This is a genomic window from Halomonas sp. SCS19, from assembly GCF_040147015.1.
GTDB classification, from domain to species: Bacteria; Pseudomonadota; Gammaproteobacteria; order Pseudomonadales; family Halomonadaceae; genus Halomonas; species Halomonas litopenaei.
In genome coordinates, this window is the sequence record NZ_JAMSHN010000001.1 from 4523136 (window position 1) to 4580806 (window position 57671).

The following is a 57671-nucleotide window of genomic DNA, read 5'->3' on the forward strand; positions in this document are numbered from 1 at the left end:
AGGCGACCACGTGCGCGACATGCAGGCGGCAAAAGCCGCGGGCATGCCGGCTATCGCCGTGGGCTATGGTTACATTGCCGAGGAAGAAGATTACCGGGACTGGCCGGCCGACCGCTGGTTCGATACCGCGGAGGCGGTTCTCGAGGCGCTGAGAGGCCACTGAGACGTTACTGAAAGCCAGACGTCGACGAGGCCAGGGCGGCGGCCGAAGCCCTGCACGACGACGCGAGGCGCGAGCTGAGCGACCTGAGCGTCGCTTCGCTGGCGCTGGGGGCGGGATCGGCAGTTTCCGCTGTGAAACGCAAGGAACGGCGGGCCGATCGGCTCGCCGTTCCTTTTGCAACGCTCGTTGCTCGCTTCGCTTGCCTGTGACGTCAGCTTCTCGGCGGCTGGGCGTCGAAGGCTTCCCCGTTGCGGCCCTTGCTGTCAGGGCCCATCAGCCACAGATAGGTCGGCATGATGTCCTCTGCGGTCCGCAGGCTCATGGGGTCCTCGCCCGGGTAGGCGCTCTTGCGCATGGCGGTGCGGGTCGCCCCGGGGTTGAGGGTGTTGATCCTCAGGGTCCCCAGATGATCGATCTCCTCGGCCAGTACCTGGGCAAAGCCTTCGGTGGCGAACTTGGAGACCGAATAGGCGCCCCAGTAGGCCCGCCCCTTGCGGCCAACACTCGACGAGGTAAAAATCACCGAGGCGTCGGCAGACTTGGTCAGCAGTGGCAACAGCGCCTGGGTCATCCAGATGGGCCCGTTGATGTTGACCTGCATGACCTGATCCCACAGCTCCGGATTGTACTGCTCGAACGGAGTGATCCGGCCTAGCTGCCCGGCGTTGTGCAGGATACCGTCGAGCCGGCCGAACTCCTTGTCCAGCGCTTCGGCCATATCGTGGTAATCCTTGAGCGTCGCCCCTTCGAAGTTCAACGGGAAGATCGCCGGTTGCGGGCCTCCGGCGGCCTCGATCTCGTCGTACACCTTCTCGAGCTTGGCGGTGGTGCGGCCCAGCAGAATCACGGTGGCCCCGCGACGTGCGTATTCGATCGCCGCGGTGCGCCCGATGCCGTCTCCGGCACCGGTCACCAGCAGAATGCGATCCTTTAGCAGGTCTTGAGGTGCCTGGTAATCAATCTTGCACTCGGTCATGGCGCTTCCTTGATCAGGCCCCGGCCTGACGCAAATAGTCATCGGCAAGAGACGCCGCATTGCTGTCAGGATAGTCCTGCTGGACGGATTCCAGAAGTGCGTGGCCGCCTTCGGTATCTCCCTGCCGCGCTTTCAGCAGTCCCAGCTTGTACATGGCGTCGGGAACCTTGCTGCTGTCGGGAAAACGGTCCAGTACGGTCTCGAAGGCAACGGCGGCATCGCCAAAGGACGACTGTGCCGAATGCAATTCACCGAGCCAGTAGTAGGCGTTGGCGGTCAGGCTGGAGTCGGGATAACGATCGACGAAGGTATCGAAGTCGCTGATCGCCTGATCGAAGTCTCGCGACTGCACCTTGGAGAACGCCGACTGATAGGCCTCCCTGGCATCATCGCTGGCCTGGCCAGAGGACGATGAGGATGCTCCGCTGCCGCTGCCGCTGCCGCTGCTGTCTGCGGATTCGCTCGGCGGCTCCGTTGGCTCACTCGGGGCGCTTGGCGACGCTGCCTGGCGCGGCAACTCGGACATGCGCTGATCGAGGTCCATGTACTGCTGGCGACTCTGTTGCTTGAGCTGATCGAGTTGGTAGCGCAGTTCTTCGATCTGCCCGCGCAATTCTCGCAGCTCGCGCTGGTGCTGCTCGACCTGGTTGAACAGTGCGAGATTGCCGCTGGCCTGGGCCTGGGTGGCCGTCTGATCGTAAAAGCTGTTGCCACCGCTGAGGTCTCTGACGACCGGCTGCTGAGCCAGTGCAGGTGACAGGATGGCGGGTACCATGACGGACAACGGGAGCACCAGGGCTCCCGCGCCGCACAGTCCCTTAAGACTGTGTCTCATTGACTTCTCCCACGTCCGACGTCAGTGGCTTTCAGTAAGCAAAGACCACACGGCGGTTCTGTGCAAAGGCATCCTCGTTGCTGCCGCGAGCTGCGGGGCGCTCTTCGCCGTAGCTCACCACTTCCATCTGCGAGGGATTGACGCCCTGCAGGCGCAGGTAGCGCTCGACGGACCCGGCACGACGCTCGCCAAGCGCGAGGTTGTACTCGCGGGTGCCGCGCTCGTCGGTGTGGCCCTGCAGCACGACGGAGGCGTTGGGGTTGCTGCTCAGGTACTGGGCGTGGGCGTTGACCACCGATTCGAACTCGGGACGGATGGCGTCGCTGTCGTAGTTGAAGTAGATGGTACGCACTTCCGGGATACGGCCGTCGGCCATCTGGCCGGCACCGTCGGTGCCATAGCCGGAGCCGCTGACCTGGCCGCTGCCGGCGGTGCCGGTACCGACGCCGGTGCCACCCATGGTACCGCCGGTACCGGTGCCTGCGGCGCTGCCGTCCTGGGTGCCGCCGGTGCTGGAACAGCCAGCCAGAACGGCCAGGGAAGCGGCGATGGCCAGCGAACGGGCGTAGGGCTTGAGAAACATCGTGTCACTCTCCTTGCGTGATGCATCAAAGTCGATTCATCGGCATATGGCCGTCGAATCAGTTCAGAAACGGGGACCAGGCCGGCTCACGGACATCGCCCTGGGCGGCGGGCAGACGGAACTGCGCACGTCCATCGGCGGTGACCGCTCCCAGCACCCCGGTGCTACCCTGCTGGGTGGCGAAGATTACCATGGTGCCATTGGGCGCGATACTGGGAGATTCGGCCTGCTGGGCATCACTGATTTCCACCAGACGCCCGCTCTCGAGGTCCTGCTTGGCCACCTGATAGCCATTGTTGCCGCGGTGGATCAAGAACAGTGTTTCGCCATCCGGCGACAGGCGACCACGAGCATTGTAGTTGCCGGTGTAGGTCAGACGCTCGGCCTCACCACCGGACACGCTCTGGCGATAGATCTGGGGGCCGCCCGAGCGGTCCGAGGTGAAGATCAGGGAGCGGCCATCCGGCGCCCAGGCCGGCTCGGTTTCGATGCTCGAGGAGTTGGTGACACGCTGAACGTTGCGCGAGCCGATATCCATCACGTAGATCTCGGGCTGGCCGTCCCGGGACAGCGCCATCGCCAGGCGACGGCCATCCGGCGACCAGCTCGGTGCGCTGTTGAGCCCCTCGAAGTCGGTCAGCTTGACGCGCTGACCGGTGGCCAGATTCTGCACGTAGATGGCCGGCCGTTCGGTCTCGAAGGACACATAGGCCAGCTTGCCGCCATCCGGCGACCAGGCCGGTGACATGATCGGTTCATCGGACGTCAGGACCTGCTGGCTGTTGCGCCCATCGGCGTCGGCCACATAGAGCCCGTACTGGGTGTTGTCGCCCACCCCCTGCGAGGTGACATAGGCGATGCGGGTCGAGAAGGCGCCACGAATTCCGGTGATCTCCTCGAAGATCTGGTCACTGATATAGTGCGCCGCGCCGCGCAGATCGGAACTCGATGCCGTGACCGTCTCGCCCAGCAGCCGGGTCTCGCCACTGACGTCGAGAAGCTCGAAGCGCACCTTGACCTGGCCACCCTCCTGACTGGTGCTGCCGACCACCAGGTAGCGCGAGTCGAGACTGCGCCAGTCACCGTAGGTGACCTCTTCGCTGCTCGAGGGCTGGTTGAACATTTCTGAGCGCGGCAACGGTTCGAAGTAGCCGCTGCGCTCCAGGTCATCGGAGACGACCTGGGCGATATCCTCCGGTAGCCCACCCGCCTGGTCGGCGAAGGGCACCACCGCGATCGGTGTGGCCCTTTCGTTGCCGCGGGTGATATCGATGGTCAGATCGGCCTGGGCCGCTGGCCCGGCCAGCCATACCAGCATGCCTGCCACAACAGCAAGCAGACGCTTGGCAAGGCTCGTGTGAGCGACGGTCATGCTGACCCTCCTGGTCCACCAACTCGCATTCAAGGCTCTCATCAGCGAATGTCTCCCGGTCTGAATCGCAGATTGAATTGACGATAGTCGCGTTGCACGCCGCTGGGAAGGTCTCGCAGTTCGGTGAACGGAGCAGCAGACTCCACCGCCTGGATGGCGGAGTTGTCGAAGGCGGCGTTTCCGCTCGAACGTGTGACCGTTGCAGCAAATACTTCACCCGAGGGCCCCAACCTGACCTGTACCTCGGCGGTGGTGCCGTCGCCCACATTGGGCGGGATGACCCAGGCCTGCTCCACCGCACGCCGCACCAGCTGGATAAAGCCATTGGCGGCCTCGTTCCCCTGTTCGGCGTTGGAGACGGCACTGGAATCGCCCTCGATGATCCGCTGAAGCTGCCGCTCGGCCTCTTCTCTGGCCTTCTGTTCGGCGGCCTCACGGGCCTGGCGCTCGGCTTCTTCCTGGGCCTTGCGTTCCGCTTCCTGGCGGGCCTGACGCTCGGCTTCCTCTCTTGCCTTCTGCTCGGCTTCCTCGCGGGCCTGACGTTCGGCCTCTTCCTGTGCCTTGCGCTCGGCTTCCTCTCTTGCCTGCTGCTCCGCTTCCTCTCTTGCTTTCTGCTCGGCTGCCTCGCGGGCCTGACGTTCGGCTTCTTCCTGTGCCTTGCGCTCAGCCTCCTCTCTTGCCTGCTGCTCGGCTTCCTCTCTTGCTTTCTGCTCGGCTTCCTCGCGGGCCTGGCGTTCGGCCTCCTGCTGTCGCGCCGCCTCTTCCTGACGACGTCGCTCGGCTTCGGCCTGGCGCTCCTGCTCGGCCTGCTGGCGAGCAGCCTCACGCTCGGCTTCCTCTTCGGCCTTGCGCTGGGCGGCGGCTTCGGCCTCGGCGGCCCGCCTTTCGGCTTCCGCCTGGGCCTGTTCGGCAGCTTCTTGCCTTGCCTGCTGCTCGGCTTCCTGCTGAGCCTGTTGTTCTGCCGCCTGACGCTCGGCCTCTTCGGCGGCCTGCTGCTCTGCGGCCTCGCGGGCCTGTCGTTCGGCCTCCTCCTGGGCCTGGCGCTCGGCTTCTTCCTGAGCCTGACGTTCGGCCGCGCGCGTGCGTGCCTCGGCCGCCTGCTGGGCCTGATCGGTACGTGTCTCGGTGCTGATCAGGGTAGCCTGCACGATGGCGTTGTTGGGCGCCTCGGGTTCACTGCTCGGCCACTTGATCACACTGATGACCAGGATACCCAGGTGCAGGGCAACGGCCAGCACCGTCGGCAGACCATAGCCAACTCGCCCGGCGGAACGCTTGAGTGTCTTTCGCCGCTGTGGTTTCGCCATGAGCGCTCCTAACCGTCCTGGGGCGGGGGTTCGGAGATCAACCCGACGTTGGCGACGCCGGCGACCTGCAGCGTGCTCATCAAGGTCACCACCTGGCCGTAGGAGACATTGCGATCACCCCGCACCATGACCGGCGTGCCGGGATTGCGCTCGAGCAGAATGACCACCCGGTCACTCAACTCGTCCAGGCTGACCTGGGTCTCGTCGCCACCGAGGCTGATGAAGTACTGCCCTTCCTTGTCCACCGAGACGATGATCGGGTCGGTGTCTTCGGTGTCCTCGATCGGCTCCGAGGTCGCCTGAGGCAGGTCGACCTTGACCCCCTGGGTCAGCATCGGCGCGGTGATCATGAAGATCACCAGCAGCACCAGCATGACGTCGATAAAGGGGACCACATTGATTTCCCCCATGGGCTTGCTGCGCCCACGGCGATTGAAGGGTCCAAGCATGCGGCGTCTCCTTGATCAGGCGGCGCCGGCGTCGGGCCGGCCCTGCAGGTTGCGGTGCAGGATGGAGTGGAACTCCTCGGCAAAGTCTTCGTACTTGCCCAGCAGGCGCGACGACTCGGCCGACAGGCGGTTATAGAAGATGACCGCGGGGATGGCTGCAAACAGGCCCATGGCGGTCGCGACAAGCGCCTCCGCGATCCATGGCGCCACCGTGGCCAGGGTCGCCTGCTGGGCCATCGACAGCGACTGGAAGGAGCCCATGATGCCCCAGACGGTGCCGAACAGGCCGATATAGGGGCTCGCCGAGGCCACCGTGGCGAGGAACACCAGGTGCAGGTTCAGGCGCTCTTCTTCACGTGACCAGGCCACCCGCATGCTGCGTTGGACGCCGTCGAGGATCGCCTGGGGGCTTCGGGTCTTCGGCATCAACCGGTTGAACTCGCGAAAGCCGGCGCGAAAGATGTGCTCGGCGCCCTGGGTCTCGCCCTCGGCCGGGGCGTCTCGATACAGCTCGTTGAGGTCGACGCCGGACCAGAAGCGGTCCTCGAAGGCGCGATGCGCCTTGCGTGCACGGCGCATCACAAAGCTGCGCTGGAACACCACGATCCAGGAAAGCACGGAACCGATCATCAGCAGCAGCATGACAAATTGCACCACGCCGCTGGCGTTCATGATCAGATGGGGAATGGACATGGAGTCGTTCACGGAAATCCTCGTCTCGGGTCAGTCGTTGGAAGCGTCGAAGGCCTGGTCGTCAGGGGCCATGCCGAAATGGGTCCAGGCCTGGCGCGTCACCACCCGGCCTCGTGCGGTGCGCATCATCAGACCTTGCTGAATCAGGTAGGGTTCGATCACATCCTCGATGGTGTCGCGCTCCTCGCCGATAGCCGCCGACAGCGAATCCACCCCCACCGGGCCACCGTCGAACTTCTCGAGCATCGCCAGCAGCAGGCGACGGTCCATATGGTCGAGGCCATGGTGGTCAACGTGGAGCATGTTGAGCGCCTGGTCGGCCACCTCGGCGGTGATGTGTCCTGCCGCCTTGACCTCGGCGAAGTCGCGAACCCGCCGCAGCAGCCGGTTGGCGATACGTGGCGTGCCACGGGAGCGCCTGGCCACCTCACGGGCGCCATCCGTGTCGGTGTGTACCTCGAGCAGGCGCGCCGAGCGTGCCACGATCTCGGTCAGCTCGTCGATGGCATAGAACTCGAGGCGCTGCACAATACCGAAACGGTCGCGCAGCGGTGACGTCAGACGCCCGGCTCGGGTGGTCGCTCCGACCAGGGTGAAGGGGGGCAGATCGAGCTTGATCGAGCGTGCGGCCGGGCCCTCACCGATGACGATATCCAGCTGGAAGTCTTCCATGGCGGGATAGAGGATCTCTTCCACCACCGGCGAAAGTCGATGGATCTCGTCGATGAACAGGACGTCACCGGCCTTGAGATTGGTAAGCATGGCGGCCAGGTCGCCGGCACGCTCGAGCACCGGCCCGGAGGTCGAGGTCAGGCCCACGCCCATCTCGGTGGCGATGATATTGGCCAGGGTGGTCTTGCCGAGTCCAGGCGGGCCGAATACCAGGGTGTGGTCGAGACTCTCGTCCCGGGCCCGGGCGGCGTGGATGAAGATCTCGAGCTGCTCCCTGACCCGGGGCTGGCCGATATAGTCGGCCAGGCGCCTGGGGCGGATGGCGTGGTCCACCCGCCCTTCTCCTTCCTGCGGATCGGCGGCGATCAGTCGGTCGGTATCGATCATGGTCAACCCGCCATGCGGCGCGCCAACGCCGCCTTGATCATGGCTTCGGTGCTGCCCTCATCCTCGAGGCCGGACAACATGCGGCTTGCCTCGGTGGGCTTGTAGCCCAGACTGACCAGCGCCGCCTCGGCGTCAGCCAATGCCGTCTTGCCGGATACCGGTGTGGACGGCTGAGCGTTCCCTTCAAGCGGCAGGCTGTCGGGATGCTGCCAGTGGGGAAAGCGATCGCGCATCTCGATCACCAGACGTTCGGCCGTCTTCTTGCCGACGCCAGGCAGACGTGTCAGCGCCTTGACGTCGTCTTCCATCACGCAGCGGATGAAGGCGTCCTCGTCCATGCCGGAGAGAATCGCCAGGGCCAGCTTGGGGCCGATACCGTTGACCTTGATCAGTGCGCGAAATAGCGCGCGCTCCTGCTCTCGGGCAAAGGCATACAGCAGATGGGCATCATCGCGCACGGTCAGATGGGTGTACAGCGACACCCGCTCCCCGGCGCCCGGCAGGGCGACCAGGGTGGTCATGGAGGCTTCCATCTCGTAGCCGACGCCATTGACGTCGACCACCAGCCAGGGTGGTTGGGTTTCGAGCAGTGTGCCCGTGATGCGTCCAATCATGGCGCGAATACTTCCTTGATCTCGGCGGTAAAAGTGATCGCCAGTGTACCTGAGACGGCGGTCACGAATCGCGGGAGCGGCTACCCTGCAAGCGTACCTTGCATCCCACTATACGGTGGCAGCCTGGGCCCCGCCAGCACAAACAAACGCTGTTCGATAATGCTTCCGTCGCCACTTTGCGACAGCCTGAACGTCAGCCGACGCAGCAACAACAACCCGGCGCATCGGCGTAAAAAAACCTAGGCGCTGTCCGAAAAGTCGACGAGCGAAGGTTAGACAAGGCAAAAATCGGTGAGAAAGCGCAGTTTACGGGGTGTAAATGAGCATTTTGATCCGATTTTTAACGCCGTATTACCGAGCGCAGGCACTTTTCAGACAAGCCCTAGGGACGATACTGGCGCCAGGACGTCCCCTTGCCGCCCCCCCTGGAGCCGCTGGGCCGCCCACCGAAGGAGCCCTGGGTGATCAAGCCACGTGACGCGTAGCAGTGCGTCAGGGCGATTCCCAGAGCATCGGCGGCGTCCGCCTGGGGCGTACCGGACAGTCCCAGCGTCGCCGTGATCATATGCTGCACCTGGGTCTTGTCGGCACCACCGCTGCCGGTGACCGCCTGCTTGATCTGGCGCGGCCCATACTCGTGCACGTCAAGGCCGTGATTGGCGGCGCAGACGATGGCGGCGCCCCGCGCCTGGCCCAGTTTCAGCGCAGAGTCGGCATTTTTCGACATGAACACCTGCTCGATGGCGAAGGCCGCGGGACGGTGGATCCCGATCAACTCGCTGATCCCGGCATAGACCTGCGCCAGGCGCTGGGCCAGGGAGTCATCCTTGAGGCGGATGCAGCCACTGGCGATGTAGCGCGGCTGCCGCTCGCTGGCGTCGAGTACCCCGTAGCCGGTGATACGCGAGCCAGGATCGATCCCCAGCACGATCATGCCGTGTTCCCCGGCAGGTCAGCGCTCCAGTTCGGCAAGAATGGCATCATTGAAGTCCGCATTGGTGAAAACATTTTGCACGTCATCGAGGTCTTCGAGGTGATCGATCAGGGCGAGCACACGGCGCGCGAGATCGGCATCCTCGATGGGTGTGGTGGTATCGGCGAAGAGTCCGACGTCGCTGTAGACGGGCTCAAGCTCCGCGGCCAGCAGGGCATCCTTGACGGCACCGAAGCGCTCCGGTGATGTCACCACCTCAAGGCTGCCGTCTTCGTCGGTCAGGATATCCTCGGGCTCCGCCTCCAGGGTGGCCGCCATGGCTGCCTCCTCGGAGGTTCCCGGTGCCAGGGTCAGTCGCCCCTGGTGATGGAACATGAAGGCGACCGATCCGCTGGTGCCCAGGTTGCCGCCATGCTTGGAAAACGCGTGTCGCACATCTGAGACAGTTCGATTGCGGTTGTCGCTCATGCACTGCACCAGGATGGCGACGCCTTCCGGACCATAGCCCTCGTAGGTGACCTCCTCCATGTCATCGCCATCATTCTGCCCTGCCCCGCGATCCACCGCCCGCTGGATCGTGTCCTTGGTCATGTTGTTGGACAGGGCCTTGTCGATGGCGGCCCGCAGACGCGGATTGTCAGCGGGTTCGGGCCCGCCCTGACGAGCGGCCACGCCCAGCTCGCGGATCAGCTTGGAGAATATCTTGCCGCGCTTGGCATCCTGGGCGGCCTTGCGATGCTTGATGTTCGACCACTTGCTATGTCCTGCCATGGTGCATCCCGTTGGTTGCTGGAAGCCGACGCTTCGCACGTCGCCGGGCGATATTGGAAGACAAGGCCCTGAAGGAGCCTGCCAAAAGCACCTGAACCCGGCGCTGGATCAAAGGCGCGCCACATAGCCCGCCACCTGATCACCCGTTGTGCTAGCGTCGGGCGCTTGATTTATCGCGCATTCTACCGCGCGTGCAGCTCACCAGCGAATCCAGCTCAGGAGTGACGAATGAAGGATGTGGCCATCATTGGTGCAGGGCCAGTGGGCCTATGCCTGGCGCGAGCACTGGCCGGTGCCGGCTTGAGTGTGGCACTGATCGATCGAATCGATCGCCCTCGACTGGCCGAACCCAGGCCCGATGGGCGCGAGATCGCCATGACCCAGGCATCCTGCGACCTGCTTGCCGACATTGGTGTGTGGCAGCGGATCCCCCAGCACGAGGTGGCACCGCTGACGCATGCCAAGGTGTTCAACGGACAGTCGTCCTTTGCCATGGACTTCGACTCCGGCAACGATCGACCATTGGGCTTCATGGTGCCGAACCATCTGATACGCCGCGCCGCCTTCGAGGAAGCCGAACGCATGGACGGCATCGACTGGCACTTCTCGGCGCTGGAAAGCATCACCAGCGACCCCGGTGCGGCGCGTCTGGCACTGGAAGACGGTACTCGACTGTCGGCACGTCTGGCGGTGGCCGCGGACAGTCGCTTCTCCGAATCCCGCCGTCAGATGGGCATCGCTGCGCGCATGCGCGATAACGGCCGCAGCATGCTGGTGTGTCGGGTTCGCCACCAACGCGCCCATGACCAGTCTGCCTGGGAGTGGTTCGACCACGGCCAGACCCTGGCGTTGTTGCCATTGCACGAACACCTGTCGTCGGCGGTGGTGACCCTGCCCAGCCAGCAGATGTCGGAGCTTACCGCGCTGCCGCCCGAGGCACTGTCGCAGGCGTTGACCCATCGCTACGGACGCAGGCTCGGCGCCATGACCCTGGAGGGAGAGACCCACGTCTATCCCCTGGTAAGCGCCTACGCAGAGCGCTTCGTGGCCGAACGCTTTGCCCTGGTCGGTGACGCCGCGGTGGGCATGCATCCGGTGACGGCACACGGCTTCAACTTTGGCGCCCAGAGTCAGCACCGCCTGGCCCGCCGGCTGATCCGTGCCCACCAACTCGGACAGGACATCGCCGACCCGCAACTGCTGAAGCGTTACGAGCGCGAGCATCGGCTGGCCACCTGGCCGCTGTATCAAGCCACCCAGGCCATCGTTGGCCTCTACACCGATGACGGATTGCCCGCTCGAATGGCCCGTCACGTGGGGCTGCGCCTGGGTGACCGACTGGCACCGGCGCGTAGAATGATCGGACAGCATCTGACCGAGCCTCATGGTGGCTCACCGCTCACGCCTCTATCGCCTCTCACCACCCTTCCGTCGCTGGCCCGTCGCGCGGCGTCTTCCTTGCCGTCACCACTGTCCAGGCTGCTGGGCTGATTTCCCATCAACGAAAAACCCCCGCCGATGGGCGGGGGTTTTTCGGTACAGCACGATAGCCTAGGGCTTGTCTGAAAAGTGCCTGCGCTCGGTAATACGGCGTTAAAAATCGGATCAAAATGCTCATTTACACCCCGTAAACTGCGCTTTCTCACCGATTTTTGCCTTGTCTAACCTTCGCTCGTCGACTTTTCGGACAGCGCCTAGCGTTATTCGCTGGCTTCGGGCTTGGCCTTCTGACGCAGGCGGATACTCAGATCCTTGAGCTGGTCGTTGCTGACCTCGCCAGGGGCGTCGGTCATCAGACAGGCTGCACTCTGGGTCTTGGGGAAGGCGATGACCTCACGGATGGTACGAGCGCCGGTCATCAGCATGACCAGACGATCGAGACCGAAGGCCAGACCACCGTGGGGCGGCGCACCGTAGTGCAGCGCGTCCAGCAGGAAGCCGAACTTCTCGCGGGCTTCTTCTTCACCGATACCCAGGATCTCGAATACCACGCTCTGCATGGCCTGATCGTGGATACGGATCGAGCCGCCACCCAGCTCCGTCCCGTTGAGCACCATGTCATAGGCACGCGACAGGGCCTCGGCCGGGTTGGCCTTGAGCTCCTCGGGGCTGCACGCTGGCGAGGTGAAGGGGTGATGCAGGGGGCTCAGGCGACCGTTGTCGTCGGCCTCGAACATCGGGAAGTCGACGACCCACAGCGGCGCCCAGGGCTGGGTGTAGAGATCAAGATCCTCACCCAGCTTGACCCGCAGAGCCCCCAGCGCCTCGTTGACGATGCGCGCCTTGTCGGCACCAAAGAAGATGATGTCACCGTCTTCGGCACCCACACGATCCAGCAGGGTCTCGATCACGCCTTCCATGAACTTGACGATCGGCGACTGCAGGCCCTCGATGCCCTTGGCACGCTCGTTGACCTTGATCCAGGCAAGGCCCCGCGCGCCGTAGATACCGACGAACTTGGTGTATTCGTCGATTTCCTTGCGCGACAGCTTGGCGCCACCGCTGACCTTGAGTGCGGCAACACGGCCGTCATCGGCGTTGGCCGGACCGGAGAAGACCTTGAAGTCCACCTCCTTCATCAGGTCATCGACGTCGGTCAGCTCCAGCGGGATGCGCAGGTCCGGCTTGTCGGAGCCGAAACGGTGCATCGCCTCATGCCAGGTCATGCGCGGGAACTCGCCCAGATCCACGTCGAGCACGTCCTTGAACAGGCCCTGCACCATGGACTCGGTGATGCGCATGATGTCGGCCTCTTCGACGAAGGAGGCCTCGAGGTCGATCTGGGTAAATTCCGGCTGACGGTCGGCACGCAGGTCCTCGTCACGGAAGCACTTGGCGATCTGGTAGTAGCGATCGAAGCCCGCCACCATCAGCAGCTGCTTGAACAGCTGAGGCGACTGCGGCAGCGCAAAGAAGCTGCCGGCGTGGGTCCGGCTCGGCACCAGATAGTCACGTGCACCTTCCGGGGTCGCCCGGGTCAGCACCGGCGTCTCGATGTCGAGGAAGCCCTCGCCTTCGAGGAAGGCCCGCACGCTATGGGAGATGCGAGAGCGCAGACGCAGCTTCTCGATCATTTCCGGGCGACGCAGGTCGATGTAGCGGTGCTTGAGGCGAATTTCCTCACCCACCTTGCCGTGCTCGTCGAGCTGGAACGGCGGCGTGGCGGCGGTGTTGAGCACCTCCACTTCCTTGGCCAGCACCTCGATCAGGCCGGTCGGCATGTTCGGGTTCTGGGTTCCCTCGGGACGCATGCGCACTCGGCCCTGGATGCGCAGCACGTACTCGCTGCGGGCGCGGTCGGCATTGGCGAAGGCCTCGGCGGTATCGGGGTCGACCACGACCTGGGCGATACCGTCACGATCGCGAAGGTCGAGGAAGATCACCCCACCGTGGTCACGGCGGCGGTGTACCCAGCCGCACAGGCTGACCGTCTGGTCCACCAGGGTTTCGTTGAGCTGGCCGCAATAATGGCTGCGCATGTTGGTTCCTGTCATGTTGCGTGAAGGTAAAGGCAATTCGTTGGATCAGGCAGCGGCGCCGTCACCGGAAGCGGAGCCACCACCGGAGGAGGCACCGCCTCCGCCACTGTCACCCGCCAGATTCTTCTTGGTGCCACCGGTCTTGAAGTCGGTCTCGTACCAGCCGCCACCCGCAAGACGGAAGCCAGCCGCCGAGACCAGGCGGTTCAGTTCGGGAGCTTCGCAGGCCGGGCAGTCGGTCAAGGGAGCGGCGCTCATGCGCTGCAGCTTCTCCAGCCGATGGCCACAGGCCTTGCACTGATATTCGTAGATGGGCATGGTTCTAGGTCTCCGTTCGCATTGTTCCTGCGGGGCGGGAAGCCGGCGTCTGATCTGCCTGACACGCCCTCGATCACGCCGCTTCCGATCCCGACATGCGATATAGGGCCGGCCAACAGCAATTCCAAGCCCAAATCAAAGGGGCGCATTATAGCGTGCTGAGCGCCTCAAGGCCCAGCCCTGTGCACCGATCTTCGCCACCAGACTCACCACAACCACCAAACACAACAGGAGAAGCGATGAAAGCTGTATTACTGGACGCCGACAGCCTGGGTTCCGACATCGACCTTGCACCGCTGCGCGAGCAGCTCGAGAGCCTCGAGGTTCACCCCACCAGCACCCCCGCCGAGGCGCGTGAACGGCTGGCCGGCGCTGACGTCGCCATCGTCAACAAGGTGGTGCTGGATGCCGATACCCTGAACGCCCTGCCCTCCTTGCGGCATATCTGCGTACTGGCCACCGGCACCAACAATATCGACATGGAGGTGGCGAAAGAGCGTGGCATCCGCGTCGACAACGTCAACGCCTACGGAACCGCCAGTGTCGCCCAGCATACGCTGATGCTGATCCTCGCCCTGGCCACTCGCCTGCCGCAGTACCAGCGCGACGTGGCCGAAGGCCGTTGGGGACAGAGCCCGTTCTTCTGTCTGATGGACCACCCGACCCTGCAACTCGAAGGCAAGCATCTGGTGCTGGTGGGACAGGGTGAACTGGGCTCCAAGGTGGCCGCCCTGGCCGAGGCATTCGGCATGCGGGTGAGCTTCAGCGCGCGACCAGGCAACGAGGCCAATGACCGGCGCCCGGCACTGGCCGAGCTGCTGCCCGAGGCCGACGTGGTCAGCCTGCATTGCCCGTTGACCGAACACAGTCGTCATCTGCTCAACGCGGACAACCTCAAGACCATCAAGAAAGGCGCCCTGCTGGTAAACTGCGCCAGGGGTGGAGTGATCGATGAAGAAGCCGCTCTGGCCGCCCTGCGCGAAGGGCAATTGGGAGGCCTTGCCGTCGATGTCCTTCCCGCGGAGCCGCCTCGTGATGGCCACGCCTTGATCGACGCAGTCAACGAGTCGCCGCGCCTGAACCTGCTGGTCACCCCCCACAGCGCCTGGATCACCCCTGAAGCGCGACAGAACATCGTCAAGCTGACCGTCGATAACCTGCGGAACGCTGCGCAAGAGAACTGACGCCGTCCATGGCGGGCACAGCAGACCGTGCCCGCCTGACACCAGGCCATTCTTGCCAACCTGCCCCTTGCCTGCCCCTTGGTGAGCTCTCTCCAGGCTTTCGCCCCGCTGATGCCGCGCTTATGCAACGTTATCGCCACGCTGATGCAACGTTATTGCGCCCCTGATCGGCATGTTCGGGCGAGTTTAGCGAACGCGACGCTTCCCAACGGCCTGTCCTCATCGCCTATGAGTAACAACTCGATGCAATTGGCACGTTGGATTGTCGCTGACCAAGATAACGGTATAACTTTCGAAACAAGGGAACAGCCTCGTTACCGATGGCGGTTCCACCCTTGCGTCGGCCCGGCATCACTCCGATACTTCGCGCTGAGCCCACCCCCTCATCGGACACCCCATGCTGTACAACTACGGGTCGATCAATCTCGACCATGTCTATCGCGTTCCCCATCTCGTTCGCCCGGGGGAAACCCTGGCGAGTCATGAGCACCGAGTCGGCCTTGGAGGCAAGGGAGCCAACCAGTCGCTCGCGCTGGCCAAGGCCGGTGGTCAGGTGGCTCACTGGGGTAGCCTGAATGCCCAGGATGGCTGGGCCCGCCAGCAGCTTGCCGATGCCGGGGTCGACGTCAATGGTATTGCCGAGGTGGCCGCCCCCTCCGGCCACGCCATCATCCAGGTCGACGACGGCGCAGAGAACGCCATCCTGCTGTTCCCCGGAGCCAACCACCACCACGCGGCCGACGACCTTTCCAGGCTGATGGAGGGCACTCAGGCCGGCGACTGGCTGCTGCTGCAGAATGAATGCAGCGCCCTGGCCGACGCCATCCGGCTCGGACATGAAAAGGGACTGAACATCGCCTTCAACCCAGCGCCGATGAGCGACGCCGTGCTGGACCTGCCGCTCGACCGGTGCGATCTCCTTTTCGTCAATCGGGGCGAGGCCGCCTGGCTGGCCGGTGTTGCAGAGGATACCGATGCCGACGCCTTGCTCACCGCCCTTTCCGAGCGCCTGCCCAGCACCCAACTGGTGCTGACGCTCGGAGGCGAAGGCGCCTGGCATCAGCACGGCGGACAACGCCAGTTCCAGGCGGCGAGTCGGGTCGAGGCGGTTGACACCACCGCCGCCGGGGACACCTTCATCGGCTACTATCTGGCCGCGATGCAGGAACAAAAGACCGTAGCGGATTGCCTGGCGCTGGCCTCCACCGCCGCCGCCCTCGGCGTTCAGCGCCAGGGCGCGGCCGCCAGCATTCCGACCCGCGACGAGGTCGACACAGCGCTGGCGAGCGGCCAGCACGCCATTCGTTGAGACCTTCAGGCCAATCACAGGAGCTTCCGTGAGCACCCCGATCATCTTCGATACCGACCCGGGCGTCGACGACGCCCAGGCCATCGCCATCGCCCTGCGCCATCCCGACATTGAGCTGCTCGGCATGACCACCACCTTCGGCAACGTCGACATCGAGACGGCGACCCACAATGCCCTGCTGCTCGGCGAGATCGCAGGCCAGCCAGTGCCGGTGGCCCAGGGCTCGGCCTGCCCCATGGTCAAGCCTCGTCATCCGGCGCCCAAGCATATCCATGGCGACAACGGCCTGGGCAATATCACCCTGCCCGAGGTCAAGGGACAGGCCGATGCTCGCAGCGCCGCCCAGTTTATCGTCGACACCGTACGCCAGCGGCCGGGCGAGGTCAGCCTGGTGGCGGTCGGCCCGTTGGGCAACCTTGCCGCAGCGCTGCAGCTGGACCCCGAGATCACCCGCCTGGTCAAGCAGGTGGTCATCATGGGCGGCTCCATTCGCGAAGGCGGCAACGTCACCCCGGTGGCAGAAGCCAACATCTTCAACGATGCCCACGCCGCCCAGCGCGTACTGACCGCCGACTGGCCGCTGACCCTGGTGGGACTCGACGTGACCCATCGCTGCATCCTGACGCCGGAACACATGGCCCGCATCGAGGCAGGCCAGGGCGAGCTCGGCAAGATTCTGGCCGGCAGCTACGACTTCTATCGCGCCTTCTATCGTGAAGCCCTCGGCATCGACGGCTGCTGCCCCCATGACAGTGTGGCCCTGGCCTGGCTACTGCGCCCGGACCTGTTCGAGACCACCCGCGGCCACCTGGGTGTGGTCACCGAAGGGCCGGCCGAAGGGCAGACCATCCTCGCGCCGGAAGGCAGAGGCTTTATCGCCGACCGCTGGTCACAGACACCCGTGGTCAACGTCTGCATGAAGGTAGACGGCAAGGCCGTCAGCGACTGGATCGCGGACACCCTGGCCTGAACGACTCAAGCCAGCAAAAGCCCCGGGCGGGCACGACACTGTCCCTCGACACTGTCCCTCGACACTGTCCCTCGACATTATCCGTCGTGCCCGCCCGGGGCTCCTTTCCCTCTGAACCTTTCATGTCAAGCAGCCGGGGTCGACGACCCCGGGCACTTTTCGCACAGGCCCTAGCCGGTGGTAAAATCCCTCGGCGGCTTATCCAGCGTTACCTCACGGGTCGTGACCTGGGTCACTTCGGCCTGCTCGGGCCCATATTCAAGCCAGTCGGCGACCCGTTCCACCGCGTCACGAGGTCCACACAGCAACACCTCGACACTGCCGTCCGGCAGGTTGCGCGCATACCCCGCAAGCCCCTCTGTCTCGGCTTGCTGCCTGGTGGCAAAGCGATAGCTCACGCCCTGTACTCGCCCTTCCACCAGGGCCTCCAGGCATAGGGTGTCATCGGACATCGTGGCTGCCTCCTGCTGCTCGTCCATTGGTTCCTCTCTGGCGACATCGGCATCTTGAACGGTATCATCGACGCTGACCTCGTCATCTTCGTTGGCCTGACGACTCTCCACCGTGCCAGCAGTCTCCGCTCCCCCTGCCTCCAGCTCCGCCTCATGCTGACGCTCGCGAGCCTCCTGCTCGAATTCCCGTTCTTCTTCGGCGCTCAACTGGGCACGCACGCTCTGCTGATCGAGCAGTTCCTGCTTGACCAGCACGGCGCTGTTGCGCGGGATGATGGGCTTGTGCCGGGCGAGTAGATGGACCTTGGTAAAGGCGGCGCCAAACAGCAGGATCAGCGAGGAGTAGTAGACCCACAGCAACACCACCACCACCGACCCCGCCGCACCGTAGGTCGAGGCAGTCGCGTTGTAGGCCAGATAGAGCGCGATACCGGTACGCCCTATCGAGAACAGCAAGGCCGTGACAACCGCACCGACGATGACGTCGCGCCAGCGCAGCACCACGTCGGGCAACACCTTGAAGATGGTGGCAAAGAGCGCGGCGATCACGCCGATCGACACCAGCAGCTCCACCCCTCGTGTCAGCAGGCTGACGTAGGGCAGCACATCATCGGCGGCTTTCAGTGCCGCCCTGACGAACACCCCGAGCCCCACTGACACCAGCAGGATAAAGCCGATCGCCAGCACGATCGTCAGTGACAGCATGCGATTCTTGACGAAGATCCACAGACTGTTGCTGCTGGGGCGTGCCGCGACGCCCCAGATGGTGTTCAGCGAAAACTGCATCTGGCCGAACACCGTAGTGGCACCAACCGCCAGGGCGGCAAAACCCAGCAGCGTCGGCAACAGCCCGGACTCCTGGATCCGCGACTGGGCGACGGCATGCTCGATGGCGGTCGCCGCTTCGGGGCCCATGGTGCCCTGCAACTGGGCGAAGATTTGCCCCTGTGCCGCCTCCTCGCCCAGCACCACACCGATCACCGTTACCGCGATGATCACCGTCGGCGCCAGCGAAAATAAGGTATAGAACGCCAGCGAGCCGGCGTAGCTGAAGGCGTTGCGCTCAAGCCACAACGCCACCGAGCGACGCAGCACCCCCCACCAGAAGGCGAAAAACTGAATGATCATGGCGTTCCCTCGTCATTATCGTTGCCCTCAGCATACCTAACACCGACGGTATACGCAGGAACATGCGCCAACGCGACGCCCAAGCGCTGCCAGTTCATCACGACCGGATCGTCGTGACGGGTTTATCAAGCCTCCTTCATCTAGCCTCACTCATCTAGCCTCATTCACCTATCCCTGGAGCCTGTCTGTTTGCGCCTGCCAGTCAGCGCCACCATAATGGCGGCGACGTTTTCCAGGAGCCCTCCATGCCCACCGATCTGGCCACCTCTCCGCCGCAGACCGAGTTCGACTGCCTGGTGTTCATCGGACGCTTTCAGCCCCCGCACCTCGGCCATCTGGCGGTGATTCGGGCGGCCCTCAAGCAGGCCAGACAGGTCATCGTGCTGGTAGGCTCCGCGTGGCAGGCGCGCTCACTGCGCAACCCCTGGCGTTTCGACGAACGCCGCCAGATGCTGCGCAGCGCCTTCGACGAAGACGACAACGCTCGCCTCGAGATCGTGCCGCTGCTGGATGCGCTGTACAACGACGATGTCTGGGTGCACGACGTCCAGCGCAAGGTGCGCGATCTAGCCCATCCCGAGAGCGCACGGTTACCACGTATCGGGCTGATCGGCGCCAGCCGCGGTCAGTCGAGCTACTACCTGTCACTGTTCCCCCAGTGGGAGTCGGTGAGCGTACCGCTGGTCGAAGCGATCTCCGCCAGCCAAATTCGAGAACGGCTATTTCGCTCCGAGGGCTCGGCGGTAGAGTATCTCTCCACCAACGCAAGCCACGATCTTCCACCGGGAGTGGTGGAGCATATCCGGCGCTTCATGAGCGGCAAGCCCTACCGCCAGCTCGGTGAAGAACAGCAATTGCTCGACCAGTACCGTTCGGCCTGGGCCCAGGCGCCCTACCCGCCGATCTTCGTCACCGTCTGTGCAGTCGTGGTGCAGTCGGGCCATGTGCTGCTGGTGCGGCGCACCTCGGCACCCGGCAAGGGACTCTATGCCCTGCCCGGGGGCTTTATCAGCGCCCAGGAACGACTGATGGACGCCTGTCTGCGAGAGCTGCGCGAACGCATTCGGCTGAAGGTGCCGGAGCCGGTGCTCAAGGGATCGCTACGCGGTCAACGGCTATTCGACGAGCCGCACCGAAGCTGGCGTGGACGAACCCTGGCAGAAGCCTTCTACTTTGCCCTGAGACCGGATCAGAACCTGCCGAGGCTGAAGCCCGTCAAGGGGGGCGACCATGCGCGCTGGGTGCCCCTGGCGGAACTCGAGCCGGAAAGCCTGTTCGAGGATCACTTCTTCATCATCCAGAACTTTCTCGGGCTGCCTGCCGATCGACGCTCCTGAGGCACGCGGCAAGATCCAACGGCGGTAACGACATGGCGGACAAGGGAGGCCCCCTGTCCGCCAAGTTTCCTGCTTGTGACGGCCTGGCTAACCGTCAATCGTGCTCGGTCAGCAGCGACAATGCCTCAAGCAGATTCGGGTCCAGGTCATTCGACCGGTGATGGGCCCGACTGAGCTGCTCGCTGAAGCCTGGCGCGGCCACAGGGAACGATGGCTCACCTTCACTCACCTCCAGCCGCACCTTGTCCAGGTCCAGCACCAGGCGATAGTGATGTGCTTCCCCTTCACTGCCTCGGCTATCGATATCCAGCGTCACCTTTTCCAGCGCCGCCGAGCGTTCGATCAGCAACTGACCGATCGAGGGACGCTGAATCCAGTCCGGCAAGGCTCGTCCCCCGGGTAATGACACCTTGATGTCGCGTTGCCCTTCCGGCAGCTTGAGCCACGCCCGCTCGTTCTCGACCAGAGCCTCCAGCGTCGCTCGGCCATCGCTGCTTGCCCACGACGTCGCTCGCACCTCACCGGGATGAGCCAGCGACCTGGCTTCCTGCAGCATCGAGGAGTTCCAGGCGCTGGATTCTCTCGGCTGATCCTTGTTTACCACCTCCATTTCAGCGTCGGTCAGCGCCGAGATGCCGTGTACCGCCGCTCTTACTGCCCCATCCGCAGACAGGTCGGCAAGGCCACCAAGGCCTCCGTACTGATTGACCACCTCATCGACCATGCCATCGGCATGCATCAAGGGCCCTTCAGCATCCGACTCGACATCCTGCGACGGGACTTCGGGCGCACGGTCACCGATATACAAGCTATTGAGAGGCTCCACCGTCACCGAGACGGTCACGTAGGTTACACCGCCCTGCCCGTCCGACACCGCGACGACAAAGCTGTCGCTGCCGGAGAAGCCTGCTTCCGGCACATAGATGAAGGATCCATCCGGGTTCAGGGTAAGGTGACCGTGTCGAGGACCGTCATCCAGCGCGAAGGTGAGTTCATCCCCCTCAACGTCCGATGCCACCACCTGACCAGCGGCGGCTTCACCGCTACCGGTGACGATAAGATCGGCACTGGCCACAGGGACGTCATTGACCGGCTCAACCGAGACGGTGACTACCACGGTAGTGGTGGCACCGCTGGCGTCGGTCACGGTCACGCTGAAGCTGATATCGCCACTGACGTCGGGGTCGGGGACAAAGGTGAAGGTGCCATCCTCATTGAGCGTGACGCTGCCGCCGTCCGGTTGATGGTCGAGACGGAAGGTCAGGTCGTCATTATCCACGTCGGTGGCGACGACGCGCCCCTCGACCGGGGTATCCTCGGTGGTGACGATGGGATCCACGCTGGCGACAGGGGCGTCGTTGGCGCCGAGAACGCTGATCGTCAGCGTCGCGGTGGAAACACTGCCATCGCTGTCGGTGATGGTGTAGCTGAAGGTCTCAGTGAGCGTCTGCCCCGGTTTGAGCGCGTCCACCACGGGGTTGCTGTTGTCCAGCGTATAGGAATAGCTGCCGTCCGCGTTCAGCACCAGGCTACCGTAACGGCCCTCCACCGGCTCGCCAACGCCGCCCTCGGGCGATGACTGACCTGACCCCACCGCAGTGACCCCGCCATCCACCGCAACGCCATCGACACCATAGTGGTCATTGAGGAGGACATTACCGCTGCAGTCGCTTCCCGGCTCTGAGCCTTCCTCGCTCACCTCACCGCGGTCATTGCCGGTGCCAGGACCATCGTCGATGATGGCGATGGCCAGGGTGCCAATGTTGTCGGTGGTCTCGCCCTCCACGTCGGTGACGCCGATGGCGAAGCTGTCGTTGACCGCGCCGCCGGAGTGATCGGCCCTCGAGGCCAGATGGTAGGTATAGCTCACCTCTCCGGTGGCGGGGTCGTAGTAGCGCAGCACCAGGGTGCCGTGATCGCCGGTCACCTCGATGGGATGGCTACCACAGTCCTTGAGCTGGTCCAGGCTGATGGTGCTTCCCCCCAGGGTCAGGCTGGACAGACTGTCGGCTGGTCCGAGAGTAAAGGTGCCACTGTGGCTCAGGCCCAAGCCCTCGTGGCTGCCTCCTGTCAGACCGGCCTCGTAAACCGACCCATCGGTGGTGGCGTCGCCTGCTGAATCGCCCCCTCCTGGCTCACCGCCTCCATCCCCCAGCCCACCGACAGTCACCTTGTCGTCCACCGCCGTGACCGAAATGCTCAGGTTCGCGTCGGAGGTCGCGCCCCCATCGTCACTGACGGTGTAGGTGACCAGTGGCACCTCGCCGTTGTAGTTCAGCGCCGGCACGAAACGGTAGCTGCCATTGGCGCTGATGGTCAGCTCGCCGACGCCTTCGATGACGGCGGTCTGCCCTGCCAGGAAGGTTCCCTCGATACCATCGACACTGAAGCCCGTAACACTAAGGCTATCGCCCTCGATATCGCTATCGTTGGCCAGCAGGCCGTCTTCGGCGGCGACCGTCAGAGGCGTGTCCTCGGCGATCGTGGCCTGGTCGTTCTTGGCGGTCGGCGCGTCATTGACCGGGGTCACCGAGACATCGACCTCCACCGTGACGGTGGCACCGGAAGGGTCGGTCACGGTGACAGTGAAGCTGGTGTCGCCGTTGAAGTTGGCATCCGGGGTAAAGGTGAAGTTACCTTTCTCATCGAGGGTAACGGTGCCACCCTCAGGCTGCGCATCCAGACTGAAGGTGAGCTCATCGTCATCGACGTCGGTGGCGATGATCTTGCCATCCACCGGAGTATCCTCGCTGGCGGTCACCTTTTCCGCAGAAGCCTCCGGCGCGTCGTTGGCGCCACGAATGGTGATCGTCAAGGTGGCGGTGGCGAGATCGCCGTCGGCGTCGCGGATCTGATAGCTGAACGTGTCGGTTTTCGTGTCACCGACCTGGAGCTCGTCCACCTCGCCATTGGTGTTGTCCAACGTATAGCTATAGCTGCCATCGGCGTTGAGGATCAGGCTGCCGTACCTCCCTTCCAGCGGGACGCCGGTGGCCCCATCGAGACTCCCGCCTTCCACACCTACCCCGACCACCGCCCCATTGGCGGCTTCGCCATCGGCACCCGGGCGATCATTGGCCCAGACGCTGCCGGCGCCGGCAGCGCCGTCCTCGTCGACTACGCCGCTGTCATCGGTCGCACTCGGACTATCATCGTCGATGTCGATCACCAGCGTCCCGGCGTCGGCGGTGACCTCACCCTCGACGTCGGTCACGCTGATCATGAAGTCGTCGCTGACTGGTCCCTTGGAGTGATCCGCGTTTGAGGTCAGCAGATAGCGGTAGCTGACCGTACCGGTGGCGCGATCGTAGCCTTCGATGGTCAAGGTGCCGTAGCGGCCCTCGATCGCGATGGGTGACGACGCGCTGGCCTCGAGCTCGGCAAGACTGATGCTGCGACTGCCCAGGGTAAAGCTCGCCAGGCTGTCCGCCGGCCCCAGGGTAAAGCTGCCACTATGGCTCAGCCCGTTACCTTCATCGCTGCCCCCGGCCAGGCCGGCCTCGCTTACGGAGCCGTCACTGACGTGGTTGCCGTCGCTGCCATCGTTACCGTCGCCCAGGCCGCCCAGGTTGACCTGGTCATCCACCGGCGTGACCGTGATGTCCAGGGTGGCGGTGCTGGTCCCACCCTCGCCATCGCTGACGGTGTAGGTGATCGTTGGCACCTTGCCGTGGTAGTTGAGTGCCGGTTCGAATCGCCAGGCACCATCGGCCTCCACCGTCAGCTTGCCGACACCATCGATGGTGACGGTCTCACCGACATCGATGCTCTCGCTCATGCCGTCGACGCGAACGTCCACGACCACCAGGCTGTCGTGATCGGTCTCGATGTCACTGTCGTTGTCGAGCAGACCAGGCAGACTGTCGTCGGTCGAGGAGTCAAGCGGCGTGTCCTCGGGGGTACTGGCGGTCTCGCCGGTCACCTTCGGCGCATCATTGACCGCTTCCACCTTGACCGTGACCTCGACAGTGGTGGTACCGCCATTGCCATCGGAAACCGTGACCTTGAAGGTGATATCGCCATTGACGTTGTCGTCGGGGGTGAAGGTGAAAGTGCCATCGTCGTTGAGCGTGACCTTGCCCCCGTCTGGCTGCGCGACCAGATCGAAGCTGAGGTCATCTCCTTCAACGTCACTGGCCTCGATGGTACCGCTGACCGGGGTATCCTCCTGGGTCGTCAATGCATCGACGCTGGCCGTCGGCGCGTCGTTGGCCCCCTCGATGGTGATGGTCAGAGTCACGGTGGACGTGCTGCCGTCGGCGTCGGTGATCTGATAGCTGAATATCTCGGTCAGCGAACCACCCGATTTGAGGCTATCGACCTCCGTATTGGTGTTGTCCAGGGTGTAGGTATAGCTGCCGTCGGCGGCCAGGGTCAGACTGCCGTATTTGCCGACAACCTCGCTACCGACACCGTCTGAGCTGACGCTGGAGCCCGGGCCCGTCGCCGTCACCGTGACGTCTCCATCGGCACCCTCGCGGTCATTGGTCAATACACTACCGGTGCCGGCATCGCCGTCCTCGGCGACGCTGACCTTGTCCTTGGCGGCGATCGGCGCGTCATCGAGAATCTCGATCATCAAGGCCTTGGGGCAATCCCGGGTCGAATTTTCAAGTTGGTCTGTCATGACCACGTCGACGCTATCGAACACTCGCTCTCCACCATGCTCAGCCGCTTCTGTCAGCACGAACCGATAGAGCACGGTGTTTTCCCGCACGTCGGTGCCGTCGCCTTGCTGGTAGCCGATAATCTCGAAATAGCCGTGATCGGTCTCGATGCGTACCGACGGATTGTCGGCGGACAACGCCGCCAACTCGCTCGGGGTGAAACTCGTGTCGCCGATGGTCAGGGTTTTGAGCTGCTGCGTCACCCGGTCCACCACCGAGAATGATCCCTCGTAGATCACCTCAGCCGAGTCTCCAGGGTCTGTGCCGGTGGCGCCATCCGTGTTGAGTTGAGCTTCGTCTACCTCGCCCCCTTCCGTGCCAACCACCGCCGTCGTGCCGTAGATGCGGATGGTCAGGGTGGCGGTGGCCGTATCTCCGTCAGGATCGGTGATCTGGTAGGTAAAGGTGTCTGAAACGTGTCGCCCGGCAGCCAGCCACTTGACCGTGTCCGAGTCGAAATCGGGTACATAGCGGTAGCTGCCGTCGGCGTTCAAGACAAGAGTGCCGTATTCACCCTGAAGCCCCTGTCCGATATGGGACGCCGACGGCCCGTCTGATCCTGCCCCCACTGCAGTGACCGTGCCACCGTCACCGCCCAAGAAATCGGCGTCACCGTCCATGGCATCGGGATCGTCGCCTCCGTCGCCGGTCAAGACGTTTCCATCGGCGATACTGCTGGGTTGATTCGGCTTGTTGATCGTGTCGTCGACGTCGTTCACGGCCTTCGGTGCATCATCGAGTATGGCAATCGACAGGGTACCGGCATCCGCAGTGACGTCACCGTCGACGTCGGTGACGGCGATCGCAAAATCGTCACTGACAGGCCCCTGGCTATGGTCGGCGTGTGCCTTGAGGGTATAGATATAGCTGACCGTGCCACTGGCCCTGTCGTAGCCATTGATCAAAAGCTCGCCGTGGCCACCCTGGATCCTGATCGGCGTACCGGCACTGTTGACCAGCTGGTCAAGCGTCAAGGTGGTTCCGCCAAGGCTGATACTGGCGAGGCTGTCCGCCGGTCCCAGGGTGAAGCTGCCGGTATGGGAGACGCCACTACCGAGGGTACCGGTCCCCCCCGCCAGGCCGGACTCGCTGACCTGTCCATCGTTGGCACCATCACCGTCACCACTACCATCGCCCAGGCCACCGACGGTGACCTTGTCGTCGATCGCCTCGACGGTGAGCTGGAGCGTTCCGGTGGTAGTTCCGCCGGCACCATCGCTGACGCTGTAGCTGATCTTGGGCACGTCACCGTGGTAGTTCAGCGCCGGCTCGAAGCGGTAGGCCCCATCGGCGTTCAAGGTGAATTTGCCGACGCCCTCGATGGCGACCGTCTCGCCCGGCTCGAAGGTTCCCGTCACGCCCTCGATGGTAAAGCCGCTGACGCTGAGACTGTCACCATCCACATCGCTGTCGTTGGCCAGTACCCCACTGTCCTTGTTCACCACAAGGGGGGTGTCTTCACTCGTGCTGTTGGTGTCCGGGGTGGCCACAGGAGTATCGTTGACCGGCGTCACCGTCACCGTAACTTCCACCGTGGTGGTACCGCCGTGACCGTCGTCTACCGTAACGCTGAAGCTGACGTCACCGTTGACGTTGGCGTCGGGGGTAAAGGTGAAGCTGCCGTTTTCATTGAGCGTGACCGTGCCCCCGTCCGGCTGGGCCACCAGATCGAAGGACAGCGAATCCCCATCCACGTCGCTGGCCGTGATCTGGCCGTCGACCGGCGTGTCTTCAGGCGTGGATATCGCATCCACGCTGGCCACAGGGGCATCGTTCGCGCCCATGATGGTGATGGTCAGGGTCGCTGTACTGGTATCACCATCGGCATCGATGATCTGATAGGTAAAGACCTCGGTCAGGTGCGCCCCCACCGCCAGCTCGTTGACCTCGGAGTTCCCGCTGTCGAGCTTGTAGAGGTAGTTGCCGTTGGCATCGAGGATAAGGCTACCGTAACTACCGGCGACGCTGCTGCCGACACCGCCGCTCGGCGATTCCTTGCCGCTGCCCACCGCGTTGACCAGCCCCTTGCTGGGGGCACCATCGGCTCCTGCCAGGTCGTTGCCGATGACCGAGCCGCTGATGTTGCCACCGTCCTCCACGGCCTGACCGGTATCGGCCTTGGCCACCGGTGCATCGTCGATGACGGCGATGGTCAGAGTGCCCGCATTGGCGGTGACATCTCCTTCGACGTCGGTCACCCCAATGACGAAGCTTTCGTGGACCGCACCATCGCCATGGCTGGCATTGGTGGTCAGCGTGAAGGTGTAGCTGACGATACCGGTCTTCTGGTCGTAGCCGGTAATGGTCAGCAGACCATGGGTGCCGTTGATCTTGATCGGGGTGGTGGCGCTGGCCTCCAGCTGCGCCCGAGTAATCGATGTAGTGCCGATGGACAGGCTTGCCAGACTATCGGCGGGCCCCAGCGTGAAGCTGCCGCTGTGGGATATCCCGCCGCCCGCCACATCCGAGCCACCGGTCAGGCCCGACTCCTTGACAGAGCCGTCGGTCATGGCGTTGCCGTCACTGCCATCGTTGCCATCGCCAAGCCCGCCCAGGCTGACCTCATCATCCACCGGCTTTACCTTGATGACCAGTACGCCACTGGTGGTCCCGCCGTTTCCATCACTGACGCTGTAGGTGACCTTCGGCACGCTGCCGTTATAGTTGGTCGCCGGCACGAAGGTATAGGAGCCGTCGGCGTTCAGGGTCAGGGTCCCCACCCCGGCAATGGTGGCGGTTTCGCCCGCCTTGAAGCTGCCCGTCATGCCCTCGACACTGAAGCCGCTGACGCTCAGGCTATCGCCTTCCACATCAGTATCGTTGGCCAGTACGCCCTTGTCCTTGGCGACCTCGAGTGTCGTGTCTTCGTTGGTCTCGGCCTTGTCATCCACCACCGTCGGGGCGTCATTGACCGGCGTCACCGTGACGCTGACCTCGACAGTGACGGTGCCTCCGTTGCCGTCGGAGACGGTTACGCTGAAGGTAATGTCACCATTGACGTTGGCGTCGGGAGTGAAGGTGAAACTGCCATCCTCACTCAGGCTGACGGTACCGCCTTCCGGCTGGGCGACCAGATCAAAGGACAGGTTATCGCCATCCACGTCCTCGGCCACGATGCTGCCGTCCACCGGCGTATCTTCCGATGTGGTCAAGGCGTCGACCGACGCGGTCGGTGCATCGTTGGCCCCCTTGATGGTGATGGTCAGGGTGGCGGTGCTGGTATCGCCGTCGGCGTCGATGATCTGGTAGCTGTAGGTTTCGGTCAGGGTCTCGCCCTGCTGCAGGGCATTGACCATGGCGTTGGTGTTGTCCAGCGCATAGACATAGCTGCCATCGGCGTTGAGTGTCAGGGTGCCGAAGCTGCCCACAAGGGCGCTGCCGACGCTTCCCCCATCGATGGATTCGGCAACACCCACCTTTGACACCTTGCTGCCATCGGCGCCCTGCCGGTCGTTGCTCAGAACGTTGCCTGTGGAGGCGGCGCCGTCCTCGGTCACCGAACCGGTATCGGCGGTGGCCGACGGCGCATCATCGGTGATGCGGATCGACAGGGTACCGATACCCTTGGTGATATCTCCCTCGACATCGGTCACATCGATGGCAAAGCTGTCCTTCACCGCACCACTTGAGTGGTCGGCGGCGGAGGTCAGGGTGTAGCGATAGCTCAGCGTCCCGGTCTGGCGATCATAGCCCTTGATCCTCAGGGTCCCGTGGCTGCCGGTCACCTTGATCGGCGTCGTGGCACTGGCCTCGAGCTGGGCAAGCGTTATGGTTGAACCACCCAGGGTAAAGCTCGCCAGGCTGTCCGCCGGACCCAGCGTAAAGGTGCCGTCGTGGGTCAGTCCTGTGCCGTCGGCATCGACCAACCCTGACTCCTTGACCTCTCCGTCGACTCCGTCCCCGCCATCACCGAGCCCGCCCACCGACACGCTATCGTCGACCGAATCGACCGTGATGCTGAGGGTGGCGGTGTCGCTGACGTGCCCGTCGCTGAGCACATAGGTCACCTTGGGTACGCTGCCATGGTAGTTGAGCGCGGGATTGAAGCGGTAGGAACCATCGGCGTTCAAGGTCAGGGTCCCCACCCCGGCAATGGTGGCGGTTTCCCCTGCCGTGAAAGTGCCCGTCAGCCCCTCGACGCTGAAGCTTGCCACCGACAAGGCATCGCCATCGATATCGCTGTCATTGCTCAGCACGCCCTCGTCCTTGCCAACGATCAAGGGTGTGTCCTCCGCTGTGCTGGCGCTGTCGTCTGACGCGACCGGCACATCATTGACCGCACTGATCTTGACCGTCACCTCCACCTGGGTCTTGCCGCCGTGGCCGTCATCCACCGTGACGCTGAAGGTGATGTCGCCGTTGACGTTGGCGTCCGGCACGAAGGTGAAGGCGCCGGTGTCCTCGTCGAGGGTGACGGTTCCCCCCTCGGGCTGAGCATCAAGGGTAAAGTTCAAGGAGTCACCGTCAGGGTCCTCGCCGACGATGGTGCCCGTGATCTCGGCGTCTTCTGCACACTTGGCGGTGATATCCTCCGCTGTCGGGGCGTCGTTGGCGCCCTTGATGGTGATGGTCAGGGTCGCCGTGCTGGTATCGCCGTCAGCGTCGGTGATCTGATAGATAAAGGTCTCGGTGAGGGTTTCCCCCTTCTGCAGGCCGTTAACCGCAGCGTTGGCGTTGTCCAGGGTGTAGAGGTACTTGCCACTGGCGTCCATCACCAGGCTACCGTAGTCACCGGCAATGCTGCTGCCCACACCCCCCGAAGGCGCAGCCTCGCCCTTGCCGACCGCGCTGAGTGCACCGCTGTCGGCGGCCCCATCGGCCCCCAGGGTGTCATTGGAAACGACATTGCCCGTCAGCGAACTGCCGCCGCTGGCGTCCTCGTCGACGCTGCCCTGGTCTGCCTTGGCGGTCGATACGTCATCGACCACCAGGATGGCCAGCGTGCCTGCGTTGTAGGTCTCGTCGCCATCGCTGTCGGTGGTGCCGATGGTAAAGCTGTCCAGGACCGGATCCGACCCATGATCGGCGACGGACGACAGGACGTAGCGGTAGGACACGACCCCGGTATCGCTGTCATAGCCGTTAATCGACAGCTCACCGTAGCTACCCGTGATGGTGATCGCGGTGGTGCCACTGGCCTCCAGCTGTGCCCGGGTTATCATCGTGACGCCGATGGTCAGGCTGTCGAGGCTCGAGGCAGGCCCCAGGGTAAAGGAGCCCGTGTGCACACTACCACTGCCGCCGGCGGCAGAGCCCCCGGTCAAGGCCGATTCGTTGACGCTGCCATCGCTGCCGTCGCTGCCATCCCCGAGGCCGCCAAGTGACACGCTGTCTTCCACCGAGGCAACCGTAATGGTCAGGGAACCGCTGGAGGTCCCGCCCTTGCCGTCGCTGACGGTGTAGGTGATCTCCGGGACACTGCCGTGGTAGTTGGGCGCCGGGGTAAAGCTATAGGAGCCATCTGCGTTGAGCGTTAGCGTCCCCTTGCCGGGGATGCTGGCGGTCTCACCCGCGGTGAAGCTGCCGGTGACTCCGGCCACGCTGAAACCGGAGATGGCCAGACTATCCCCGTCCACATCGCTGTCATTGGCCAGAAGTCCTTCGCTCTTGTCGACACTCAGCGTCTCGTCTTCCTTGGCATCGCCCTTGTCGTTAGTGACCACAGGGGCATCATTGACGGCGGTTACCGTAATCGTAAGCGTCGAACTGGCGTAGCCTCCGGATCCCTTCAGGGTGTAGCTGATGATCGGCAGTGCACCGAAAAAGTTCGCCACCGGATCGAACCGGTAGGAGCCATCCTTGGCCAGCGTCAGCTTGCCGATGACATTGCCGTCACTGTCCTTGACGGTATTGGCCTGCCCCAGTACCAGGGCGGTATCGGCCACGCCGTCACCGTCGGTGTCGATGGCCGCCGAGGCGATTTCGGTGGCCCCCGCCAGGGTATCGTTGGTCAACAAGCCCTTATCCTTGGCAACCACCAGCGCCACGTCCTCATCGGTTTCCGCGGCGTCTTCCACCGCCGTCGGCGGACCGATGCTGTCGCGATAGTCCAGGTCGAAGCCGGGAGGTGAGGCATCGCTGCCGTCTGCTGCGATATCATCGTCGCTGTCAGAGAGGGCAAAGTTGCCGTCAACAAGGTTCTCATCATTGGCATCAAAGCCATCGTTGGCGTCCGATCCCTCGAAGATGTCGAGGAGCCCGTCGCCGTCGGTATCGGTGCTGTCACTGACCGACGTTGCGCCATCGTCGCGCTCGGCGATATCCAGCTTGCCGTCGTCGTCGGAGTCACTGTCGAGGTAGTCTGCCGTGCTGTCGCCATCGGTATCGACCGGCGTCAGCCCCTTGCTGGCCGTAGCGGTGGTATTGCCGGTGTCCTTGTCGTAGGCGTCATCGAGTCCGTCCTTGTCGACATCGGTGCCAGTGGGCTTTATATAATCCTGGGTCGTCTGCGCCTCGACATTGTCGGTGATGCCATCATTGTCACTGTCGATATCCAGGTGATCAAAGACGCCGTCTTTATCACTGTCCCTGTAGGCCGCATGATTGCCGGAACTGGCAAGCCCCAACTCCCTTAGCTGAAGCTTATATCCTTTTATTGAGGGACCAGTTTCATAGGTACTCGTGATAACAACTTCAAACCGGAGAACGCCGCGATACACATGACTAAAGTTATAAATATCGTGCGTACTCGTATTATCACAACTAATATTCGCTAAAACTTCCTCGCCCAGCAGCCCATCCTTCCCATACACCCTGATAGTAGCCGATCTTATCCCATCACCAACAATACCGCGATCATTGGCAATATAAAACTGATCGACCGTCAAACCAGAATTCGACAAGGAATCTACTACAGAGACAGATATCACTATCGGCGGATCAAGCTCCCCTTTCCTGCCTCCTGTATCGATATGTATGTAATCGCTACTCGAATCATCACCGTCGAATACATCCCCGGCTTCACCCACGACGATTTCGCCGCCATCCACCTTGATGGAAGAATTGTCCCAGTAGTCTGTTCCTATCCAATTTCCCGCGACACCCTCACCCCACTCATTGATATCAAGGATTCCATCATTGTCGTCATCGATGTCCAAGCTATCTGCGATTCCGTCACCATCGGTATCAATCTGGCTATCCCGATAATCCAGGTCGGAACCGGGGGGCGAAGCGTCGCTGCCGTCGGCCGCGACGTCGTTGTCGCTGTCAGAGAGCGCAAAGTTGCCGTCAACAAGGTTGTCATCGTTGGCATCATAGCCATCGTTGGCATTCGTTCCCTCGAAGATATCCAGCAGGCCATCATGATCGGTGTCGGTAGCATCCGTGATGGCCCAGGCGCCATCATCGCGCTCGGCAATATCCGGCATGCCATCGTTGTCGGAGTCGCGATCGAGGTAGTCTGCCGTGCTGTCGCCATCGGTATCGACCGGCGTCAGCCCCTTGCTGGCCGTAGCGGAGGTATTGCTGGTGTCCTTGTCGTAGGCGTCATCGAGTCCGTCCTTGTCGACATCGGTGCCTGAAGGCTTTATGTAATCCTGGGTCGTCTGCGCCTCGACATTGTCGGTGATGCCATCATTATCACTGTCGATATCCAGGTGATCGGCGATATTGTCACGGTCGGTGTCCTTCGCCACACCACCGATACCAATCCTGACACATGACCCTACATTGGCAGCCACATTGTAGTCAGGATGCCACCCCATGCTCAGGGTCACCGTTTTTACATCAACGACCCTTACTGACCACGACAGTCCGTACAGGTTCCCCAATCCTCTCATGCTGAATGTGAGCGAGTTGAGATAAACCCCCTGAGCGACATTCAGGACATTGTTGGGATCGTAGACCACGATATAGGCACCGGGGCTCGATACGGTAAGCTGGTCATACCTATCAAACTGTCTGCTACTAGGTACGTTCTTGCTGTCGATGACGAAGTCCACAAAGGTATCTGTTGCAAGACTGACCGTTGCAACATTATCCGCGGAATAGTCAAAGTTTACCGCTCCGGCTTCTTGACCATAGCTGAGGCTACCCTCGGTGGTATTTGAGGTCACCTCTACCTTTGTGCCGTTAAAGTCAAGATCCGGTATCTTGTCGTTGGCAATATCGGTCGTGTCGATTTGTTCTTGTACAGAGGTATCTTTTCCTTCGGTAACATCAATGATGCCGTCGTTATCCTGATCGATATCAACCGTATCGATGATACCATCGCCGTCACGATCCAAGACAGCATTTTCCCGATAGTCAAAATCGACAACAAGTGGCTGTGCTCCGTCGCCATCCGCCGGCAGATCGTCGTCGGAATCAGCCAGCGTAAAACCATTCTCCGTGACATTTTCATCGTTTGCGTCATAGCCATCGTTGGCATTCGTTCCCTCGAAGATATCCAGCAGGCCATCATGATCGGTGTCGGTCGCATCCGTAATGGAAGAGGCCCCATCATCGCGCTCGGCAATATCCAACTTGCCATCGTTGTCGGAGTCGCGATCGAGGTAGTCTGCCGTGCTGTCGCTATCGGTATCGACCGGCGTCAGCCCCTTGCTGGCCGTAGCGGAGGTATTGCTGGTGTCCTTGTCGTAGGCGTCATCGAGCCCGTCCTTGTCGACATCGGTGCCAGAAGGCTTTATATAATCCTGGGTCGTCTGCGCCTCGACGTTATCGGTGATGCCATCGTTGTCGCTGTCGATATCCTTGTCATCGCAGATACCATCACCATCGGTATCCTTTGAAATATATTGAAACGCCACCCGATCCATGGCGTAGTCACCGTTTCCTCCGCCCCCGTCCTGATCGACCACCATCACGATGCCATAGTTGCCGGCCTTGCTCAGATCAAACACACCGCTAAACGTCTTGAAACTACCGCCTCCTGGAAGATCGCCGATAAGACCATACGCCAGCGTCTTGACGCGCTTCCCGGCATCAAAATCCCAGATAAATATATTATAGCCATCCGAACCACGTGAATACTTTTTTGAGAGATCGAAGCTGTATCGATAGTCACCTGCCGCCAACTCCTTGCCGAACTTGTAGACAAGTGACTCGCTGCCATCCGCTGCATTTGCCAGGCTATGATTCCCACCATTTTCACCAGGGCTGATCTCATCAAAAAGCCCCCCCGTCAGCGATGAGTTCCCTGTACTATTAACCCAACTCGGCTTTGAAGTATTGTTATCAACAAGGTCTGAGCCGCTGAAATACCAGCCAGAGGAATCTCCACCGGAAAATCCGCCATTCTCCACCAGGTTTGGTCGACTAAAGTCATACTCGTTATCGTCGATAATCCCATCATTATCATCATCGATATCGACGCTGTTATCGATACCATCACCATCCGGGTCGAGGCGAGCGCTATCACGATAGTCAAAGTCAGCTACGCTCGGCACCGCGTCTGAGCCATCCGCGCTGACGTCGTTGTCACTATCGGAAAGGGTAAATCTCCCATCCTTGATCAGCTCGTCGTTGGCGTCAAAGCCATCATTGGCATCCGCTCCCTCGAAGATGTCGAGCAGACCGTCGCCATCGGTATCGGTTTCACTAGTGATGGACCAGGCCCCAGCGTCGCGCTCGGCGATGTCCTGCTTGCCGTCGTCGTCGGAGTCGCTGTCGAGGTAGTCTGTGGTGCTGTCGTCATCGGTATCGACCGGCGCCAGGCCCTTGCTGGCCGTAGCGGAGGTATTGGCGGTGGCAGCATCGTAGGCGTCATCCAGGCCATCCTTGTCCTTGTCGATGCCGCTGGGCGCCACATACCCCTTGGTGGACTGGGCCTCGATGTTGTCGGTGATACCATCGTTGTCGCTATCCAGGTCAGCAGAATCAGCGGCTCCGTCTCCGTCACTGTCGATCCTGCCGAAGAATTCGACTTCTGTCACGGCAATCCCTGCTCCACCTCCCACCTGCTCTTTAATATTGAAAAACTGAATACTTGCCACACCGTGAATATCTTTCGGTATATCCATATGAAGCGGCCAACCAGCCGCCCCTTCGGGGATAGAGTTAGTGGCAGCATATCGAGTGCTTGAATAGATCAAGTCCCCGGAAGAATTATAAAACCTTATCTCACCTATCGAGCCAATCGATTGTGAATCATTAAGTATACTTCCCGCATTGTTCCACAGATCGATCCCATAGATACGATCGATGGGTGGATCAAAATTGAACGTAAAATCGCTGATTTGCTCTGCAGTGGACGATACAAAGTAAGTTTTGGTATTCCCGTCTACCAGGCGATCCAGAGGAGCCGAAGAAGCCCCGCCGCTCGTCACGCCATTGCAGGTTATTTTCTGTGCCCCACCTTCCACTGAATCGAGAATACCGTCCCCATCATCATCGATGTCGTCGACATCCAGGACGCCATCTCCATCGATGTCGGAGCCCCCGGCAGCACGCTCCCGCCCGCCCTTCTGGGCTTCCACGTGCTGCAGGGCGCTCATCAATACATCATGGCCTGCATCATGATCCGCGGAGCCCGTATCTGTCGTTGCGACCGCGGCGTCAGCCGCTTGCTTGACGTTATCGACGGTGGCGGTACTGGCAGCATCCAGCAACACCCGGGCTTCGAGTTCGCGAATCAACAAGTCGTCCTTGATCATGTCGGATCTCCCTCTTTGAATTCGGGCTGACCGTCACCTGGACGTGTCAGGTTTCAATGACTGCGACGCCTATGACCCCCACTCACGCACCAGCACCTGGGCCACACGACGTGCCATGCTGGCTGCCAGGCTAGACGGTTGCCCCTCCAGGTGAAGCTCCCCGCGAAGCTCGGTGAGCGGCGACGATTGGTCCTGGTCAGAGACTGCCAACAGTTCAAATAACGCACGTTCCGGCACGGAGCGTTGGTCATCGGGCCGTGCCGCGATAGGCCCGCCGTGGTCTGACGCCAACATCCACTGATCGACGTAGCGGGAAGCGGCGGCGGCGATTCGCTCGACGTGCATGGGGGTCTGCGGCCAGAGACGCTCGTCATCGACAAAAAAACAAGGCTGACCGAGCGCCAGCAGTCCCAGATCATCGCTGCTGACGTAGCCACGGGCGGATAGCCGATCCGTACTGGCTACCAACGCCAGACGAAGGTCTGTGCCGACCCAGCGGCCCGAATGCAGGTAGTCGGCAAGCTCAACCACCGTGCCGTCCATGGGGGCGATGACGTCGAGCCGACGACGTTGATCGGTGAGTCCAGCAAGCTGCTGGCGTTGCATGTCCCGTTCGCTCTCCAGTACCAGACTCTGGGACAGGTCCGTGTTGTCGGCACTTCGTCGGTCCAGGCGCCTATCCACCAGATTCAGATGTTCCTGCACCGTTCTTTCCCGCTGTTGCAACGCTGGCACTTCGAGCCTGACCAGTACCTGCCCCCGCTCGACGACATCGCCGACGCGGACCAGCACCTGCTCGACCCTGGCGGCGCGATGGGCAAACACCGGAACCTGTTGACTGGCGCCGAACACCACCGGCACCGTGATCCGATGAGGCAGAGGCAAGGCAACGAAGGCAGCGATGCCGGCGGCCACCGCCAGGGTCATCAGCACCCGCCGGCCAGCCTCCCTGCGTCTTTTCCACCAGACCATCAGCTCACGCAGTATCGGCATGACAATGAACCATAGAATTTCCACGCTGAAGAGAAAGACGCCCAGCACCTTGAAAAAGAGGTGGTAGACCACCAGGGCAATCCCGAGAAACAGAAAGAAGCGATACACCCATACCGCCAGGGCATAGCCGATCAATACCCGGCGCTTGGCACGACTCAGCGCTTCCGGCGGCGTATCGCCAAAACCGAAAAGCCCTTCCCTCAACCACCAGCGCCCCATGGCAAAGCCCCGCTCCTGCAGGTTGACAATGCCGAGCAGGTCACTGAACAGGTAGTAGCCGTCGAAGCGCATCAGGGGATTGAGGTTCACCGCCAGGCTCAGCACCCAACCGGTGGTGGCAAGCGCAAAGGCCACGAAACGCAGAGCGCCATCTGGTAGAAAAACCCAGGCCAGAGTGGCATAGACAGCGATGACCAGTTCCACCGCCACCCCGGCCAGATCGATCAGCACACGTTTGCGCCGCCGGGGCAGCCGCCAGGCATCGGTGGTGTCGGTAAACAGCACCGGCATCATCACGATCAGCGCCACCCCCATGCTCGACACACGAACCCCAAAGCGGGTCGCACAGAAGCCGTGGCCAAGCTCATGCAGCGTCTTCACCAGCACCAGACTCAGGGAAAACGCGACCACGCCGGAAACGCTGAACATCGCCGGCAAGGTGGTGAAGAAGCTCTCCCACTGGCGAGAAACAAGGTAGAGGCCAATGACACCCAGGATAGCCGTGAAGAGCCAAAAGCCTCGATGAAAGAAGATGGCGACCAGCGGTAGGCAGCGCTTCAACCCACGCCCTGGATACACCAGGGGGATACGCACGAACAGGTAGTGATGAAGCAGCCACTTCCACCAGGATGGCCGGCTGGCCTCACGATATCGCCGAGCCTTGTCGAAGCTGCGGCCTTCGCTGGCCTCGAGCAGGTCGTTGTGATCCAGAAATTGCTGGATCTGGCGAATATCCTCTTCGCTGATGTCGACGTGTCCGCGAGCGTCAAGACGTCGTCTCAAGGCCTCCACCGTCCCCGCCGACCAGCAGGCGAGAATATCGACGACCCTGGCATCAATCTCGAAAAACCGTCCGGCCAGCGGGTCATGAATCTTCCAGCGAGCGGCCTTGCCTGGTTCTGCCCCACCTTCAATCAGCTCGAGCTCCTGACGAAGCGACCCAAGCAGCTCCTGCTCTGCTGAATCAGACGTGTCCTCCATTGCCCTGGCCACGGCCTAGACGCCTGTCAACTGTCTGAAGGTGACGATCGGGCGCCGGAATAGATAGTAGAACAGTGATACCGGCTCACCATGGATTCGCGCCGTGCCTCTGAGACCCAGCCGCGGCATGTCTTCTCTCGGCGTTTCCGGTATCGCCATTACCTTGAAATTGGCGATACCGCTGGCGTTCTTTTCGGCCTTGTAGGCGGCCCGTGCCACGACCGCCGACACCGGTTCAAGGGGTGCTGCATCAAGAAACACATCCACCGAGGCCCCACGTTCGAGGGTGACGGCGTCGGCTGCCGCCACTTCTAGCCGGAAGGCAATATCCGCCGGGTCCGCTACCTGCATCACGGCTTCACCCACCCGCACGGGACGCCCTACCCAATCCTGAGGGTCGCCATAGAGGGCGACCCCGCTGCGCTCGGCGCGAACTACCGCCTTGTCGAGCAGGTCATGGGCATAATCTCGCTCGGCTTCGGCAACTCTCAGCTCGCTGCGAGCGATGGCGAGCTCGCGCTTGGCCTCACTGCTTGCGATGGCAGCCTGCTGCAGCCTCAGCGCCTTGGACTGGGCCACCTGGACCTTGCGCTGGGCAACTTCGAAGTCATTGCGTAGTTCCACATCCACCAGCTGGACCAGCGGATCACCCAGCGCCACCCGGGCGCCGGGAGCGACCAGGATGCGGTCGACGACGCCCGCCATCGGTGCCGCCACGACGAACGGCTCACTGGCGACCACCTCAGCGGGCGCCCTCGACGTCAGCGGTACCTGCACCAGTGCCAAGGCTGTCCCCAGGCCCAGCACCGTAGCCAGCGCCAGTCCGCGCGCCCCCCGTGCTCGCCCAAGAGGCACACGGCGTCGACCTCGGATCGCACTGGCGCCGTGACCGTAGGCCTGGGCAAGACGACTGGCCAGGGCCAGGTGCGGTGTTTCCCAGGCATGCTCGCGAGTCAGTAACCAACCGGCGCCGATGGGACGGTCGCCGTGGCTTAATGGTATCCACAGCCCATGGCGCATGGCGGGTATGCCTTCGTCCTCCAGGACGTTGGCAAGATCCAGCAAGCGCGGCTGCGTCTCGTCCCGGTGTTCACGCCAGTCACTGCCCACCAGATGCTGGTAGGCAAGCACCTGAGCACTGTCATGAGGCACCCGCGCGAGTCCTCCCACCGCCTTGACTCGCCAGCGATTTCTGCCCGACAGGCAAAACACCAGTGACTGGCGAGCCTGGAGCAGACTCTGCCCCTCATTGGCCAGGTGGCACCACAGCTGGTCGAGGCTGTCACAGTGGCGCAAGGCGCCTTCGATACGAATCAGCCGCTCGCCACCTGGCCCCATCTCCGAGCCGCTCGCTCTGGCCTGGCCCACCGCCACCGGGTGTTGCGCCTCGGCGGTAGACTGGCGCTCAATCGCCACACTCGTCATGAGGAGGTCACTCCACAGCGCCTGCCCTCACCGTCCCCACTAGAGAGCCAGGTCGCGGTGCCGCTCATCCCGGGAAGAACCCGTGCCGGTGCCTTGTCCACTCGGCTGATGACCTTGACGGTCTGGCTGACGGGATCGACGGCAGCCGAGATGCGCGACACTTCTGCGTCAAGCCTGTCGCCGGTCTCGTCCACCTCAAAGCCGAAGGCGCTACCCCGGGTCATCCAACTCAACCAGCAGGAAGGCACCACCATATGCAATTCCAGTGCGCCGTCACTCACCACCTGGATCAGGGGAGCGTTGGCTTCCGGCGTCTCGTTGGGGCGTACCATGGGCTCAACCACTCGCCCGGCAAAAGGTGCCTTGATCTGACAATCCTTGCGTTGCTCCTGGATGGCGGCCACCCAGGCCCGCTGCTCACGCACCTTGAAACGTGCAATGTCGGCATCCGCCTGTCCGGTGGCGCCCATCTGCAACAGCTCGTTCTGCATGGCGGCGTTGCGGGATTCCGCTGCGGCCTTAGCCTCCGTCGCACGCAACTCGGCGTCGAGTCCGGCGCAGTCAAAGCCGACCAGTACCTCATCGGCATCGAAGTGGTCGCCTTCCTTGAACGGCACCTCAAGCACTCTGGCCGATAGACGACTCGACAGTATCGCCTCGTGCTCGGCCCTCAGGATGCCTCTGGCCTCGCCCATGTCGCTGGCCTGGGCAGCCCCCGACAGCAGCACTGCCAGCACAAGTCCCGGCCAGAGCGTGCGAGTCCGCTGGCCACACTGCCCCGCCCCCAGGCTTCTGCTGTTCATCCCGTGCGCCCTCATGGCGATGCCACCACGTCAATGGCCAAGGCATCGCCACGCTGCGCCCACAGAGCACGCAGATCATCGGCAAGCTCCAGGACGCTTTCGTTGCTGCTCATGCCGGCATCCACGGCGTCGATGCCGGTGGCCGTATAGACATTGGCGTAGGCCCCCTGGAGGTCCGACAGCGCCTGATCCATCCGCACCTCGGCCAGCAGGGTATTCATCTGTTCGCGAATCAGGGTCTGCTCGCTGACGTGCCTGGCACGATAGCCGGCTTCCACCTGATGCTCGATCGCTCGCTGCACCTCAAGGAATCGCTTGGCCGTGCCGAGTTCTCCACGCCGCAGTTCATAGCGTGCTCGGGTCACCGATACCTGAGTCGCCACCGCCATGGTCAATGCCAGGCTCCGTGCATCGAGCAGATCGCTCTGGGCGTCGATACGATCCTGACGGGCCGGCAGACTGAACACCTTCAGCAGGTTCCAGCTGGCGCGAGCGCCATAGCTGACCCAGTCACTGTTGTAGAGAAAGTCGTCGTCGCTATAGTTGGCTCCGACGAAGAGCTTGAGACTCGGCAAGGTTTCCAGAATCGCTGTGGTGCCTTCGCGCTCGTTGTTGCGCAATTGGTAGGCGACTTCGCGCAGCTCCGGGCGATTCATCACCGCCAGCTTCAACATGGTGTCGTAGGAAAGGTCGATCCCTTTCCAGGCCAGGTCACGCGGCGGCAACACCAGTTGGTAGGGTTGCTCGGGCGGAAGGTTCATCAGCGCTGCCAACTGCTGCTTGGACACCCGCAGTTCCCGCGTCAGTGACTCGAGGTCGCGGCGTATGGTCAGCAGTTCACGTTCATAGCTAAGCGCAGGAAGCGGCGCCGTCAAAGCACTGCGCTGCTGCCGGTGGGCCTGATCCAGCGCCCTTCGTGTGCTCTCCTCGAGCTCTCGAGTCTTGGCCAACAGACGTTCTGCGCTGACCGCTCGCCAGTAGGCGGCGCGTACATCCTCGATGATGCGCTGGATGACCTTGCGCTTGCTTTCCTCGGCCAGCATGACGCTGTCGGCCCTCTGCTGAGCCCGCACATAGGACAGGCCAAAATCGAGCACGTCCCAGCTCATGGTAAGATCGGTCGCCAACTGGTTGCGTTCGCTGGAGGACGAAGGTTCCAGCGACTCCTGACCACTCAACAGAGAAATACTGGAGCTGCCGGGTTCATTGTCGCGTCCCGTATAGTTGAGGTTGCCGACCACCTTTGGAAGCAAATCGTAGTGCGCCAGATCGAGCTCCTTGGTGCGCAGGGCCTGCTCCATCACTTCCACCCGATAGTCCAGGTTGTACTTGATGGCGCGGGCCATTGCCGAATAGAGATCGATAGGGGCAATAACAGGTTCCTGACTGGCCGTGACCCTCGCCAACAGGTCGTCGGCGCGTTGTTCATTGGCCTGTTGCGACATCGGTTGAGGGGTGACAGCGCAGCCGGACAGCACCAGCGCCGTTGCGACGCCGACCCAGGTCTTTCCATATTGCTTTCCGAAGCACGAGGCCCTCTGGCCTGCCACTCCACACTTTTTATCGACCATCCCTGTGCCCCCTGCCGAAATTACCTCAGCCTTCAAGAGTGACGCGTCTTGCCTGCTGGTTGCGCACCTGCCTACCGGCCGCCACCGACAGGCGCCCAACATTGCAACAGCGCACAAACGTCGAGAAAGCGAGCGTATAACTTATGTTACTTCGTGTAATCAACTATCCAGAGAGCTGGACAATGGGTCAATATGAAAACCCGAAGAGCGCAAAGGTTGGCCCAGTTTCTTGACCTTGATCACAGTCATGACCGACAACGTTCGGTAGTGCACAGAGTGTCACCTGGGCGAGAAAGGCCCTCTTTTGTTACACCTTTCATGCTCCTTTTCATTGGCTGGGTACGGATACACACGCAGCAGGTAGCGCGAGAAAGGCATGACCTAGCTGCATGCCATCGGATGCGAAACCCTCGCTTAACGGGACAAGCGCCACCAGCCAGCATCGTGAATTTCCAAGCCATCTAGAGCGAAATCGTCGGTACGCGACAGCCATGATCAGTCAGGAAAGCATGGTGAAAACGTCAGGACACGAATGTTGGGATCAACCAGGAATACAAAGCGGGATCAAAGACAGGAAATGGGAATAGACGCGGGGGTCTTCGCAACCACTGAGCGACATGGCACCTCCATGCCGGGTCCAGTAGCTGGCTGTGGTGTCTGTCGTCGTACAAGGAGGGGATAGCGCCTGACGGGCAAGGTCCTCAGGCGCTTGTCAGAGGTAAAGGCGATCAGGCCTCGAGGAAGTCTCGCGGCAGTTTCATCATCTGGCGCCACAGTTTTTCGACGCCGGGCTTACTGAATGCAACCAGGAGTAGTGAACAGCGATGCAGTGCGTGGCCGACAGTGGTTGGCCTGATCTGGTTGGCCTGATCGCACCGACATCAGGCCTCGAGAAAATCCCGCGGCAGTTTCATCATCTGGCGCCACAATTTTTCGACGCCGGGCTTACTGAATGCAACCAGGAGTAGTGAACAGCGATGCAGTGCGTGGCCGACAGTGGTTGGCCTGATCTGGTTGGCCTGATCGCACCTACATCAGGCCTCGAGGAAGTCTCGCGGCAGCTTCATCATCTGGCGCCACAGTTTTTCGACACCGGGCTTATGCACCAGTGAACAGCGATACAGGCGTATCTCCAGCGGGACGTCCCATTGCTCGCCACCGGCGCGCACCACCGCCCCAGTCTTCAGCTCCTGCCTGAGGCAGAAATCAGGTATCCAGGCCATGCCCACGCCCTGCATGACCATGGCCTTGAGCCCCTCGGCCATGGCGGTCTCGTAGACGGTACGCAAGCGCATGCGCAACGGGTCATTCTTCAACAGCATGCGCACGCTACGCCCGAGAAAGGCACCCTGGGTGTAGGCCAGGTACGGCAGCGAGTCGTCACCGTCCAGAGGGAAGCGCGGCGCCCCCTGCTCATCCGGCAGGCTCACCGGTATCATCTTGACCCGCCCGATGGAAAAGGAGGGAAAGACTTCCCCGTCAAGCTGCATGCTGGCGTAGGGGTCGTAGTAGGCCAGCATCAGGTCGCAGTTGCCTTCGCGCAGCACATGGATTGCCTCCCCCACGTTCATCGCCACCAGCCGCGTTGGCAACTCCCCGAGCCCCTTCTGCAGCCGCGAGATCCATTGAGGGAAGAAGCTCAGCGCCAGCGAATGGGCCGCCACCACGTCCAGCGCCTCGTTGGCCATGGCCAGGCCGCGCAGATGGCCGAGGGACTCGTTGAGCTGCTCGACGATATTGCGAGCGGTCACCAGAAACAGCTGCCCCTGAGGGGTCAGGTCGATGGGCGTGGTCGAGCGATCCACCAGGGTGACGCCCACCGCCTGTTCGAGTGAGCGAATACGACGACTGAAGGCCGGCTGGGTGACGTGGCGCTGGCGTGCGGAGGCCGAGAAGCTGCGGGTGTTGGACAGCGCCACGAAGTCCTCGAGCCATTTCGTTTCTAGATTCACCAGCACTCCTTGTCAAGACACCAACCACACGGGACGCCATCGCCTTGAACGTGACCGAAGGGGCCACATCAGACCGCCCGATAAAACGGCTAAATGTACCGGAAAGCGCCCACCTTCCCAAGGGAATACTGACGCTTTATTGCTCCGCTACGCTGCGTGCCACTGTGCCGGACATTGACCAGCCTCCAGCAGAGCCTTGTTCTCTTTTTGCCTCGGGGGATGGCAAGGCAGCGGCGGCGCCTGCACAGGCTACTGCACAGGCGCCAGCAGGTAGGCGGCCCGGGACACCAGCTTGCGCCACAGCGGACGCGAGCGCAGCTCGTCGAGGCTGACCTCGCGACAGTTGGCGAAGTCCTGTTCCAGCATGGCTTCCACCTCCAGGGCGAACGCCTGATGTGGCACCAGGGCGGTGATCTCGAAGTTCAACCGGAAGGAGCGGTTGTCCAGATTGACGGTACCGACACTGGCGGCGCTGTCATCGATCAGCATGACCTTCTGATGGAGAAATCCCGGCTGATAGCGATAGACCTTGACCCCGGCGCGGATCATGTCCGGCAGGAAGGCGAAGGCCGACAGGAACACCAGCAGATGGTCGGGACGTTCCGGCATCATGATGCGCACATCCACCCCGCGCATGGCGGCCAGGCGCAGTGCGTCCTGTACGCCCTCATCGGGAACGAAGTACGGACTGGTCACCCACAGACGCCGATGGGCGCTGTGGATCAGGTGCTGGACCAGCAGGCTCGCGGTCTCCTGGGGATCCGCCGGGCCCGAAGGGACGATCACCACATGGCGCCCGTTGCCTTCATCGAGCGTGCGCTGATCCACCTGGGGCGCCCAGGACAGACTCAGCATGGTGCCGGTGGCCCAGTGCCAGTCCTCCCAGAAGGCTTCCTGCAGCCCCAGCACACTGGGCCCGACCAGCTTCAGATGGGTATCGCGCCAGGGACCGTGGCGAGGATCCTGTCCCAGATACTCCACCCCCACGTTGAAACCACCGAGCCAGCCTTCGCGACCGTCCACGACCAGGATCTTGCGATGGTTGCGGAAATTGAGCTGGAAACGGTGACGCCATCCGCGCGAGGAGTGAAAGGCGCTGACGTGGATGCCCGCCTCGCGCAGCTCGCCCAGATAGCCGTCGCCAAGCTGCCGGCTACCGATCTCGTCGTACAGGAAGTAGACCCGTACCTGGCGCCGTGCCGCCCGCACCAGATGTTCCTGCAGCCGACGACCAAGTTCATCATTACGCACGATGAAGAACTGAATGAGGATATAAGAGCGGGCCGCATCGATACCGGCAAACAGGCTGTCGAAGGTCTGATCGCCATCGACCAGCAGCTCCGTCGAGTTGGCGCGGGTCAGCGGCATCATGGCAAGCTTTTCGACCGCCTTGACGTCGGCGTCGGTGGCCCCCACCAGATAGGAATCGAAGCGATCTCGATAGCGCAACAACACGCGCCGCAGCAGCGTATCGCGCTGGCCGCGCGCCGACACATAACCGTAGAAGCGTGGTCGGCCGAAGACCCAGTAGGCCGGCAACGCCAGATACGGCATGGCGACCAGCGAAATGATCCAGGCGATCGCCCCCTGAGAGGTTCGACTCGACATCAGCGCGAGCACGGCGGAGATGGCCCCGCCCAGGTGAATCAGAAAGATGGCCAGGCCAAGCAGCCATGAGGTCATCGAAGGTCTCCATCCGTGTGACACCGCACCACATCGAGCGCTGAGCGTCGGGGCGCACTAGCTAGCGTTATTGCGGACTTCAGCATACCCGTAACGCAGGCGGCCCCGCCAGATGACGGGGCCGCCTATCGTGTCTCGCCGTGCACCGGGGCGAGACATGGCATGGGGAGATCAGACGCTCTCGGCGATGATTTCCTTCCACTTGGCCGGACCGGTCTGGTGCACCGATGAACCCTGGCTATCCACCGCCACGGTCACCGGCATGTCCTCCACCTCGAACTCGTAGATGGCTTCCATGCCCAGGTCCTCGAAACCGACAACCCTGGAGGCCTTGATCGCCTGGGACACCAGGTAGGCCGCACCACCCACCGCCATCAGGTACACCGCCTGGTTGTCACGGATGGCCTCGATCGCGATCTGACCACGCTCGGCCTTGCCGACCATGCCCAACAGGCCGGTCTGCTCGAGCATGGTGCGGGTGAACTTGTCCATGCGCGTGGCGGTGGTCGGTCCGGCCGGCCCCACCACTTCGTCACCGACCGGATCGACCGGCCCCACGTAGTAGATGAAGCGCCCTTTCAGATCCACCGGCAGCGACTCGCCCTTGGCCAGCATGTCGACCATGCGCTTGTGCGCCGCGTCGCGACCGGTCAAGAGCTTGCCGTTGAGCAACAGGGTATCGCCCGGCTGCCAGGTCTTCACCTCTTCCGGGGTGACCTCATCGAGATTGACGCGCTTGACGTTGCCACCGGCTTCACGGGTGATCTCCGGCCAATCCTCGAGCTTGGGCGCCTTGAGCGCCGCCGGGCCACTGCCGTCCAGGGTAAAGTGGGCATGACGGGTCGCCGCGCAGTTGGGGATGATCGCCACCGGCTTGTTGGCGGCGTGGGTCGGGTAATCCTTGACCTTGATGTCGAGCACCGTGGTCAGGCCACCCAGCCCCTGGGCACCGATGCCGCTGCGGTTGACCTTGTCGAACAGCTCCAGGCGCAGCTCCTCGGCGCGATTGGCAGCGCCCCTGGCCTGAAGGTCCTGGATGTCGATCGGATCGAGCAGGGCTTCCTTGGCCAGCTCCATGGCCTTCTCGGCGGTTCCGCCGATGCCGATGCCGAGCATGCCGGGCGGACACCAGCCAGCGCCCATCTTGGGGAGCTGTTCCATGACCCAGTCGACCACCGAGTCGGAGGGATTGAGCATGGCGAACTTGGACTTGGCCTCGCTGCCGCCGCCCTTGGCCGCCACGTGAACCTCGACGGTGTCGCCAGGCACCAGCTTGTGGTGGATCACCGCTGGAGTGTTGTCCTTGGTGTTCTGACGCTTGCCGTCGGGGTCGGCCAGCACCGAGGCGCGCAGCACGTTGTCCGGGAAGTTGTAGGCCCGGCGCACCCCTTCGTTGATCATGTCATCGAGGCTCATGTCGGCCTCGAAGCGCACGTTCATGCCCACATGGACGAAGACCGTGACGATGCCGGTATCCTGGCAGATGGGACGATGGCCGGTGGCACACATCCGCGAATTGATCAGGATCTGGGCGATGGCATCCTTCGCCGCCGGGTTCTCCTCGCGCTCGTAGGCGGCCGCCATGGCGTCGATGAAGTCCTTGGGGTGGTAGTAGGAGATGTACTGCAGGGCATCGGCGACACTCGTGATGAGGTCGTCCTGGCGGATCACGGTCATGGCAGACTCCTTGGCTGGGTCGATACGCCCGCTCTCTTGGCGTCCCGTAGGCGACATGGCGGGCTTGCGAGGGCCCGTAGTGTAGCGCATTACGCCACGGCTCGGCAGCCGTCTGTGCCGGTTCGTTTAACGCGCTACTGACCCGGCGTTTGCTTGCCGGCTGGCGGAGATCCCGCCTCACTCTGGAGAACGAGCCTCCACTGCGCCAATTGAACAAGATGCGCCAGCCAGGGCAGAAAGGGCAGCCAGGCGGAACATCAGGTCAATCGGGCAAGATAACGGTATAAAGTTCTAATAAAGGCACCAGGAGCGTGGTCACGGCAGGACGGACTGCCAGATTCGCCCGCCCCGCTTTCGCTGCCTCCTTTATACCGCCCCGAGCGCCAGCTGACGCTCTCTGAGCTCCTGCAGGCGATCTCGCAGCCGCGCCGCTTCTTCGAACTCCAGATTGGCGGCGGCCTCGCTCATGGCGTCCTCGAGGCGCGTCATCTCCTTGCGCAGCTCCTCCGGCGACAGGCTGGCGGGATCGTAGACCGCTTCCGGTTCGGCCACCTTGCGCTCGCCCTTGCGTCCACGAGTCTTGCGGCTGCCCGGAGCCTGGGCGGCTTCGAGGATATCCGCCACCGAGCGGGTCACCGTCTGCGGGGTGATGCCGTGTTCTTCGTTGTGTGCCGTCTGCTTGGCGCGGCGCCGCTCGGTCTCGTCGATGGTCTTGCGCATCGAGTCGGTGATGCGGTCGCCGTAGAGGATCGCCTTGCCGTTGGCATTACGTGCGGCCCGCCCCACCGTCTGGATCAGTGAACGTTCGGCGCGCAGGAAGCCTTCCTTGTCGGCGTCGAGGATCGCCACCAGCGACACCTCGGGAATATCCAGCCCCTCGCGCAGCAGGTTGATACCGACCAGCACGTCGAACTTGCCCAGGCGCAGGTCGCGGATGATCTCGACCCGCTCCACCGTGTCGATGTCCGAGTGCAGGTAGCGCACCTTGACGTCGTGTTCGTCGAGATACTCGGTCAGGTCTTCCGCCATCCGCTTGGTCAGGGTGGTGACCAGCACCCGCTCGCCCACGGCGGTGCGCAAACGGATCTCCGACAGCAGGTCATCCACCTGGGTCGAGGCCGGACGCACTTCGATCTCGGGATCCAGCAGGCCGGTGGGACGTACCACCTGCTCCACCACCTGGCCGGCGTGCTCGGCCTCGTAGGGACCCGGCGTGGCCGAGACGAAGATGGTCTGGGGCGAGATCCGCTCCCACTCCTCGAACTTCATCGGACGGTTGTCCAGGGCCGACGGCAGGCGGAAACCGTACTCGACCAGGGTCTCCTTGCGCGAGCGGTCGCCGCGGTACATGCCGCCCACCTGGGGCACACTGACGTGGGACTCGTCGATGAACAGCAGCGCGTCGGCGGGCAGGTAGTCGAAGAAGGTGGGGGGCGGCTCGCCGGGGTTGCGTCCGGACAGGTAGCGCGAGTAGTTCTCGATACCGTTGCAGTAGCCCAGCTCCAGCATCATTTCGATATCGTAGAGGGTACGCTGCTCCAGCCGCTGGGCCTCGACCAGACGGTCTTCCTTGCGCAGGAAGGTCAGTCGCTCGACCAGCTCCTCCTTGATCCGATCCACCGCCGCCAGGATGGTCTCCCGCGGGGTCACGTAGTGGCTCTTGGGATAGATGGTCATGCGCGGCACCTTGCCGCGCACCTCGCCGGTCAGCGGATCGAACAGGCTGATGGTGTCGATCTCGTCGTCGAACAGCTCCACCCTGACCGCCTCATCCTCGGCGTCGGCAGGGAAGATGTCGATGACGTCGCCACGCACCCGATAGGTGCCGCGCTTGAAGTCCATGTCGTTGCGGGTGTACTGCAGTTCCGCCAGACGACGCAGAAAGCCGCGCTGATCGATCAGTTCGCCGCGGGTGAAGTGCAGGCGCATCTTCAGATACTGGTCCGGATCACCCAGGCCGTAGATCGCCGACACCGACACCACGATCAGCGCATCGCGACGCTCCAGCAGGGCCTTGGTCGCCGACAGTCGCATCTGCTCGATATGGTCATTGATCGAGGCGTCCTTCTCGATGAAGGTGTCCGACGAGGGCACATAGGCCTCGGGCTGGTAGTAGTCGTAGTAGGAGACGAAGTACTCCACGGCGTTGTCCGGGAAGAACGCCTTGAACTCCCCGTACAACTGGGCCGCCAGGGTCTTGTTCGGCGCCATGACGATGGTCGGCCGCTGCAATCGCTCGACGATGTTGGCCATGGTGAAGGTCTTGCCCGAACCGGTCACCCCGAGCAGGGTCTGGTGGGCCAGGCCCGAATCGAGCCCGCCGACCAGGCTTTCGATAGCGCTCGGCTGGTCACCGGCAGGCTGGAACTTCGACGACAGACGAAAGGACTTGCTCATCATGACTCCTGCTGGGGGACACCACCCAGATCGGGGCGGCTGGCGCCGACTTCAAGTCTCGCGCACGCTCGCCGACGTCAGGTTTGGGCCGTTGGCGCCAGCGTTCGCGTGGTGATTTCCACCGTGGAAGTGGTCATCAAGCGGTGGATCGGGCACTTGTGGCTGATCTCCTCCAGCCGTGCCAGCCGCTCGGGATCCTCGATGCCGTGGAAGGTCATCGCCACATCGAGCCGGTAGACGCCCTTGCGCTCGTCGCGCTCGTCTCTGGTGACCTTGACGCTGACGCCGTCCAGCGGCCACTCCTTGCGCTGCGCATACATGCGCGAGGTGATCGCCTTGCACGCTCCCAGCGACAGATCAAAGTAGTCGTGGGGATCCGGCGCCAGGCCATCGCCGCCGAAGGCGGTGGGCACATCGACCAGCAGGTCGTCGAAGCTTTCGATGCTGACCCGCTGGCGCAGCTTGCCATCCTTCTCGGTAGTGATATCGATACTCATCATTTCACCTCGATGCCGAGCTTGAGTCGCTTGATCGCCTCGATCAGGGCCTCGCGACGCGCGCGCCCTTCCACCTCGGCGCCATGGCGGCCGACCTCCACGCTGTCGACGCCGTCGAGCATCATCAAGGCGGTGGTGATCTGATTGACCTGGTCGGCGTTGTCGACGCCCTGGAAGGTCAGGGATTGCTGGGACATGAGGCGCGCCTCCTTGGCGGGTGAAGCGGAAGGACCGAAGATCGTAACGCAAGCTTGAAACTGGTGGAAAAGCTTAGCACGACACCCCGTGCGGGTTCTTCTGCCCGTACCTTGCAAAAGGGGCGTCTCACCCTCACATTGCTGACAGGCGCAAACTTCACTTTTTTCGATACGCGCAACAGGATTGCTCATGACGGATTGGATCACCGCCCACGGCGGCCGCTTGACCGGCTCGGACCAGGTCGACTTCGACACCCCCGACGCGGCCCGCCTCGCCCTGGACAGCACCGTGGCCACCCCGCTGGTCCATCTCGGCGCGCTGGACGTGGTCGGCCCCGACGCTGAGCGCTTTCTGCAGGGCCAGACCAGTGCCCAGCTCGCCCACGCCAATGGCCACTTCGCCCCACTGACCTGCTTCTGCACCCCCAAGGGCCGCATGCTGGCCAATGGCCAGCTGATGAAGGTCGACGACGAACGCTTCAGGATCGTGCTGCATCGCAGTCTGGTGGCTCCGCTGGCCCAGCACCTGGGCAAGTTCGCCGCCTTCTACAAGGCTGAGCTGACACCCCGCGATGACCTGGCGCTGATCGGCCTGATCGGCCAGGAAGCACCCGCCCTGACCGAGGTCGATTGCGACCTGACACCGCCCGATCCCTGGCGCCAGGCGAGCCACGGCGACACCCTGGTGCTCGGCCAGCCTGGCCCTCGCCCCCGCTACCTGATCATGCTGCCTGAAGACCAGGCAGAGGCCTTGTTCTCGCGCCTGATCGAGCAGTGTCAGCCGGTGGGCAATCAGGTATGGCGGCTGGCGGATATCCAGGCGGGGCTGTGTTTCATCGATGCCGATCAGCAGGATGCCTACCTGCCCCAGATGCTCAACTGGGAGGCACTGGCAGGCATCAGTTTCAAGAAAGGCTGCTACACCGGGCAGGAAGTGGTGGCCCGCGCCCACTTCCGCGGCCAGGTCAAGAAGCGCCTGTATCGCGCCCAGCTAGAGGGGACTCGACTGCCGCCGCTGGGCAGCGAGGTGATCGACGAAAGCGGCAAGCGCCAGGGCGAGGTGGTGGCAAGCGCCCTCGATGCCTATGGGCAGGCCGAGGTACTGGCGGTGCTGAACACCCGCGCCGATGAGGCCGCCCTCAGCTGCGAGGATCAACGTCTGAAGCTGCTGCACCTGCCCTACGCCATCGATCGGCTCGACCCCGAGAGTCTGGTCTGACATCGCTGACGCCTGGGCATTTCGACCCGGGCGATAATCCCGCCGTCGCCCTGGTCAGGGTGCCGGCAGGCCGAACAGCCGGCGGGCGTTGCGACTTGAGTGCAGCGCCACGCTTTCCGGTGCCTGCCCTCTGATCTCGGCCACGTGGCGACACACCTCGGCCACCAGGGCAGGTTCATTGCGCTCGCCCTGGTGGCCCGACAACGGCATGTCAGGGCTATCCGTCTCCAGCACGTAGGCGTCATCGGGCAGCGACGCCACCGCCCGGCGCACCCTCCTGGCCCGGGGATAGGTCACCGCCCCGCCGAGGCCCAGCGTAAATCCCAGATCGACAAAGCGCCTCGCCTGCTCCGGAGAGCCGGCGAAGGCATGGATGAGGCCCCCTGCGGGGAGGCCCAACTGGGCCAGACGCTTGGCGACTTCGTCGTTGGCACGCACACAGTGGATCACCACCGGGAGGCGCAGATCCCGCGCCAGCCTGAGCTGGGCATCGAACAAGTGCCATTGGCGATCGAGGGTGTCGCCAAAGCGCGCATCGATCCCGCACTCCCCCAGGGCGACGCAGCGAGGGTGAGCCTTCAGCGCCTGGCCCAGCGCGCTGATGTCGTCATCCTCGCCATCCAGGCGATGATGCTCCAGAAACACCGGATGCAGACCGAGACAGGCGTGCAACCCCGTCTGCTCGGCCAGCTCCAGAGTGCCCTGCCAGGCGTCACGGTGGGTACCGGCGACCACCAGCTGTTCGACGCCCGCCCGCCGGGCCCTGGACAGGACCGCGTCGCGATCGGCGTCGAAGTCGGCAAAGTCGAGGTGGCAGTGGGCGTCGATCAGCATCATTGCTCCTCTTTCCACGGAGGCGCCGTAAAAACGTCGCGAGCGATTCGAGCGCAGCAGTTTTTCCGGTGTCTCCTCAGTGCTCGCGGGTCTCCCTGAACCGTATTTCCGGCCAGCGCTCCTGGGTCATCTGCAGATTGACCCGGGTCGGGGCGATATAGGTCAGGTAGCCACCGCCGTCGATGGCCAGGTTGGTGCTGGCCTTGCGCTTGAACTCCTCGAGCATCTTCGGATCGTCGCAGTAGATCCAGCGGGCGGTATTGACGTTCACCCCTTCATACATGCAGTCGACCTTGTACTCTTCCTTGAGGCGATGGGCGACCACATCGAACTGCAGGGTACCGACGGCGCCAAGGATCAGGTCGTTGTTGTCCAACGGCATGAATACCTGGGTGGCGCCCTCCTCCGAAAGCTGCTGCAGGCCCTTCTGCAAGGCCTTCATCTTCAGCGGGTCCTTGAGCCTGACCCGCTTGAACAGCTCCGGGGCGAAGTGGGGAATGCCGGTGAATCGCATGTCCTCGCCCTGGGTGAAGGTGTCACCGATCTGGATGGTGCCATGGTTGTGCAGGCCGATGATGTCACCGGGCCAGGCTTCTTCCACGTGGGCACGATCGGAGGCCATGAAGGTCAGGGCGTCGGCGATCTTGACGTCCTTGTTGATGCGCACATGGCGCATCTTCATGTTCTTCTGGTACTTGCCCGAGCACACCCGCAGGAAGGCGATGCGGTCACGGTGATTGGGATCCATGTTGGCCTGGATCTTGAACACGAAGCCGGTGAAGCGCTCGTCCTCGGCCGGCACCTCGCGCACGTCGGTTTCCCGCGCCTGGGGCGGCGGCGCATACTCGACGAAGCCATCGAGCATCTCGCGCACGCCGAAGTTGCCCATGGCGGTACCGAAGTACACCGGCGTCAGCTCGCCACGGCGATAGGCCTCGAGGTCGAAGCTGTGGGAGGCACCGCGCACCAGCTCGACCTCCATGCGCAGCTCCTCGGCCAGATCCTCGCCGAGCACCTCGTCCACCTCGGGGCTATCGAGGCCTTCGATGCGCTTGTCTTCCGGAATTCGGTTGCCTTGCCCCTGGGTGTACAGGTGGATGACGTCATTGTAGAGGTGATAGACCCCCTTGAACTGACGCCCCATGCCGATCGGCCAGGTCATCGGCGCACACTGGATATTGAGCACCGTCTCGACCTCATCCATCACCTCGATGGGGTCACGGATGTCGCGGTCCATCTTGTTGACGAAGGTGAGGATGGGCGTGGTGCGCAGGCGGCAGACCTCCATCAGCTTGATGGTGCGGTCCTCGACGCCCTTGGCGCCGTCGATCACCATCAGCGCTGAGTCCACCGCGGTCAGGGTGCGGTAGGTATCCTCGGAGAAGTCCTCGTGGCCCGGCGTATCGAGCAGGTTGACCATGCGACCGCCGTAGGGGAACTGCATCACCGAGGTGGTCACGGAGATACCGCGCTCCTGCTCCATCTTCATCCAGTCCGAGGTGGCGTGGCGATCGTCACGCTTGCTCTTTACCGAACCGGCCAGCTGGATGGCGTTTCCGAACAACAGCATCTTTTCGGTGATGGTGGTCTTGCCCGCGTCCGGGTGGCTGATGATGGCAAAGGTGCGCCGAAGCCCGGTTTCCTGGGCCTGCTTGGGGTTGGACATGGAGACGGTTGCCTGCTTGCTCGTAAAAAAGTGGGGCACGGGGACAAGGCCCCCATGCGCAAGGGAGCCATGATACCGCGACAGGGGCCCTGGCTGCATCTGACTATACTGACACCATCATCCTCTCTATCGAGCCCCCTCGAGCGTCGTTACGGCTCTGCGGTTCATTGCGCTTCGCATTAATGCAATAGATTCGCGATCAAGCTGTCATCGACGGCCGCAATGCTAGGCGACTGGCCGCGACCGCTCCCCCGCGAAGGGCGACGCGCCACCCCGCCAAGACCACCGGACGCAACGACAAGGAGAGCCCCATGCAACCCACCCGACGCCAGTTTATTGGACTCGGCCTCAAGGCCGGTGCCGGCCTCGGCCTGATCACCGCCGCCCCCGGCATCGTGCTGGCCGAATCCCGTCGGCCCGTGATCACCTCCGGGGTAATGAGCGGCGACGTCGGCACCGACCGCGCCATCATCTGGTCGCGTGCCGACCGCCCCTCGCGGATGCTGCTGGACATCGCCGACAACGCTGCCTTCAACAACGCCCGTACCCTGCAGGGACCCACCGCCCTGCCGGCCAGCGGGCTGACCGCCAAGCTCGACGTCACTGGCCTTGCCGACCTGCCGGAGGTGTTCTACCGCGTGCGCTTTGCGGCCCTCGGCGACGACCGCGCCGTCAGCGAGCCGGTCATCGGCCGGCTGGTCATGCCGGGACGTTCACGCCGTTCGGTACGTTTCGTGTGGTCGGGCGATACCGTCGGCCAGGGCTGGGGCATCGACGAATCCCGCGGCGGCATGCGCATCTACGACACCATGCTCAAGCAGTCGCCGGACTTCTTCCTGCACTCCGGCGACACCATCTACGCCGATGGCCCGCTCGAAGAAAGCGTGAACCTGGAGGACGGCAGCGTCTGGCGCAACCGCATGACCGACGCCAAGAGCAAGGTGGCCGAGACCCTGGACGAGTTTCGCGGCCAGTACCTCTACAACCTGCTGGACGACAACCTCAAGCGCTTCAACGCCGAGGTACCGATGTACGCCCAGTGGGACGACCACGAGACCGTCAACAACTGGTACCCCGGCGAGATCCTCGATGATCCGCGCTACACCGAGAAGAACGTCTCGCTGCTGGCGGCGCGTGCCCGCCGCGCCTTCCTCGAGTCGATGCCGATCCGTCAGCGCCCCGAGGCCCCGGAGATGATTCGCCGTCGCTTCACCTACGGTCCCGAACTCGAGGTGTTCATGCTCGACATGCGCACCTATCGCGCGGCCAACAGCACCAATACCCAGGGCGCCGAGGACCCGGCCTCAAGCCTGATGGGGGCTCGCCAGGTGGACGACTTGATCGCGGCGCTGAAGGCCTCGACGGCCACCTGGAAGATCATCGCCTCCGACATGCCTGTGGGCCTGGTGGTCGCCGACGGCGAGCACTTCGAAGCGGTGGCCAATGGCGAGGGTGGCGCCCCTTCCGGGCGCGAGCACGAGATCGCCCGACTGCTCAAGGCGATCCACGACAACGCCATCGCCAACGTGGTGTGGCTGACCGCCGATGTCCACTACACGGCCGCCCATCACTATGCGCCGGAACGTGCCAGCTTCCAGCAGTTCACGCCCTTCTGGGAATTCGTCAGCGGCCCGCTGCACGCCGGTACCTTCGGCCCCAATACCCTGGACGCCACCTTTGGCCCGGAGGTGGTGTTCCAGAAGGCCCCCGCCGATGGTCGAGCCAACCTGCCGCCCAGCGAAGGCTTTCAGTTCTTCGGCCAGGTGGACCTGGATGGCGACAGCCTGGCGCTCACCGTCACCCTCAAGGACACCGAGGGCAACAGCCTGCATCAGCAGGTATTGACGCCCCAGCAGGCCAGCTAGTCAGGCGATGCCGCCTGTCGCTGCCAAGACCCGACAGCGCCGCCGTCAAGGCGGCGCTTGTCCTTTGCCCCTGAGGCCACGGGCCCAATGGAGCGCACGACAGGCCCACCATGCGCAGGTCCGACTGCGCCCCCCTATAGCGGCTTAGCCCTCAGACGTGGTGTGACGTGATGTCCGTGAGGCCAGCGCGGCCTTGAGGTGTTCCAGGTAGCTCAGCAACACCGGGATCACCGCCAGCACCAGCAGGGTCGAGACACCGAGTCCGAAGGCGATGGTCACCGCCATCGGGATCAGGAACTGAGCCTGCAGCGAGGTCTCGAACAGCAGTGGGGTCAACCCGCCGATGGTCGTCAGGGATGTCAGGAACATGGCCCTGACCCGCTGCACCACCGCCTCGTTGAGAGCCGCGTCGATATCCCGCCCGGCGTCACGCTCGTGACGATAGAAGGTCACCAGGATGATCGCATTGTTGACCACGATCCCGGACAGCCCGAACAGCCCGAACATCGACAGGATGGTGAGATCCAGCCCCATCACCCAATGGCCCAGCAGGGCTCCCACCAGCGCCAGCGGAATGGTCGCCATCACGATCAGCGGCAGGCTCCAGGAGGCAAATACCCAAGCCAGCACCACGTACATCAGCCCCAGCCCGATGATCAGACCGGTACGCATGTCGGCGAAGGTATCACGCTGGTCCGCCGCCTGGCCCTCGAAGGTGTAGCTCAGGTGGTAGCGCTCGGTCAGCGCCGGCAGCACCTCGGCTTGCAGCGCCTCGACCACCGTGGCGGTGTTGGTCACCTCGGTGTCGAGGTCGGCACTCACCTCCACGGCCAGACGCCCATCGGCGTGACGCAGCGCCTCGAAGCCCTGGCGGTGATCCAGTGCCATCACCTGGTCCAATGGCACCAGGCGGCCATCGTCCACTCGCACCATCAGCCGCGGCAGGGTCGCCAGGTGCTCACGCTGGTACTTCGGTAACAGCACCCGCACCTCGATCTCGTCGGCACCGTCCTGGTAGGTCTGCACCAGCACGCCATCGAAGGCTGCCCGCAGCTGGCGTCCGAGTTCCCGGGTGGTCAGGCCCAGCGCCTGACCATAGGCGTTAACCGAGTAGATCAGCTGTTCGCGCCCCCAGGGCATGTCGTCCTCGGGCTCCAGCACCCCGGGCAACTGTCCGAGGCTACGGGTCAGTGATTCCGCCGCCCGCTTCAGCGACTCGGCGGACTCGCCGACCAGGCGCACGTTGACGTCACGCCCCGGTGGCCCGCCGCTGCGCTCGACGATGGACAGGGTGTCGAGTCCCGGGACCTCGGACAGACGCTCTCGCCAGGCACGGATAAACGGCAGATTGCGCACCGAGCGCCGGTCGGACGGCACCAGCTCGACCATGATCGAGCCGACATTGTCACCGGTACGCCCGCTGGCGTCGGCGGACAGGGTGCCGCCCACGCGCACCACGGCGCTGCGCACCAGATCCCCGCCGAGGGCCTCTTCGGTGTCATCGAGGGCCTTTTGCATGGTGGCCAGGTAGTCCTCGACCCTATCTCGAGAGGTGCCGGTGACGAAGCTCAGGTTGGCGTAGAGGATATTCGGCTCCGGCGTGGGGAAGAAATTGAACGCCAGACGTCCGCCCGCCAGCAGCCCCACCGTCACCAGCACCAGCGCCAGCGCCGCGCTCAAGGTCAGCGCCCGATGGCGTAGGGTGCTGGCGGAGAAGCGTCGGAAGGGCCCCTGGCGAAAACGATCGAAGCCGCCGTCGAAGGCACGTCGCAGACGCCCCAGCGGCCCCGGACGGCGCTCGCCGCCGGCGCGAGGCGAGAAGGCATTGCGCAGGTGGGCCGGCAGCACCACGAAGCACTCCAGCAAGGAGGCCACCAGCACGCAGATCATCACCACCGGAATGTCGCGCAGGATGTTGCCGATGATTCCCCCCACCATCAACAGCGGCATGAAGGCGGCCACGGTGGTCAAGGACGACGCTACCACCGGCCACAGCATCCTGCGGGCCGCACCCGCCGAGGCCAGGCGTGCCGCCTCGCCTGCTCGAAAGTGGGCATCGGCGTCCTCGCCGACGACAATGGCGTCATCGACGATCACCCCCAACGCCATGATCAGGGCAAACAGCGAGATCATGTTGACCGAGCCGCCGATGCCCCAGAACACCGCCAGGGCACCGAGAAAGGCGGTGGGAATACCGATGGCCACCCACAGCGCCACCCGCGCCGGCAGGAACAGATACAACAGCGCCAGCACCAGCACCAGGCCGCCCAGGCCGTTGTTGATCAGCAGACCGATGCGATCGGCGATCAGCTGCCAGGTCTCGTCGTGGACCTCCAGCGTGATGCTCTCCGGCAGTTCCGCGCGGGTTTGCTCCAGCCAGCCATTGAGCACCTCGGCGGCGGCCAGTGAGTTGCCGCTCTCCGAGCGCTGCAGCATCAGCTCCACCGCCGGTTGTCCATGGTGGAGCACCTCCACCTGACGCGGACGGTTCTCCTGGCGG

Annotated in this window: 36 protein-coding genes and 1 pseudogene (2 of these 37 cut by a window edge); 8 read left to right on the forward strand and 29 right to left on the reverse strand. The window is 63.1% G+C overall.

What is annotated here, in order from left to right; genetic code table 11:
- Positions 1-163: the final stretch of an HAD family hydrolase gene (locus tag NFH97_RS19640; RefSeq protein WP_213227817.1), read on the forward strand. 500 nt of this gene lie to the left of the window's left edge; 163 of the gene's 663 nt are visible here — the last part of the coding sequence; its start codon lies off the left edge, out of view; its stop codon occupies positions 161-163.
- Positions 164-374: 211 nt separating this feature from the next.
- Here the strand turns inward: NFH97_RS19640 and NFH97_RS19645 are convergent, their stop codons facing one another.
- The 11 genes from NFH97_RS19645 to NFH97_RS19695 all read right to left on the reverse strand — a co-directional run bounded on the left by NFH97_RS19645 (position 375) and on the right by NFH97_RS19695 (position 9756).
- Complete coding sequence (locus NFH97_RS19645) at positions 375-1139, reverse strand: YciK family oxidoreductase (RefSeq protein WP_045992050.1); 765 nt, start codon at positions 1137-1139, stop codon at positions 375-377.
- 13 nt (positions 1140-1152) lie between these two features.
- Positions 1153-1974 carry a tol-pal system protein YbgF gene (gene ybgF, locus NFH97_RS19650; RefSeq protein WP_349625406.1) on the reverse strand — a complete coding sequence of 274 codons (822 nt, stop codon included), beginning with the start codon at positions 1972-1974 and terminating at the stop codon, positions 1153-1155.
- 31 nt (positions 1975-2005) lie between these two features.
- Positions 2006-2557, reverse strand: coding sequence for a peptidoglycan-associated lipoprotein Pal (gene pal, locus NFH97_RS19655; RefSeq protein WP_045992086.1), 552 nt, complete (start codon positions 2555-2557; stop codon positions 2006-2008).
- 58 nt (positions 2558-2615) lie between these two features.
- Entirely contained in the window at positions 2616-3875 is a 1260-nt protein-coding gene (gene tolB, locus NFH97_RS19660; protein WP_240184157.1) for a Tol-Pal system beta propeller repeat protein TolB, read from the reverse strand.
- Between the two features lie 95 nt (positions 3876-3970).
- Complete coding sequence (gene tolA / locus NFH97_RS19665; protein ID WP_349625407.1) at positions 3971-5236, reverse strand: cell envelope integrity protein TolA; 1266 nt, start codon at positions 5234-5236, stop codon at positions 3971-3973.
- 8 nt (positions 5237-5244) lie between these two features.
- Positions 5245-5685 (reverse strand): protein TolR, encoded by a 441-nt coding sequence (gene tolR / locus NFH97_RS19670; protein WP_108133603.1) that lies wholly within the window; start codon positions 5683-5685, stop codon positions 5245-5247.
- Between the two features lie 15 nt (positions 5686-5700).
- Positions 5701-6378, reverse strand: a complete 678-nt coding sequence (gene tolQ / locus NFH97_RS19675; protein WP_181248684.1) for a protein TolQ — start codon at positions 6376-6378, stop codon at positions 5701-5703.
- Between the two features lie 30 nt (positions 6379-6408).
- Positions 6409-7437, reverse strand: coding sequence for a Holliday junction branch migration DNA helicase RuvB (ruvB, locus tag NFH97_RS19680; RefSeq protein WP_222569022.1), 1029 nt, complete (start codon positions 7435-7437; stop codon positions 6409-6411).
- 2 nt (positions 7438-7439) lie between these two features.
- Positions 7440-8051 (reverse strand): Holliday junction branch migration protein RuvA, encoded by a 612-nt coding sequence (gene ruvA / locus NFH97_RS19685; protein ID WP_045992044.1) that lies wholly within the window; start codon positions 8049-8051, stop codon positions 7440-7442.
- A 382-nt stretch (positions 8052-8433) separates the two neighbouring features.
- Positions 8434-8985: a crossover junction endodeoxyribonuclease RuvC gene (gene ruvC, locus NFH97_RS19690; RefSeq protein WP_213227806.1), complete on the reverse strand. Its 552-nt coding sequence runs from the start codon at positions 8983-8985 to the stop codon at positions 8434-8436.
- 18 nt (positions 8986-9003) lie between these two features.
- Positions 9004-9756, reverse strand: a complete 753-nt coding sequence (locus NFH97_RS19695) for a YebC/PmpR family DNA-binding transcriptional regulator (RefSeq protein ID WP_349625408.1) — start codon at positions 9754-9756, stop codon at positions 9004-9006.
- A 228-nt stretch (positions 9757-9984) separates the two neighbouring features.
- Here NFH97_RS19695 and ubiM point away from each other — a divergent pair, with 228 nt between their 5' ends.
- A complete protein-coding gene (gene ubiM / locus NFH97_RS19700; RefSeq protein WP_349625409.1) occupies positions 9985-11247 on the forward strand; it encodes a 5-demethoxyubiquinol-8 5-hydroxylase UbiM in 1263 nt (420 codons plus the stop codon).
- 209 nt (positions 11248-11456) lie between these two features.
- Here ubiM and aspS read toward each other — a convergent pair whose 3' ends face one another.
- Together aspS and NFH97_RS19710 are read right to left on the reverse strand one after the other, a co-directional pair.
- Positions 11457-13235, reverse strand: coding sequence for an aspartate--tRNA ligase (gene aspS, locus NFH97_RS19705; RefSeq protein ID WP_108133598.1), 1779 nt, complete (start codon positions 13233-13235; stop codon positions 11457-11459).
- Positions 13236-13280: 45 nt separating this feature from the next.
- Entirely contained in the window at positions 13281-13553 is a 273-nt protein-coding gene (locus NFH97_RS19710; RefSeq protein ID WP_045994967.1) for an FmdB family zinc ribbon protein, read from the reverse strand.
- Positions 13554-13792: 239 nt separating this feature from the next.
- On the opposite strand from NFH97_RS19710, the gene NFH97_RS19715 reads away from it, so the two are divergent.
- The 3 genes from NFH97_RS19715 (at position 13793) to NFH97_RS19725 (ending at position 17016) form a co-directional block, all read left to right on the forward strand.
- Positions 13793-14737 (forward strand): D-2-hydroxyacid dehydrogenase, encoded by a 945-nt coding sequence (locus tag NFH97_RS19715; protein ID WP_349625410.1) that lies wholly within the window; start codon positions 13793-13795, stop codon positions 14735-14737.
- Positions 14738-15134: 397 nt separating this feature from the next.
- Positions 15135-16046, forward strand: a complete 912-nt coding sequence (locus NFH97_RS19720; protein ID WP_108133596.1) for a ribokinase — start codon at positions 15135-15137, stop codon at positions 16044-16046.
- A 28-nt stretch (positions 16047-16074) separates the two neighbouring features.
- On the forward strand, positions 16075-17016 hold the full coding sequence (locus NFH97_RS19725) for a nucleoside hydrolase (protein WP_349625411.1): 942 nt from the start codon (positions 16075-16077) through the stop codon (positions 17014-17016).
- Positions 17017-17186: 170 nt separating this feature from the next.
- On the opposite strand, the gene yccX is transcribed toward NFH97_RS19725, so the two are convergent.
- Both yccX and NFH97_RS19735 read right to left on the reverse strand, forming a co-directional pair.
- Positions 17187-17495: an acylphosphatase gene (gene yccX / locus NFH97_RS19730; RefSeq protein ID WP_315901128.1), complete on the reverse strand. Its 309-nt coding sequence runs from the start codon at positions 17493-17495 to the stop codon at positions 17187-17189.
- A gap of 204 nt (positions 17496-17699) precedes the next feature.
- A pseudogene (locus NFH97_RS19735) lies at positions 17700-18596 on the reverse strand (YihY/virulence factor BrkB family protein); the annotation flags it as partial.
- A gap of 245 nt (positions 18597-18841) precedes the next feature.
- Between NFH97_RS19735 and NFH97_RS19740 the strand changes: the two are divergent.
- A complete protein-coding gene (locus NFH97_RS19740) occupies positions 18842-19933 on the forward strand; it encodes a bifunctional nicotinamide-nucleotide adenylyltransferase/Nudix hydroxylase (RefSeq protein WP_045994963.1) in 1092 nt (363 codons plus the stop codon).
- 94 nt (positions 19934-20027) lie between these two features.
- On the opposite strand, the gene NFH97_RS19745 is transcribed toward NFH97_RS19740, so the two are convergent.
- The 11 genes from NFH97_RS19745 to NFH97_RS19795 all read right to left on the reverse strand — a co-directional run bounded on the left by NFH97_RS19745 (position 20028) and on the right by NFH97_RS19795 (position 49587).
- Complete coding sequence (locus tag NFH97_RS19745) at positions 20028-34472, reverse strand: cadherin-like domain-containing protein (protein ID WP_349625412.1); 14445 nt, start codon at positions 34470-34472, stop codon at positions 20028-20030.
- Positions 34473-35261: 789 nt separating this feature from the next.
- The gene (locus tag NFH97_RS19750) at positions 35262-37385 is read right to left on the reverse strand and encodes a site-2 protease family protein (RefSeq protein WP_349625413.1); all 2124 of its coding nucleotides are present in this window, start codon (positions 37383-37385) and stop codon (positions 35262-35264) included.
- A 15-nt stretch (positions 37386-37400) separates the two neighbouring features.
- Positions 37401-38810 carry an efflux RND transporter periplasmic adaptor subunit gene (locus NFH97_RS19755; protein ID WP_349625414.1) on the reverse strand — a complete coding sequence of 470 codons (1410 nt, stop codon included), beginning with the start codon at positions 38808-38810 and terminating at the stop codon, positions 37401-37403.
- Positions 38807-39613: an efflux RND transporter periplasmic adaptor subunit gene (locus tag NFH97_RS19760; RefSeq protein WP_349625415.1), complete on the reverse strand. Its 807-nt coding sequence runs from the start codon at positions 39611-39613 to the stop codon at positions 38807-38809. Before NFH97_RS19760 ends, NFH97_RS19755 begins: the two co-directional genes overlap by 4 nt.
- A gap of 11 nt (positions 39614-39624) precedes the next feature.
- A complete protein-coding gene (locus tag NFH97_RS19765; protein WP_221621200.1) occupies positions 39625-40959 on the reverse strand; it encodes a TolC family protein in 1335 nt (444 codons plus the stop codon).
- Between the two features lie 1259 nt (positions 40960-42218).
- On the reverse strand, positions 42219-43136 hold the full coding sequence (locus NFH97_RS19770) for a LysR substrate-binding domain-containing protein (protein WP_349625416.1): 918 nt from the start codon (positions 43134-43136) through the stop codon (positions 42219-42221).
- Positions 43137-43385: 249 nt separating this feature from the next.
- The gene (gene cls, locus NFH97_RS19775; protein WP_222516832.1) at positions 43386-44819 is read right to left on the reverse strand and encodes a cardiolipin synthase; all 1434 of its coding nucleotides are present in this window, start codon (positions 44817-44819) and stop codon (positions 43386-43388) included.
- 171 nt (positions 44820-44990) lie between these two features.
- Positions 44991-46496 carry a fumarate hydratase gene (locus tag NFH97_RS19780; protein WP_045991456.1) on the reverse strand — a complete coding sequence of 502 codons (1506 nt, stop codon included), beginning with the start codon at positions 46494-46496 and terminating at the stop codon, positions 44991-44993.
- Between the two features lie 366 nt (positions 46497-46862).
- A complete protein-coding gene (gene uvrB, locus NFH97_RS19785; RefSeq protein ID WP_253028651.1) occupies positions 46863-48893 on the reverse strand; it encodes an excinuclease ABC subunit UvrB in 2031 nt (676 codons plus the stop codon).
- 77 nt (positions 48894-48970) lie between these two features.
- On the reverse strand, positions 48971-49390 hold the full coding sequence (locus NFH97_RS19790; protein WP_349625417.1) for an OsmC family protein: 420 nt from the start codon (positions 49388-49390) through the stop codon (positions 48971-48973).
- Complete coding sequence (locus NFH97_RS19795; protein WP_045991458.1) at positions 49390-49587, reverse strand: hypothetical protein; 198 nt, start codon at positions 49585-49587, stop codon at positions 49390-49392. The genes NFH97_RS19790 and NFH97_RS19795 overlap by 1 nt, the downstream gene beginning before the upstream one ends.
- Positions 49588-49777: 190 nt before the next feature.
- Between NFH97_RS19795 and ygfZ the strand changes: the two genes are divergently transcribed.
- Positions 49778-50806 (forward strand): CAF17-like 4Fe-4S cluster assembly/insertion protein YgfZ, encoded by a 1029-nt coding sequence (ygfZ, locus tag NFH97_RS19800; RefSeq protein WP_349625418.1) that lies wholly within the window; start codon positions 49778-49780, stop codon positions 50804-50806.
- A gap of 54 nt (positions 50807-50860) precedes the next feature.
- Here ygfZ and NFH97_RS19805 read toward each other — a convergent pair whose 3' ends face one another.
- Positions 50861-51640, reverse strand: a complete 780-nt coding sequence (locus NFH97_RS19805; protein ID WP_349625517.1) for a TatD family hydrolase — start codon at positions 51638-51640, stop codon at positions 50861-50863.
- Positions 51641-51716: 76 nt separating this feature from the next.
- Complete coding sequence (locus NFH97_RS19810; RefSeq protein WP_348828054.1) at positions 51717-53306, reverse strand: peptide chain release factor 3; 1590 nt, start codon at positions 53304-53306, stop codon at positions 51717-51719.
- A 311-nt stretch (positions 53307-53617) separates the two neighbouring features.
- Between NFH97_RS19810 and NFH97_RS19815 the strand changes: the two genes are divergently transcribed.
- Positions 53618-55171, forward strand: a complete 1554-nt coding sequence (locus tag NFH97_RS19815) for an alkaline phosphatase D family protein (RefSeq protein ID WP_349625419.1) — start codon at positions 53618-53620, stop codon at positions 55169-55171.
- Positions 55172-55315: 144 nt separating this feature from the next.
- On the opposite strand, the gene NFH97_RS19820 is transcribed toward NFH97_RS19815, so the two are convergent.
- Positions 55316-57671: the 3' portion of an efflux RND transporter permease subunit gene (locus NFH97_RS19820; protein ID WP_349625420.1), read on the reverse strand. It continues 797 nt past the right edge of the window; 2356 of the gene's 3153 nt are visible here — the last part of the coding sequence; the start codon falls outside the window, past its right edge — the gene reads right to left on this strand; the stop codon is at positions 55316-55318.

Excerpts from the sequence above, each read along its gene's own strand:
- NFH97_RS19645 (WP_045992050.1), bottom strand. The coding sequence starts at position 1,139 with ATGACCGAGTGCAAGATTGATTACCAGGCACCTCAAGACCTGCTAAAG.
- ybgF (WP_349625406.1), bottom strand. The coding sequence starts at position 1,974 with ATGAGACACAGTCTTAAGGGACTGTGCGGCGCGGGAGCCCTGGTGCTC.
- pal (WP_045992086.1), bottom strand. The coding sequence starts at position 2,557 with ATGTTTCTCAAGCCCTACGCCCGTTCGCTGGCCATCGCCGCTTCCCTG.
- tolB (WP_240184157.1), bottom strand. The coding sequence starts at position 3,875 with ATGCTGGTATGGCTGGCCGGGCCAGCGGCCCAGGCCGATCTGACCATC.
- tolA (WP_349625407.1), bottom strand. The coding sequence starts at position 5,236 with ATGGCGAAACCACAGCGGCGAAAGACACTCAAGCGTTCCGCCGGGCGA.
- tolR (WP_108133603.1), bottom strand. The coding sequence starts at position 5,685 with ATGCTTGGACCCTTCAATCGCCGTGGGCGCAGCAAGCCCATGGGGGAA.
- tolQ (WP_181248684.1), bottom strand. The coding sequence starts at position 6,378 with ATGTCCATTCCCCATCTGATCATGAACGCCAGCGGCGTGGTGCAATTT.
- ruvB (WP_222569022.1), bottom strand. The coding sequence starts at position 7,437 with ATGATCGATACCGACCGACTGATCGCCGCCGATCCGCAGGAAGGAGAA.
- ruvA (WP_045992044.1), bottom strand. The coding sequence starts at position 8,051 with ATGATTGGACGCATCACGGGCACACTGCTCGAAACCCAACCACCCTGG.
- ruvC (WP_213227806.1), bottom strand. The coding sequence starts at position 8,985 with ATGATCGTGCTGGGGATCGATCCTGGCTCGCGTATCACCGGCTACGGG.
- NFH97_RS19695 (WP_349625408.1), bottom strand. The coding sequence starts at position 9,756 with ATGGCAGGACATAGCAAGTGGTCGAACATCAAGCATCGCAAGGCCGCC.
- ubiM (WP_349625409.1), top strand. The coding sequence starts at position 9,985 with ATGAAGGATGTGGCCATCATTGGTGCAGGGCCAGTGGGCCTATGCCTG.
- aspS (WP_108133598.1), bottom strand. The coding sequence starts at position 13,235 with ATGCGCAGCCATTATTGCGGCCAGCTCAACGAAACCCTGGTGGACCAG.
- NFH97_RS19710 (WP_045994967.1), bottom strand. The coding sequence starts at position 13,553 with ATGCCCATCTACGAATATCAGTGCAAGGCCTGTGGCCATCGGCTGGAG.
- NFH97_RS19715 (WP_349625410.1), top strand. The coding sequence starts at position 13,793 with ATGAAAGCTGTATTACTGGACGCCGACAGCCTGGGTTCCGACATCGAC.
- NFH97_RS19720 (WP_108133596.1), top strand. The coding sequence starts at position 15,135 with ATGCTGTACAACTACGGGTCGATCAATCTCGACCATGTCTATCGCGTT.
- yccX (WP_315901128.1), bottom strand. The coding sequence starts at position 17,495 with ATGGACGAGCAGCAGGAGGCAGCCACGATGTCCGATGACACCCTATGC.
- NFH97_RS19740 (WP_045994963.1), top strand. The coding sequence starts at position 18,842 with ATGCCCACCGATCTGGCCACCTCTCCGCCGCAGACCGAGTTCGACTGC.
- NFH97_RS19750 (WP_349625413.1), bottom strand. The coding sequence starts at position 37,385 with ATGGAGGACACGTCTGATTCAGCAGAGCAGGAGCTGCTTGGGTCGCTT.
- NFH97_RS19755 (WP_349625414.1), bottom strand. The coding sequence starts at position 38,810 with ATGACGAGTGTGGCGATTGAGCGCCAGTCTACCGCCGAGGCGCAACAC.
- NFH97_RS19760 (WP_349625415.1), bottom strand. The coding sequence starts at position 39,613 with ATGAACAGCAGAAGCCTGGGGGCGGGGCAGTGTGGCCAGCGGACTCGC.
- NFH97_RS19765 (WP_221621200.1), bottom strand. The coding sequence starts at position 40,959 with ATGGCCCGCGCCATCAAGTACAACCTGGACTATCGGGTGGAAGTGATG.
- cls (WP_222516832.1), bottom strand. The coding sequence starts at position 44,819 with ATGACCTCATGGCTGCTTGGCCTGGCCATCTTTCTGATTCACCTGGGC.
- NFH97_RS19780 (WP_045991456.1), bottom strand. The coding sequence starts at position 46,496 with ATGACCGTGATCCGCCAGGACGACCTCATCACGAGTGTCGCCGATGCC.
- uvrB (WP_253028651.1), bottom strand. The coding sequence starts at position 48,893 with ATGAGCAAGTCCTTTCGTCTGTCGTCGAAGTTCCAGCCTGCCGGTGAC.
- NFH97_RS19790 (WP_349625417.1), bottom strand. The coding sequence starts at position 49,390 with ATGAGTATCGATATCACTACCGAGAAGGATGGCAAGCTGCGCCAGCGG.
- NFH97_RS19795 (WP_045991458.1), bottom strand. The coding sequence starts at position 49,587 with ATGTCCCAGCAATCCCTGACCTTCCAGGGCGTCGACAACGCCGACCAG.
- ygfZ (WP_349625418.1), top strand. The coding sequence starts at position 49,778 with ATGACGGATTGGATCACCGCCCACGGCGGCCGCTTGACCGGCTCGGAC.
- NFH97_RS19805 (WP_349625517.1), bottom strand. The coding sequence starts at position 51,640 with ATGCTGATCGACGCCCACTGCCACCTCGACTTTGCCGACTTCGACGCC.
- NFH97_RS19810 (WP_348828054.1), bottom strand. The coding sequence starts at position 53,306 with ATGTCCAACCCCAAGCAGGCCCAGGAAACCGGGCTTCGGCGCACCTTT.
- NFH97_RS19815 (WP_349625419.1), top strand. The coding sequence starts at position 53,618 with ATGCAACCCACCCGACGCCAGTTTATTGGACTCGGCCTCAAGGCCGGT.